This is a genomic window from Microbulbifer sp. ABF4_143 (assembly GCF_056160225.1).
The window spans coordinates 1-56,638 of sequence record NZ_JBSWWT010000012.1; the positions used below are offsets into that span (position 1 = coordinate 1).

A 56,638-nucleotide genomic window follows, 5' to 3' on the forward strand; every position below is an offset into this window, starting at 1 on the left:
AACCGCATCAAGGTGATCAAGCGCACGGCCTACGGATACCGGGACAACGGCTACTTCTTCCTAAAGATCAAAGCCGCGTTTCCCGGTAAAGTGCGATGAACCATAAAAAAGCCGCTGCGAAAACGCAGCGGCTTTTTTGTTTTGTCAGCGCTCACTGGCCTCCGGCAGGCTGCAACAGTGCCTTCAGGCCCAGGCGCTTCAGGTAGGCCCGTACCGTTTCCTCTATCTCCTCCGGGGTCTCCATCGCCAGAACCTGTCGCAGCAGTTTTTCCGTGTCCGCTTTGCGCACCGCGCGCAGCGTCGCCTTGACCCGCGGCAGATTGGTGGCGTTCATCGATAGTACGTCGTAGCCCATCGCCACTAGCAGCAGGGCGCCGCCGGGGTCGCCGGCCAGTTCGCCGCAGATGCCCACCTTGGTGCCGGCGGCGTGGCCGGCGCTGACGATCTCACACAGGGCGCGCAGTACCGCCGGGTGCAGCGCGTGGTAGATGTTGGCCACGCGGCTGTTGCTGCGGTCCACCGCCAGCAGATACTGGGTCAGGTCGTTGCTGCCCACCGAGATAAAATCGGCGCGCTCGGCCAGCTCGCGCGCCTGGTACACCGCCGAGGGCACCTCGATCATGATGCCGAGCGGCGGCATGGCGATGTCGAAGCCCTCCTCCACCAGCTCGCGGTGGGCGCGCTCCACCAGCCTGCGCGCTGCCTCCAGTTCACCGACGCCGGTGATCATCGGCAGCATGATACGCAGATTGTCGAGGCCGAGGCTGGCCTTCATCATCGCGCGCACCTGGGCCAGGAAGATCTCCGGGTGGTCCAGGGTCACGCGGATGCCGCGCCAGCCGAGGAAGGGGTTGGTCTCCTCGATGGGGAAGTAGGCCAGCGCCTTGTCGCCGCCGATATCCAGCGTGCGCATGGTCACCGGGCGCGGGGCGAAGGCCTGCAGCTGTTCGCGGTAGATCTCGCGCTGTTCCTCCTCCGACGGGAAGCGGTCGCGCAGCAGGAAAGGCACCTCGGTGCGGTAGAGGCCGACGCCCTCGGCGCCGCGCTCCAGGGAGCGCACCACGTCCGCCATCAGCCCGGTGTTGACCCACAGGCGCACCCGGTGGCCGTCGGCGGTCTCGCCGGGCAGGTTGGCCATATGGTCGAGGTTGCGCGCCAGCTCGCGCTCCTCGGCGACGATGCTGTCGTAGCGGCGGCGCAGTTCCGGGCCCGGGTGCACGTGTATCTCGCCGCGGTAGCCGTCGACGACGACTTCGGCGCCGTCGATGCTCTCGAAGGGCAGGTCCTGGGCCCCCATGACTGCCGGCAGTCCCATGGCGCGGGCGATAATCGCGACGTGGCTGTTGGCGGAGCCCTTCACCGACACGGCGCCAATCAGTTTTTCCCGCGGCACCTCCGCCAGTACCGCGGCGGTCAGTTCCTCGCCGATCAGGATGGTGTTGTCGGAGTAGTCGCCGCGGTTCTGCTGCTGGCTGCGCAGGTGCATCAGCACCCGCGCGCCCAGGTCGCGCACATCGGCGGCGCGGTCGCGGAAATAGGAGTCGGACATGGCTTCGAAGCGGCGCACATGTTCCAGCATCACCTCGGCCCAGGCGCGCGGCGCGCTGACCTGCTGGCGGATGCGGTCACAGACTTCGACGGCGAGGGAATTGTCGTCGAGCATGCTGATATAGGCGTCGAAGAGCGCGCGCTCCTCGCGGTTCAGGTCGCCCTTGAGGCGCTCGCCCACCTCGCGGATCTCCTCCCGCGCGCTGGCCAGGGCCTGGTGGAAGAGTTCCAGCTCCGCGTCCACATCCATACAGCAGGAGTAGGGTACCGTGGCCAGGTTGGCCTGGGGCGCGACGATATGCACGCGACCGATCGCGACGCCGGGGGAGGCGGCGATACCGCTGAACTTGGCTTCGCGCCGCTGCTGGCCGATGGCGGCCAGAGCGCCGGTGGCCTCGGCGTGGGCGATGACACCCGCCAGCTGTGCCGACAGGGTGACGAGGAAGGCCTCCTCGCCCTCGTCGAAGCGGCGCTTCTCCGCCTGCTGGACCACCAGCACGCCGAGCACTGTGCGATGGTGGATAATGGGGGTGCCGAGGAAGGCGCTGAAGCGCTCCTCGCCGGTGGCGGGGAAGTACTGGTAGGCGGGGTGTGCCTCCGCCTGCTCCAGGTTGATCGGCTCCTCGCGGGTGACCACATTGCCCACCAGGCCCTCGCCCGGCGCCAGGTGCACCTGGCCGACGGCGTCGGGGTTCAGGCCGCGGGTAGCCATCAGCACATAGTGGCCGGACTGCTTGTCGCGCAGATAGACGGAGCAGACGCGGGTGTGCATCACCTCGCGTACCCTGCGCACGATGATATCCAGCACCGCCGGCAGGTCCCGGGCCGCGTTCACTTCCTGAACAATACTGCGCAGAGATCCGAGCAAAGGCCTGTCCTCGCCATTCAACGGAGTTACTCAAACGGCCTTGACTATCAGCCCGCCGGGATTGATAGATTTTGACCGCAACAAAGCCGGCCGCGTATACGCTCAGGGTTCGCCCTGTTCGCGCAGCCAGCGCCTTTCCAATTGTATTTGCTGCGGGGCCAGTTCGGTCAGCGCGCGCCGGTACACCTCGCGCTTGAAGGTCACCACCTTGCTGAGTGGGTGCCAGTAGCTCACCCAGCGCCAGTGGTCGAATTCCGGTTTATAGCCATTATTGAAGCTGATCGAGCTCTCCGGCGCCTCCAGCTTGAGCAGATACCACTTCTGCTTCTGCCCGATGCACAGCGGCTCGGAGCGCCGCCGGATCAGGCGCTGGGGGAGTCGATAGCGCAGCCAGCCGCGGGTGCAGGCGATCAGGCTCACCTGGTCCCGGGTCAGGCCTATTTCCTCGTACAGCTCCCGGTAGAGCGCCTGCTCCGGGGATTCGCCCGGATTGATACCGCCCTGGGGAAACTGCCAGGCGTCCTTGCCGCCCACCCGCCTCGCCCACAGCGCCTGACCGCGGGCGTTCAGCACAATGATGCCGACATTGGGGCGAAAGCCCTCGGCGTCGATATTGCTGTTGTCGTCACCGCCTCCCCGGTTTTTGCGTTTGTCGCCGGGGTTGGCGGTGCGGTTTGGCTGTCTGGCGGACTTGCGGCGGTTCTTTCGCCCGGCTTGCGCTGGCTTGCCGTCGCCCAAAATACCGTCCTCTAATTCTGTTGCGCGCGGCCGACCGCCGCGCCTGCTTGTTCCGCATTGTTCCACAGCGGGGGCCATTCCGGCAATTCGGAGCCGTCCAGCGTGAATTGGTCGGTGTGATGCGCGCGCCGGCGGGGTAAAATTGCCCGCCGCGCCGCTTGCGCCGGCGCGGCGGCAGGATTCGATGCGGCGCCTGTTGGCGCCTATAGTTACAGAGGGGTGCGCGGTGCATCTGGCAATTTTCGATCTCGACAACACGCTGATCGGCGGCGACAGCGACCACGCCTGGGGCGAGTTTCTGGTGGAGCGCGAACACGTCGACGGCGAGCGCTACCGCGCCGAAAACGACCGCTTCTATCGGGAATACCAGCGCGGTGAGCTGGATATCTTCGCCTACCTGGAGTTCGCCCTGGAGCCGCTGGCGCAGCTGTCCCGCGGCCAGCTCGAGAATCTGCAGCGGGAGTTTATGCAGGAGGTGATCAGCGAGATCTGGCTGCCGCGCGCGGAAGCCTTGATCGACCGGCATCGCCGAGACGGTCACCACATCATGATCATCACCGCCACCAACCGCTTCGTGGTGGAACCCATCGCGGCGCGCCTGGGAGTGGACACGCTGCTGGCGACGGAGCCGGAACAGGTGGACGGGCGCTTCACCGGGCGGGTGGTGGGGGAACCCTGCTACCAGGGCGGCAAGGTGCTGCGCCTGCGCCAGTGGCTGGCGCACAACCCCGAGTACGCCGGTGGGGAGAAGTGGTTTTACAGCGATTCCATCAACGACCTGCCGCTGTTGCAGCAGGTGGAACACCCGGTGGCCGTGGATCCGGACGCGCGCCTGCGCGCCGAAGCGGAGGCGCGCGGCTGGCCGGTGATCAGCCTGCGCGACGGCGATTGAGGCGGCGCGCAGGCCGGCGAGGGCACATCCCTGTGCCGCATTGCGAGTGAGAAACTTTCGGGGGATCTAGTGAGCGGAAATAGGATTCGGCGCGGAAAACTGGTACTGCTGCTTGCGCTGCTGGCGGGGCTTGCGGCCTGTGAGCAGAAGCGCGTGGAGCAGCCGCCGGAGGCGCAGCGGCCGGTCGCCAGGGCGATCGACGGACAGGCGGCGGAGGCGCTGACCCGGGCCATCTGGCAGGCCGGCGAGGCCCAGGTGATCGACGCCCAGGCCGCGATTGCGGGGCTGGAAAGCGCGCTGACCACCCTGCTCGAGCGGCCCAGTGAAGACCACCTGGAGGCGGCCAAGGTGGCCTGGCTGGAGGCGCACCGCGAGTTCGCCGCGACCCTGCCCTATATCGCAGTGGCCTTCGCCCCGGCGGAACTGGGCGACCAGGGCCGCCAGCTGCTGCTGGCCCTGGACACCTGGCCGGCGCAGCCGGGCTATCTGGATACCGTGCCGGGCTACTCGGACAGCGGCATCGTCAACGACACCGCCATTGAGCTGACCCTGGCCAACCTGCGCAAGCAGCACCGCCTGACCGCCCACGAGGAGGCCAGCACCGGCTTTCACGCGATGGAGGTCATGCTCTGGGGCCCCACCGGAGAGCGCAGCGCGGCACAGTTCAATCCCGCCAGCGAGGGTGAAAAACCGGAGGCGCTGTCGGCGAACCGCCGCCGCGAGTTGACCCGCCTGATCGGCCGCGGCATGGCGGAGGATATAGACGGATTGGCGCGCCGCTGGCCCGCCGGGGCCAACGATCTGTCGCGCCACTTCCTGGCGCTCGGCCCGGCCGCGCGCCTGCAGCAGATCCGCGCCGCGCATATCCGTTTGCTGGACGAAGAGCTGCTGCGGCGCCTGCCGGAGAGTTCCGAGAGCGATGTCGAGAGCGGCCGCGCGGCGGACTCCAAACAGGCGCTGTTGGCGGCACTCGCGAGCCTGCGGGCCAATTGGGTGCCGCAGGAGGGCGGCGGCCTGGCCGAGCTGCTGCTGGACCGCCACCAGGTCAACGCGCTGAGCCAGACCTTCGCCGAGCTGGAGGCGCTGCTGCTGAAGATGGAGGATCCGATGGAACTGGCGGAGCTGCCACAGCTGGCGCGGGCGCGCGAACTGCTCGAACAGCTGGCCGGGCTGATGGCCGGCACCGCGCAGGTGCCGGTGGCGGAGGAGGATATGACGCCGGTCAGCCTGCCGCTGGACGGCGAACAACCCGGCCGGTAAACCCCGCCGGGGAAATAAAAAGGCCGCCGGATCTCTCCGGCGGCCTTTTTTGTTGCCGGGCGGCGCGGGGCCGCCTGTCGGCACCCGTTACCAGCGGCGAACCGGGCCGGTATCCACGTGCACGAAGTTGCTCTTCGGGTAGTAACCCACGCCGCCCGCTTTCAGTTCCAGCGCGGCCTTGCGCAGCTTGGACAGCGGCACACCCGGCATGCGGATATCCAGTGCCATACCGCGGGTGTGGTAGCTGCGGCGGGCGACGCCGCGGCCGGCGGCGCGCAGCTTGGCGTTGGTCTTCTCTGAACGGTAACCGGAGATGATCTCGATCTCGCCGTTAAAGTTCAGCTTCTCCTTCAGCTTGTACACTATATCGAACAGCTTCGGGTCCATACGCGTCACCTCGTTGGCGCGGTGGTCGCGCAGCAGTCGGTTGAACTGCTTGAGGCCGCTGCCCAGGTAGTCGCCATCCGCCCAGTAAGCGGCGCTCAGCCTCTCCCCGGTGTGCAGGTTGCGCATTTTCAGGGTGCGGGATTTACCCACTTTTGCGAAAGTCGGTCCGGCGCTGACCGCCGCCGCAGTTGCGCAGGTCACTGCCAGGAATCGACGTCTGGATGGATTCTTCATACCTGTCTCCGCCTCGTCGGAAGTATCTCGTCTTTGCCCTTTGCGGCGCCCGGCGCCGCTGAGGACGAGAGGAAATGTACAAAAAATAACCGGTGGTTACAAACTGATCTGTGCTCATTCGCAAATAATCGAAGCGGCGGGCTGGTATTTTGTTTCCCTGTGAACTATGCCGCCGACCGAATTACAGGGATTCGCGGCAATCACCCGCGGATATTGCGAGACAGCGTTGTCATCTGCGGGCGCGATACTGAAAAATAATTTTTCTGTGACTGCTTGGTTTTAATTTGTCCCGAATCTGGCTAGTCCCGGCCGGAAGGTGTATCCCGCCGATAGATATCGCGGCGGAACTGCGGCCGCCCGTCCTTATCCACCCAGGCGGTCATATAGACGATATAGAGGCGCGGCGGCCGCTTTACCCTGATATTGACCGTTTCGTCGCCGGTGGTGGCCCGCGCCACCCTGGTTCTGTCCCAGCCCTGCGGGGCCAGCAGTGCATAGGCCAGTTCCTCCGGGTGCTGCAGGCGCACGCAGCCGTGGCTGAAGGCGCGCTCGCGCCGTAGAAACAGGCTCTGGGCCTGGGTGTCGTGCAGGAAGATCGCCTGGCGGTTCGGGATCACGAACTTGACCCGCCCCAGGGAATTGCCGGGGCCGCCGATCTGGCGCAGGGTGGCGTCGCCGTGGGCGGCGCGCGCCAGGCCGTCGGCGGAGATCGGGGTGGTAGTGCCGCTGCCGTAGTTGACCACGCGGTAGCCGCGCCGGTGCATGGCCTCGGGGTTGTGGCGCGCTTTCGGCAGCATATCGGTCAACAGGACGCTGCGCGGCACAGTCCAGGTGGGGTTGAACACTATATTGGTCACGCGGCTGCGCAGGTTCGGCGTGCGGCTGCTGGTCTTGCCCACCACGGTTTTCATGCTGAGCCGGACCAGGCCCTTTTCCACCAGCTGCAGGCGGTAGTCGGGCACATTGATCAGCACATAGCGGTCCTCCCTCGGCACGGAAAACTTGCCCCAGCGCCCGGCGTTGAGTTCCAGCTGGCGCGCCCGCTCCTGCGGCGGCACCGCCAGCGCGGCCAGGGTGTCGGCCGCGGCGATACCGGTGGGTTCGAGACCGTGGCGGCGCTGGTAGTTCTCGACCGCCCGCTGCAGGGCGCTGTCGAAGCGCTGCGGATCGCCTTCGGCGGTGCCGATCGGGCCGGGCAGTCCGCGGTAGTCGCCGTAGAGCTTGAGCAGCTCGCGCAGCTGCGCCACCCGCTGGCCCCTGTCCCCGGCGCGCAGCGGGCCGCCGGCGGCCAGGGGGCGCCAGTCCCGCGCCAGTGCGCGGTAGCGGTCGGCCGCGGCGCGCAACTGGGCGCTGGTTTGAGCCGGATCCAGGGCCGGCTGCGGTTGCGGCGCGCGCGCAAAGGCCGCCAGCGACAGGTTCGCCGCCAGTGCCAGGCCCGCCAGCGGTGCTATCCAGCGGTGCGCGCGGCGAATGGCGCTGCTGCCCGGCATCGTTCACTCCGGCGCCCGGCCCCGGCCGTCGGCGCCGTCCGCTGCGCCGTCGCGGCCGTAGATATCGGGGCGGAATTGCAGCAGGCCGTCGTCGTCGACCCAGGCGGTCCAGTAGGTGATATACACCGGGATCGGCTCTTTCAGCGCCACGCCGTAGGTGCGGCTGCTCTGCAGCGCGCGCTCGATACGCGCGTCGCTCCAGCCGTTCTGCCGCGCCAACATCAGGCGCGCGAACTCCAGCGGCTTCTCCAGGCGGATGCAGCCGTGGCTGAAGGCGCGCTGGCTGCGTTTGAACAGGTGCTTGCTGTTGGTGTCGTGCAGGAAGATGGCCTCGCGGTTTGGGATCACGAACTTGACCCGCCCGAGCGCATTGCCGGGGCCGCCCTTCTGCTGCAGCGTGACCTTGCCGCGGCGGACGGCGGCCACATTGCCGCGGGTGAAGGGTACGGCCCTGCCGCTGTGGTTGACCAGGCGGTAGCCGTTGGCGCTGAGGTCGGCGCTGCCCTTTGGCAGCAGCTCGCGCAGGGCGATGCTCGGCGGCACCCGCCACACCGGGTTGAACACCACGCGGGTCATGCGCGTGGCCAGCATTGGCGTCTTGTGTTTCGGCTTGCCCACGACCACGCGCATGCGGAACGCCTCCCTGTCGCCGTCCACCAGGCGCAGGCTGAAGTCGGGGATATTGACCAGTATGTAGCGCGGCCCCAGGTCCTTGGGCAGTTGTTCCCAGCGCGCCAGGTTCGCCGACAGGGTCCGCGCCAGTTCGGCCGGGCTGACATTCAGGCGCGCGCGGGTGCGCTCGTCCACCAGCCCGTCCGCCTTGAGTCCGTGGCGGCGCTGGAAGCGGCGCACGGCTTGCTGCAGGCGCTGGTCGTAGACATCCGCCGCGCGGCTCTCGTCGGCGTGGTCATCCAGCCGGTAGTCGCCGTACTGCATCAGCAGGCTGCGCAGCTGTCTGACCCTCGGGTCGCGCACACCCGGCGCCAGGGGCTGACCGGCGTCCAGCGGCCGCCAGTGGTCGCCGGCGGCCAGTGCGCGGTAGCGCGCCAGCTCCTCGCGCATGGACGCGTATTGCCGGCCGTAAGGCGTATAGGGGTCGCTGGCATCTATCGCGGTGGGTGCGGCGGTCCCCTGGGCCGAATCCCGGGGTTCCGCACCGGCGCCGGGCAGTTCCAGCGCCAGCGCCAGCGCCAGCACTAGGGCGCTGCAGTGGCGGCCGCCACTGCCGCCGTGTGCACGGTCTGTATCGGGAAGTGTGTGAAGCCGGTTGCCGCCACCCATAGGTCACCCCTGTAAGCAAGACGATGGGTCTTGCCTTCATTGGTAAGCTGCGGGGTCCCGGGGGCGAAATACCTTAAGGGAATATGGGGCTGCGGTTGGCGACCGGCGGCGCTGGCCGCCAACCGTCTCGGATCACCGCCGGTTGGCCTCCAGACCGTCCTTGCCGTAGATATCCGGGCGGAAGTTCAGGCGCCCCTGACCGTCGACCCAGGCGGTCCAGTAGGTGATGTAGACCTTGACCTTCTGTGTCAGCTTGACCTCGGTGGTCTCGTCGCCGACTGTCAGCTGGTCTATACGCCACTGGTCCCAGTCGCCCTCCGGGCGCAGCAGGGCCTCGGCCAGGTGGCGGGGCTTCTCCAGGCGTATGCAGCCGTGGCTGTAGTCGCGGTTGGTGAGCGAGAAGAGGCTGCGGGCGCGGGTGTCGTGCAGGTAGATGTCGTGCTTGTTCGGTATTTCGAACTTGACCCGGCCGAGGATATTGTCCTCGCCGCCCATCTGGCGCATCAGGAAGGAGCCGGCGCCGGCGGCGGACAGGTTCTTCGGCGTCAGGGGCAGGTGTTCGCCGCTGCCGCTGACCACCCGGTAGCCCATATTTTCCATACCGCTGGGGTTGGAGCGGGCCTTCGGCAGTATCTCGTTGACGAGGATGCTGCGCGGCACTGTCCAGGTGGGATTGAAGACCACCTTGCTGACGCGGGTGGTGATCTCCGGCGTGGCGTGAATCTTCTTGCCGACCACGACGTTCATCGACAGCTTGACCCTGTCGTCCTCCACATAGTGCAGGCGGTATTCCGGCACATTGACCTGGATAAAGCGGCTGCCCAGGTTCGCCGGCAACTGCTCGCGGCGGCGGATATTGATCTCGACGATCTGCGCGCGCGCGGCCGGCGACAGGTTCAGGCGTTTGCGGGTCTCGCGCCCGACGATACCGTCCGCCTTCAGGCCGTGGCGCTGCTGGAAACGCAGCACCGCCTCGTGCAGGCGCCGGTCGAACCTGTCGCTGTTGGGCTCGCCGCCGTAGCTGTAGTAGTCGCCGTAGAGCGACAGCATGTTGCGCAGCAGGGCCACGTGGGGGTGGCGTGCGCCTATGGTCATGGCGGGCCCTGGAGGCAGGGGGCGCCAGCGGCCGCTGGCGGAGATGGCGCGCAGCCGCGCCAGCTCCTCGCGCAGCGCGTAGGCGTCGCCGCCGTAGGGGGTGCTCTCCTCGATATAGGGGCCCTCGCCGTGGTCCGGTGCGCGCCCGGCCTGCGGCAGGCCGCCGTTGTCCTGGTTGCGGTAGTAGCCGCGGTTGACGGTGCGCGGCGGCAGGGCCCCGCGACCGTAGTAGTTGCGACCGTTGTAGGTGCGGTTGTTGTAGCCGCGGTTACCCCAGGATGAATAGTGGCGCGAGCGGTCTGTGTTGTAGTCGCGCGCATAGTAGCGGCTGCGGCTGTTGTCGGTCGCGCCGGCGCGGTTGTAGCCGCGGAAGTACTTGCGCCCGCTCGGGTGTTTGTCTGCCTGTCGCGGCGATGGCAGTCCTACCAGTTGAAAACCTCCCTCGGCGCGGTAGACCGGGGTAATATCCCGGGGAGGGCGACGCTTGGGGTTGATCTTGTCCAGCCGGGTGTCCTGGGCGTAGGACACGAAGGCGTCGGTCAGCAGTACGTCGAGCACCGCGGCCATCTGCAGCCTCTGCGGCGTGTCGCGCAGGGTGCGGTCGAAGTAGCCCAGGTGGTAGCGGTAGTCCACCATACTGCTGGGGTTGCCGGAACTGGCCGCGGTGAGCTGCTTGAGCAGGTCGTTGGCGGTGTCGCTGAGGCTGTAGTTGTCGAACCACAGCAGCCGGTAGTCGGTGCGCTGGTAGATGCGGCGCACTGCGGCGGGGTTGAAAATCGGGTCCTGTGCCGGCCAGGCGTCCGGGTTCTCCTCCAGCCAGTAGATCAGGTGGGGGCGCACGGCGTTTTCCGGCAGCACCGGCACCGTTTTCTGGTTGGCGGTAAAGGCGTAGTAAAGGGCAAAGACACACAGGCTGCCGAGAGTCAGCAGTGGCAGCAGCGGTTTGCGTTTGCGGCGCTCTGGGTTGAAATACGACATGGTACCTCAGCGATACTGCAGGGACCCGGTGTTGTCTGATGAAACGCCGGGCGCCAGATCGTTCATACCTTCCCAACCTGTGGCGAGCCGGTCCTGTTGTTCGTCGATAGTTACCGACGGCCCGCCCGTGTCATGCGTCCCGCGCGACCTTCCTTTATATAGACTGTTACCGGCGGCGCGATTGCGCGTAACTCAACCAATCCCAGTCTGTGAAAGTAAGTATGGCAACAAATGCGGAATTTGCTTGGCGCTTGTTTCCTCTTACATTAAGCGTGGGCGGATTTCTGTGACCGGTAGGTCCCGGCGCCGGGTGGGCGTTGGCCGCGCAGCCAAAGCCGAGTAGCGAGTTGCGCGGAAGAAAGTCGTGTAGAAAGCCGCGGGAGTCCCTCAATCGAGGCGGAAGTGGCGCAGCGGTGCCAGCGGCCGGCCGGCTTTATAGCTCTGCTCCCACAGCTGGCTGACACCGCGGCGATCGACCGCGATCAGGGTGCTGGCGCGGGTGCCGTAGCCGCCGGGGGCGGGGAGGTCGCCGGGCTCCAGCGCAACGAACAGCGGCGACAGGGCCTGTTCGAGGCGCGGGCCGACGCCGGTGTCCGGCAGCTGCGACACGGGTGCCGGCGTTCTGTCCCGCAGCAGCGCCAGTGCCGGGCGCACGAAATTCTGCGCGTCCAGCGGTCCGTCGATACCCCGCAGCAGCTGCGCGATGCCGGCCTTGCCCTTTGCGACTTTGGGCCAGGGGGCGTCCGGTGCGCCATTGGAGATGCCGTGCACGCCGGCGCTGAACGCGAAGGGCCGGTGCCGGTTGCCGGCGCAGACCAGTTCCGGCTCGGCGCCCAGATGAAACAGCAGCGCGTTGAAACCGCGGTAGCGGTCGGCCTCTAGTTCGCCGGCAAACTGCGATGGTGAAGCGGTGTCGCACAGGAAGTCGCGCGGAATACTGCCGCGGGACTGCGGCTCCGGCGGCGCCGGCCGCCCCGGTTCGCGGATATTGGTCACCGCGGCCACGCGGCCGCGGGCCATGCCGGCCCAGGTGCCGCCGGCCTGCAGGTCGCGGCCAGCCACCAGCTTCCCGTTCTCCCAGGGCGCGGCCGGGGCGCTGGGTCTGTCGTAAAACTCATCCCGGTTGGCCAGCAGCAACAGCGGGTATTCGGGGTGACAGCGGTAGGCGAACAGCAGTAGGCACATGGGGGAACGATGAAATATGAATGATGAATGACGAATAGTACGGGATCGGTGGCTAATTCATCATTCATCATTCATCTTTCATCATTCATAATGGCGCCAGTTTCGAAAGGCCGTGAATTCCGATGATTCCATACCCCGAAATAGATCCCGTAGCCGTCGCCATTGGTCCGCTGAAAGTGCACTGGTACGGGCTCATGTACCTGGCCGGCTTCGTCGCCGCCTGGTGGCTGGCGCTGCGGCGCAGTGCCAAGCCCTGGTCGCCGGTGATCAAGTCCGAGGTGGAAGACCTGATCCTCTACTGCGCCATCGGTGTCGTGGTCGGCGGTCGGCTCGGTTACATGTTCTTTTACAACTTCCCGCAGCTGCTCGAAGACCCGCTGTCGCTGCTCAGGGTCTGGGAGGGCGGTATGAGCTTTCACGGCGGCCTGATCGGCGTGATGCTGGCCGCGACCCTCTACGCGCGCAAGATAGGCACCACCTTCCCGGCGCTGATCGATTTCGTCGCGCCGCTGGTGCCCATCGGCCTGGGGCTCGGCCGCATCGGCAACTTTATCGGCCAGGAACTCTGGGGCAGGCCCACCGACGCCCCCTGGGGCATGGTGTTCCCGCGGGATCCGGAACTGCTGGTGCGCCATCCGTCGCAGCTGTACCAGGCCTTTCTCGAGGGATTGGTGCTGTTCGCGGTGCTGTGGTGGTTCTCCAGCAAGCCGCGCCCGCGCCTCGCGGTCGGCGGTCTTTTCGTGCTGCTGTACGGCATCTTCCGCTTCCTGGTGGAGTTTGTGCGCGAGCCGGACGGCCATATCGGTTTCGACCTGTTCGGCTGGATGACCCGCGGCCAGCTGTTGAGCCTGCCGATGATCGCCGCCGGCATAATCCTGCTGGTGTGGAGTTACCGCACCCAGCCGCTGCCCGAGGGGCGGGGTGACAAGGGGCGCGCCAAAGGCAAGCGCGCCGAACAGGCAAAAGGGGGAGCCTGACAGATGAAGCAGTATCTCGATCTGATGCGCCATGTGCGCGACAACGGCACCCGCAAGAGCGACCGCACCGGCACCGGCACCCTGAGCGTGTTCGGCTACCAGATGCGCTTCGATCTGGCTGAGGGTTTCCCGCTGGTCACGACCAAGAAGTGCCACCTGCGCTCGATTGTGCACGAGCTGCTGTGGTTCCTGCGCGGCGATACCAATATCGCCTACCTGAAGGAGCACGGGGTGCGTATCTGGGACGAGTGGGCCACGGAAGAGGGTGACCTAGGCCCCGTATACGGTCAGCAGTGGCGCTCCTGGCCGACGCCGGACGGCCGCCATATCGATCAGATAGCGCAGCTGCTCGATCAGCTGAAACACCGCCCGGATTCCCGCCGCCTGATCGTCAGTGCCTGGAACCCGGCCGACCTGCCGGACGAGGGGCTGTCGCCGCAGGCGAATGCGGCCGCCGGGCGCATGGCGCTGGCGCCCTGTCACGCGCTGTTCCAGTTCTATGTGGCCGACGGCAAGCTGTCCTGTCAGCTGTACCAGCGCAGCGCCGATATCTTCCTCGGCGTGCCGTTCAATATCGCCTCCTACAGTCTGCTGACACTGATGATTGCGCAGGTGTGCGGCCTGAAGCCGGGGGAGTTTATCCACACCTTCGGCGACGCCCACCTCTACTCCAATCATCTGCAGCAGGTGGAGGAGCAGCTCTCCCGGGAGCCGCTGCCGCTGCCGCAGATGCACCTGAACCCGGAGGTGACCGACCTGTTCGCCTTCCGCTACGAGGACTTCGAGCTGCACGGCTATGAGGCACACCCGCATATCCCGGCGCCGGTGGCGGTGTAGGCTTATAGATGAAAGACGTTCCAATCGCGCTGATCGCCGCCGTGGCGCGCAACGGCGCCATAGGCCGCGACAACACCCTGCCGTGGCGCCTGTCCGGCGACCTGCAGTTCTTCAAGCGCACCACCCTGGGCAAGCCGGTGGTGATGGGGCGCAAGACCTACGAATCCATCGGCAGGCCCCTGCCCGGGCGGGTCAACATTGTGATCACCCGCAACCCCGAGTGGCGCGCCGAAGGGGTAGAGCCTGTGCCGTCGCTGGAGTGCGCGCTGCAGAGGGCGCGGGCCTGTGCCGTCGAGTCTGGGGCCGCGGAGGTGATGGTGATTGGCGGTGCGCAGATATACCGCCAGGCGCTGCCGCTGGCTGCGCGCCTCTACGTCACCGAAGTGGACGCCGACGTGGATGGCGACGCTTTCTTCCCCGAGATTGATGACTGCTGGGGGGAGGTCAGCCGGCAGCGCTGCCCGGCGTCGGACAGGGATGAATACAGCTACTGCTTAGTTCAGTACGACAGGTTGAAATAAAAACAATTTGATCAAAAACAGAGCAATCTGTTAGATTCCACCACTGCTGGCACAGGATACACCGCTTCAAATGTGTGTATGTGCCCCGAATTTGTTACCTGGTTGTTACCTTGCTACTCACTCGGGGCGCCACTGTCAATCTGCATTTGAATAATCAAAGCGGCTGTTTACAATGTGCGGCTCTTAGCTGTCTTCACATCAAAAGCATACCGCGTTGTGGCAGCTAACTCATCGCGACCATGTTGTGAAATATTGAACCCACTGGGGGGTCTAATGAAAACCAAGCGATTCATGGCTGTGGCGCTGACCACTGCGCTGTCTGCCGGCGCACTCTACGGCAGCGTAGCCACTGCGGATACTCTCGATAACGTCCTCAAAGTCGGCCAGCAGAAGACCTCTGCGGCCCAGGCTTCTCAGAAGCGTATCGACAAGATTGCCGAGGAAACCAGCAGCCTGCTGCAGGACTTCAAGGTAGTCAACAAAGAGATCGACGGTCTGCGCGTATACAACCGTCAGTTGGAGAAGCAACTGGCCAATCAGCTCGCCGTTATCAAGGAGCTGGACGAATCCATTGAAAACGTCACCGTGATTGAGCGTCAGATCCAGCCGCTGATCCTGCGTATGCTGGAAGGTCTGGAGCAGTTCGTGGAGCTGGACGCGCCCTTCAAACTGGAAGAGCGTATGGCCAACCTCGAAAGCGTTAAGAACAACATGGACCGCTCCGATATCACTGTAGCGGAGAAGTTCCGCCAGGTTCTGGAGCTGTACAACTTCGAAGCCGAATACGCGCGCAAGATCGACAGCTACAGCGACACCCTGAACGTGAACGGTCAGGATCGCGAAGTAAACGTACTGCAGATCGGCCGTATCGCCCTGCTGGCCCAGACCACCGACTCCAAGATCTCCCTGGCCTACGACAAAGACCAGAAAGCCTGGGTTGAGATCGACTCCGGCGAATACCGCCGCGCCCTGATGAACGGCCTGAAAATCGCCAAGAAGCAGGCCACTATCGACATCATGACCATGCCGATTCCGGCTCCGGAGGCAGCGCAATGAAAACCTCTATCGCCAAACGCGTACTAGTAGCAGCAGCGGCTGGCCTGATCAGTGTCTCCGCCGTTGCCCAGGACAAGGCCACTTCCCTGGACCAGTTGCTGAAGATGGTTCAGCAGTCCAAGATCGCCGAATCCAAAGAGCACAAGCAGCGCGAAGCTGAGTTCCGTCGCCAGAAGGCCAACCAGCAGGCTCTGCTGAATCAGGCCAAGAACACCCGCGCCGCCGAAGAGGCGCGCTCCGAGCGCCTGGAACAGAAGTACCAGGAACAGGAAGTGCTGGTGCAGCAGAAGCGCCAACAGCTGGACGAGCGCCTCGGCTCTCTGAAAGAGCTGTTCGGTCACCTGACCTCCACCGCCGGCGACCTGCGCGCCAACATCGACACCTCCCTGGTGTCCGCCCAGTATCCGGGCCGCACCGAGTTTATCGACTCCCTGATCGACAAGATGAACTCCGCCACCAAGCTGCCGACCATCGAGGAGATCGAGCGCCTGTGGTTCGAGCTGCAGCGTGAGACCGTCGAGTCCGGCAAGGTGGTCAAGTTCACCGGCACCGTGATCAAGCCCGACGGCGAGCAGGTCGAGCAGGAAATCGTGCGCGTTGGTAACTTCAACCTGGTTTCCGACGGCAAGTACCTGGAGATGAACGACGCCCACAAGATGGCCGAGCTGATTCGCCAGCCCGATGGCAAGTACCTGAAGATGGCCGAGAATCTGCAGAGCGCCACCTCCGGCTTCACCGCTTTCGGTGTTGATCCGACCGGCCCGACCGGCGGCTCCTACCTGAAGGCGATGATCAACAGCCCGAGCCTTGTCGAGCGCTGGCATCAGGGTGGCCCGGTTGGCTACATCATCACCGCTGTCGGTGTATTCGCGATGCTGCTGGCCATCTTCCGCCTGATCGTTCTGTCCGGCGTAAGCGCCAAGGTGAACGCCCAGCTGCGCTCCTCCAGCCCGAACACCAACAACCCGCTGGGTCGCGTTCTGGCCGTTGCCGAAGAGAACAAGGGTATCGACGGCGAAACTCTGGAGCTGAAGATGGAAGAGGCGGTACTGAAAGAGCGCCCGGCCATCGAGTCCGGCCTGAACCTGCTGAAGATCATCGCCATGGTGGCCCCGCTGCTGGGTCTGCTGGGTACCGTGACCGGTATGATCATCACCTTCCAGGCGATCACCATCTTCGGCGCCGGCGATCCGAAAGCCATGGCGGGCGGTATCTCCTCCGCACTGGTAACCACCGTTCTGGGTCTGTGTGTCGCCATCCCGACCGTACTGATGCACACCATCGTGAACGGCCGCGCCAAGCGTATCCTGCACATCCTCGACGAGCAGAGTGCCGGTATCGTGGCGGAAAACGCCGAGCGTAAATAAGAGGAGGCGGCAACATGCACGCATTGACTGACGCATGGGCCGCCGTCAACGCCTTTATGGCGTCGGGCGGGCCAGTACTGTTTCTGATCGCCGGCCTGACCTTCTTTATGTGGACGCTGATTTTTGAACGTATCTTCTACTTCCACAAATCGTTGAAGGAAGACGTTCAGGGTGCGGTGGACCAGTGGGAGGAGCGCCCCGAGCGCAAATCCTGGAATGCCCACCGCATTCGCGAAGCGCTGATTTCCCGGGTATCCGAGAAGATCCAGGACAATATGGACATGATCCAGGCCTGTGTGGCCCTGGCACCCCTGTTCGGGCTGCTGGGCACCGTCTGGGGCATGATCAACGTGTTCGAGATCCTCGCGATTACCGGCGGTGGTGATGCGAAGCAAATGGCCAGCGGTGTCTCCATGGCGACCATCCCGACGATGGCCGGCATGGTTGCGGCACTGTCCGGCGTATTTGCCAACACCTACATCACCCGTAAAGCGGAGCGCGAAACTCAGCTGCTGGAAGACCATCTGACGATGGATCACTAAGGCACCACAAGCGGCGGATAAAGCCCCGCTCTATCCGCTGCGAAGGTTTAGCCAAGCCAGATAACTTCCGATGGGCCCAGTGCAGTTGGGGCCGTCGAGAAAGTTCGCTAAGAGAGTTGCTATGAGCAAAAGACAAAATACGGCAGAAGAAGAAGCAGGAGCGATCGACCTCACGCCCATGCTGGACGTGGTGTTTATCATGCTGATCTTCTTTATCGTCACTGCGACCTTTATCAAGGAGCCGGGTGTCGATATTCTGAAGCCGGAAGCGACACAGGCTGAACTCAAGGCCACCTCTATTCTGGTAGCGATCAACGAGAACGATGAAATCTGGATTGCCAAGGAAAAAGTCGACGAGCGCCAGGTGAAACTCACCCTCGAGCGCCTGTACGCGGAAAACCCGAAAGGGTGGTTGGTAATTCAGCCCGATAAGAAAGCGAGTATCGAGAAAATCGCCCTGATCGCGGATGCTGCCAGGAAGATTGGTATCGAGAAAGTTTCGGTCGCGACAGAAAAGAGTTAACAGCTATGAATCCGGTAAGACTAATAGGGGCGGGCGCACTGGCGATAGCCACGACCTTTGCCCTGATCTTCACCATGCATCAGCTGATTGAGGCAAACATGAAAGCTCCCGAAGAGGAGGAGCAGATCAAGGTTGCCGACGTCGTGATGCCTGAAACGAAGATCGAAACCCAGTACGACACCAGCAAGCCGGAAAAACCCGACGAGCCGGAAACTCCGCCGCCGGAAATGCCGGAGCCTGAATTCGACGAGCCGAACCTCGATGACACCATCAACATGTCCGCGCCGCGTGCGAGCGCAGACCTGAAGATCGGCGGTCTCGGCGGCGCCTTCAGCGAGGGCGACTACCTGCCCATCGTGAAGGTACAGCCGCAGTATCCGCGCCGCGCATTGCAGCGGGGTATCGAGGGCTATGTAATCGTCGAGTACACCGTGACCAAGAACGGTTCCGTGCGCGACCCGAAGGTGGTAGAGGCCTATACGCTGGATGGCAACCCCACCACCATCTTCAACCGGGCGGCGATCAAGTCTGCGTTGAAGTACAAGTACAAGCCGCGCGTGGTCGACGGTGAGCCGATCGAAGTGCCTGGTGTAAAAACCAAGATCAGCTTTAACCTGGCCAAGAACTAAAGGGGAAGCATATGAAGTTGACGACCGTGACGAGAGCTTTTTCCAAGCTCGCCCTGCGCACGTCGGTAGCCCTGCCCCTGGTTCTGGCACCGGCGGTGAGCGTCACCGTGCTGGAGGCGGTGGGTGTCGAAACCTCTTTCGCCAAGGCCGAGGCTGCGGAGCAGAAGACGCGTAAAGTACCTGCCATGCGGGAGAACGTGTTCAAGAAGCTGGGCAAGGTGCAGGAGGCTGCCGACGCGCAGAACTGGAACGCGGCCCTGGCCGCGCTGCGGGAAATGGAAGCCGGCAAGAGCAAGTACAACGGCTATGAAATAGCGCAGATGTACTACTTCTACGGCTTCGTTTACTACAGCATGGAGAAGTACCGCGAAGCGATCACCTACTACAAGAAGGTGCTGCAGCAGGGCCCTGAAAACCTGCCGGTGGCACTGGAAGTGGGCACTCTGCTGACCATCGCCCAGCTGTATTTCGTGACCGAAAACTACGATCAGGCGCTCAACTACCTGAACAAGTGGTTTGCCGCCGCGGACAAGGACCAGATCACCGCGGACTCCTACGCCCTGCGCGCCCAGGCCTATTACCAGAAGGGTGACAACGGCAAGGCGCTCACGGACATCAACACCGCCGTGTCGATGTACGAGAAAGAGGGCAAGGTGCCGAAGGAGAACTGGCTCGGCCTGCAGCGCTTCCTCTACTACGAGAAGAACGATTACAAGAAGGTAACCGAGATTCTCGAGAAGCTGGTTAAGCACTACCCGAAAGGGGAGTACTACAAGCAGCTCGCGGGTATGTACGGCGAGCGCAAGCGCGAGAAAGACCAGCTGCACATGATGGAAGCGGCCTATATCGCCGGCGCCCTGCAGAAAGAGAAAGAGCTGTTGAATATGGCCTATCTCTTTATGGGTCACGAGATGCCCTACAAGGGGGCCAAGGTGATCAAGAAGGGGCTCGACGAGAAGAAGATCAAGCGCACTTCCAAGAATCTGGAAACCCTGGCTCAGGCTTACCAGATGGCACAGGAGCTGGAGAAGTCGATTCCCCAGTTGGAAGCCGCAGCACAGCTTTCCGACAAGGGCGATATCTATTCGCGTCTGGCCGGTATCTACCTGGACCTGGACAAGAATGAGAAAGCCATTGAAATGGGCAGCAAGGCACTGAAGAAGGGCAATATCAAGCGCCCGGATCAGCTGTACATCGTTCTGGGTATGGCCAATGCCAACCTGAAGAAGTACGACGCCGCCCTGGCCAACCTCAAGAAGGCCCTGAAGGACGAGCGTTCCAAGAAGTTCGCCCAGCAGTGGATCGCCTTCGTCGAGAGCGAGAAGAAGCGCGAGGAGCAGCTGGCAATCTGATCGCCACAGCCTCCTCTGTCCTCAAAAGGCCGCACAGAAATGTGCGGCCTTTTTTGTGTGTGAAGCCGGACTCTGATCAAAAATTGAACGTGCAATTGCGAATTATTTGCAATTTCGCGCAAATCGACTAATTGGTGAGGGTAGCTGATCAGCTTTTTCCAAACCCGGCGGCCCGGGCCGCCGATTCGACACCCTAACAATAATCAGGAGAGGTGTTATGGATAGAGCTTGTTCGCTGTATTCCAATCCCGTTGTTTTTTTCACGCACCAACTGGCGCACTACGGGCGCAACCTGGCCCTGGCCGCCGCGGTGACCGCGCTGCTGGTGCTGGCGATGAGCCGGCTGATTGCGACTGACTATGCGCCGCCACCGGATCTGCCGCACTCGCCGATCAAGTCGGTGCATCTGCCGGACCTGAAGCCGACCGTGGAGAAGTCACAGCCGCCGGTGAGGCCCGCTGATCCGCCGCCGCAGCCGGTGACACGGGTGCCGGACAGGACTGTCGAGCCGGCCCAAACCACGGTCGTGATTGCGCCGCCGACCCCGCGTGGCGGCGGGGTGGACCCGGTGGTTGTCGCGCGGGATCCGCTGCCGATCTTCAAGCCGGCGCCGCGCTATCCTGCGGCCGCATTGCGCCGGGGGATAGAGGGCTATGTGGTGGTCGAGTTCACGATCACCAGAAGTGGCGGTGTCAGGGATGTGCGCGCGGTGGCCGGTTACGACAGCGCCGGCAATCCGACCGATATATTCAACCGCTCCGCGGTGGCCGCGGCTTCACGCTTCAAATACCAGCCGCAGCTGGAGGGTGGCGTAGCGGTGGAGCGCCACGGCGTGCGCAACCGGATTTCGTACAGGCTGGCGGACTAATGGACGTAGGAGCGGCCGTCGGCCGCTCCTACCGCAGAGAGGAGGCTAGTCTATTTCCCGCACAGCGCCCCTGTCGGCGCTGGTGGCGAGCAGCGCATAGGCCTTCAGTGCCTTGCTGATCTTGCGCGGGCGCTTCTCGACCGGCTTCCAGGCATCTTTCCCCCTTGCACTCATCGCGTCGCGGCGCCGCTGCAGCTCCCCATCGCTGACGAGCACCTCGATGGTACGCGCCGGGATATCGATGCGGATGGTGTCGCCATCCTCGATCAGGCCGATGGCGCCGCCGGCGGCCGCCTCCGGGGAGACATGGCCGATGGAAAGACCCGAGGTGCCACCGGAGAAGCGGCCGTCGGTAATCAGCGCGCAGGACTTGCCCAGACCCTTGGACTTCAGATAGCTGGTCGGGTACAGCATCTCCTGCATGCCGGGTCCGCCCTTGGGGCCCTCGTAGCGCACTATCACCGCCTCGCCGGCCTGCACCTGGCCGTCGAGAATACGCTGCACCGCGCTCTCCTGGCTCTCGACGATATGGGCCGGGCCCTCGAACCGCCACAGGGCCTCGTCCACGCCGGAGGTCTTGACCACGCAGCCGTCCGGGGCCAGGTTGCCGAACAGCACCGCCAGGCCGCCCTCGGCGGAGTAGGCGTGTTCCACCGCGCGGATACAGCCGTTCTCGCGGTCGCCGTCCAGGCTCGGCCAGCGGGTGTTCTGGCTGAAGGCGGTCTGTGTCGGGATGCCGGCCGGGCCGGCGCGGTAGAAGTCGTGCACGGCCTGGTCGTCGGTGCGGCGTATATCCCACCGGTTCAGCGCCTCGAGCAGGGAGCTGCTGTGCACCGTCGGCAGTGATGCGTCCAGCAGGCCGGCGGCCTCCAGTTCGCCGAGGATTGCCATAACACCGCCGGCGCGGTGCACATCCTCGATATGGTATTTCTGCGTGTTCGGCGCCACCTTGCACAGCTGCGGAATCCTGCGTGAAAGGCGGTCTATGTCGGCCAGCGTGAAGTCCACCTCGCCCTCCTGGGCGGCGGCGAGCAGGTGCAGAATGGTGTTGGTGGATCCGCCCATGGCGATATCCAGGGCCATCGCATTCTCGAAGGCGGCGCGGTTGGCGATGCTGCGCGGCAGCGCGCTCTCGTCATCCTGCTCGTAGTAGCGCTTGGCCAGCGCGACGATTTCGCGGCCGGCGCGCAGGAACAGCTGTTCGCGGTCCGCGTGGGTCGCCAGCAGGGTGCCGTTGCCGGGCAGGGACAGCCCCAGGGCCTCGGTCAGGCAGTTCATCGAGTTGGCGGTGAACATGCCGGAACAGGAGCCGCAGGTGGGGCAGGCGGAGCGCTCGTACTCGGCCACCTCCTCGTCGCTGGCGGTATCGGTGGCGGCGATCACCATCGCATCGACGAGATCGAGTTTGTGCTCGGCCAGCTTGGTCTTGCCCGCCTCCATGGGACCGCCGGAGACGAAGATCACCGGGATATTCAGCCGCAGCGCCGCCATCAGCATGCCGGGCGTGATCTTGTCGCAGTTGGAGATGCACACCAGCGCGTCGGCGCAGTGGGCGTTGACCATATACTCCACCGAGTCGGCGATGATCTCGCGGCTGGGCAGGCTGTAGAGCATACCGTCGTGGCCCATGGCGATGCCGTCGTCCACCGCGATGGTGTTGAATTCCTTGGCCACGCCGCCGGCCTTCTCTATCTCCCGCGCCACCAGTTGGCCCATATCCTTCAGGTGCACATGGCCGGGCACGAATTGGGTGAAGGAGTTGGCCACCGCGATAATCGGCTTGTGGAAATCTTCGTCCTTCATACCGGTGGCCCGCCACAGGGCGCGGGCGCCGGCCATATTGCGGCCGGCGGTGGAGGTGCGGGAGCGATACTGGGGCATTGCTTGAATCCGACTGTACAAAACGGGGTGACAGCTTAGCAAAAAATGGCCGCTGCCGGGATGGTTTCGCGCAGACCGTCAGGTCTGTGCGCTTTGTTAGGATGTGCGTTTCACAGTGCGGGCTGTTGCGCGGACAGCCGCTTGTGCAATACCCGCGAATTGCGCTGGATGTTGTACAGCGACTGCCGCGCGGCGGGCAGGTCCGCGGCCGCGACCTGGGTAAAGCCCTGTTCGATAAACCAGTGCGCCGTCTGGGTCGTGAGCACATACAGGTCGTCGAGGCCAAGTGCCCTGGCCTGGCGTTCCAGGTGGTGCAGCAGCTTGGCGCCGCGGCCGCCGCCGCGGAAGTCCGGGTGTATCGCCACGCAGGCGATCTCCGCCGCGACCTTAACGCCGCGCTCGTCCTGGATCGGGTACAGGGCCGCGCAGGCGACCGGGGTGCCGTCCACCTCGATCAGCGTGAAGTGATCTATCTCCGCCTCCAGTTTCTCCCGCGAGCGGCGTACCAGTATGCCCTGTTTTTCCAGCGGGCGTATCAGGCCGAGAATGCCGCCGACGTCGGTGATGCGCGCGCGGCGGATCACCTCGTAGCTGTCGCGGTAGATCATGGTGCCGGCGCCCTCGCGGCGGAACAGCTCCTGCACCAGGGCGCCGTCCTGGGCGTAACTCAGCAGGTGGGTGCGCGGGATACCGGCGTTGCAGGCGACGATGGCGCAGCGCAGCGCCTCGCTGTCCACCTGTGCGGCCACCTGCTCCGCCTGCACCAGGCTGAGTTCGTGCACCGCCTCGCCTTTGACCAGCAGCTGCGGCGCCTCGCGGAACAGCACCAGCTTTTCCGCCTGCAGCGCCCGCGCGGCCTGCGCGGCCAGGTCGAGATAGTTCAGGTTGAACAGTTCGCCGGTCAGCGAGGTACCGAGCGGCGACAGCAGTACCAGCGCGCCCTGTTCCAGTGCGCGGTTGATGGTATTGACCTCCATGCGCCGCACGGCGCCGGTCCAGCGCAGGTCTACGCCGTCCAGTACGCCGATCGGGCGCGCGGTGACAAAGTTGCCGGAGATCACTTTCAGCGCCGAGCGCGCCATCGGCGAGTCGGGCAGTCCCTGGGAAAAGGCGGCCTCGATATCGAAGCGCAGCTTGCCCACCGCCGCCTTGATGACTTCCAGTGTCTCGCGACCGGTCACACGGGTGTTGCCGTGAAACTGGTTTTCGATACCCCGCTCGGACAGCGCGCGATTCACCTGCGCGCGGGCGCCGTGCACCACCACCAGGCGCACGCCGAGGCTGACCAGCAGGGCCAGGTCGTGCACCAGATTGCGGAAATTGGCGTGCTCCAGCGCATCGCCGGGAATACCGATCACCAGGGTGCGGCCGCGCAGGTCGTTGATATAGGGCGCGGCGTGGCGAAACCAGTTCAGGGAGGCGTTGTTGTCGCTCACTAACTTTCTATTCCGTGTGTTTATTGGCGTCGGGTGAATATACCGCAAACTTTTACTTGTGCGGCGCTCGAAAGATTAGCTCTCCTCTCCCGCGTGCGAGAGAGGGGCCGGGGGAGAGGGCGGTTGGACAGCGCTATGTAAGCCGGTACGGTGGCGGCCACCGGCATCGCGGCCTTCGCTTTGGATTACTATGTTTTTTATCTGTTGCATCAAAGGCAAAATTTAGCAATCAACCCGCGCAGCACTTCCACCATAGGGTCAATGCGCTCCAGACCCAGATACTCATCCGGTTGGTGCGCCTGATCGATATCCCCCGGGCCGAGTACGATGGTATCCATGCCCATACTCTTGAAGTAGGGCGCCTCTGTGGCGAAGGCCACACTCCCGGCACTGTGGCCCGTGAGCCGCTCCGCGGTTTTTACCAGCTCGGAATTGCCGTCCTGCTCGAAGGCCTCGGTGCCGAGAAACAGCGGCGCATACTCGAGCTGGATTTTTTCATCCTCGACGCAGGCGTGCAGGCGCCGGTCCAGCTCCGCGCGCAGATCTTCCAGCGCCATACCCGGCAGCGGGCGCACGTCGAACTGCAGTTCGGTAAAGCCACAGATGCGGTTCGGATTGTCGCCGCCGTGGATACAGCCGAGGTTCATCGTCGGTACCGGCACCGCGAAGCCGGGGTTGCTGTAGCGGCTCTGCCACTCGCCGCGCAGCTTCAGCAGTTCCCCGATGGCCCTGTGCATCGCCTCCAGCGCGTTGGCGCCGAGGGAAGGGTCCGAGGAGTGGCCGGACTGGCCGGTGATGCGCACCGCCTCCATCATCGCGCCCTTGTGCATGCGGATCGGCTTCAGGCCGGTGGGTTCGCCGACCACCGCGTAGCGGGCCCTGGGGCGGCCGGCTTTGACCAGCGCGCGGGCGCCGGCCATCGAGGTCTCCTCGTCGGCGGTGGCGAGCACAATCAGCGGCTGGCGCAGCGGCTTGTCGGCGAAGGCCTTGGCCGCCTCTATCGCGATGGGGAAAAAGCCCTTCATATCGGTGGCGCCGAGGCCGTAGAAGCGGTTGTCCCGCTCGGTGAGCACGAACGGGTCCGAGCGCCACAGGCCGTCATCAAAGGGCACAGTGTCCGTGTGTCCGGCCAGCACCAGGCCGCCGTCGCCCCTGCCGAGGGTCGCGATCATATTGGCCTTGCCGGGCTGGCCGTCGAGCGGCATCAGTTCCACCGCAAAACCCAGCGTCTCCAGCCAGGCGGCGAGCAGCTCCACCACGCCGCGATTGCCCATATCCAGTTTGGGGTCTGTGGCGCTGACACTGGGGCAGGCCACCAGTTGCCGCAGCTGCTGTTTCAGGTCCGGAACCGCCTTGTTAGCCATGGTGCTTTCCTTGTCGTTTGTTGCGCAGTTCGCTGGCGATGACCGCCGCGACTATGATGGCGCCGCCGGCGGCGAGCCGGCCGATGTCGGCGTCGCGGTTCCAGATTAACAGATTCACCAGCAGGCCAGCAGGAATCAGTGCGTTGTTCATCGCCGCCAGGGTGCCGGGGGAGACCTGGGTGGCGCCCCGGTTCCAGAGGAAATAGCCGAGGCCGGAGGCCGCCAGCCCGAGCCACAGCAGCACGCCCCACTGCACCGCCGTCTGCGGGTACTGCGGCCTGCCGAGCAGCAGCCAGGCGGCGAGTGCCACCAGGGCTGCGCCGAGAAAAAACCAGGCGAAGGTCTGCCGCGCCGGCAGCGGCTGCCCGCGCCGCATAAACTGTCTGTAGGCGACCTGGCCCAGGGCGAAGCAGAAGTTGGCGCCCTGCACCACGGCGAATCCGCTCCAGTAGCTGCCGTCTAGCCTGTCCCAGCGGATGATCGCCGCGCCGACTACCGCGAGTGCGGCGACAAACAGGTTCCAGGGGGAAAAGCGCCCGGCCAGCAGGTCGTAGAGCAGGGAGATGTACACCGGCGTAAAAATGGTGAACAGCAGCACCTCCGGTACGCTGAGCAGCAGGAAGGACTGATAGTAGAAGAGGTACATCAGACCCAGCTGCACGGCCCCTATGGCCATCAGCGTCAGTGCCGTGCGCGGCGGCGTGCGGCGCCAGCGCAGCAGCGGCAGGAAGACCAGTGCCGCCAGCAGTACGCGGGTCAACACGGAAAAATAGCTGTCCACCTGGCCGGCCAGGTAGACTCCGATCAGACTGAAGGAAAAGGCCCAGAGGGCGGTGACAAAGATCAGTGACGGCATCGAATCGGTGGTTGGTGGTCAGTGAGTGGTGTGCAGTGTAAAGGCATAGAGGGTCTGTGGCAGCGGCTTGCGCGGGTGACGCAGTTCAGTTTCACCGCCAGCAACGGCCCGGGCTCCGCCACCGACTGGCGCGGCCACGCCCGCGGCAGCGTCGAGGTTGACGAGTGCGCGGGGCAGCTGGTTTTTCGCGAGGCGGCGCGCTTTACCCACAGCGACGGGCGCGAGGTGGCGCTGCAGAACCGCTATCGCTGGACGCTGTTGGCGGCGTCGGTACGCCTCGAACATCTGCGCCGCGACGAACCTGTGCTGCTGTTCGAGCTGCAGCCGGTGACAGAGCACGGCTTCCGCCAGGCGGCGGCCCATCTCTGCGGCAGAGACAGGTACACTGCGGAACTGTTGCTGCACAAGAATGAAATAGAACTGATCTGGCAGATTCACGGGCCGCGCAAGAATGAGCGGCTGCACTACCACTACTGGTAGCGGCTACAGCGTGATTTGCCCGCGCAGATAGGTCACCGCGCGGCCGCGCATCAGCACCCGCCCGCCGGCGAGCTCGCACTCCAGCGCCCCGCCGCGGGCAGAAATCTGCCGCGCATTCAGGCGCGTCCTGTCCAGTTTTTCCGCCCAGAAAGGTGTCAGCAGCGTGTGCGCAGAACCGGTGACCGGGTCCTCGTCGATACCGATGGCGGGCGCGAAGAAGCGGCTGACGAAATCGCATTCGAAGCCGCTGCCGGCGGCGGTGCAGATGACACCCCGGTAGGGCAGCTGCGCGACGGCACGCATATCCGGCCGCAGCTCCGCCACCTGCACCGCGTCGGCGAATTCCAGCAGCATCATGTCGCTGTTGCCCGCGCGCGCCAGTGCGCGCAGTGGTTTCGCGCCCAAGGCGGCGCCGTATTCGGGCGTCAGCGCAATCTCTCGCGGCGGCTGGGCCGGGAAATCCATTTCGATCAAATCCCCCGCGCGGCGCACGCGCAGCTCGCCGCTCTTGGTAAAGAAGCGGATGGTTTCGGTCTGGCAGCCCAGCTCCGTCCACAGCAGGTGCGCCGTCGCCAGGGTCGCGTGGCCGCATAGGGGCACTTCCGCCGCGGGCGTGAACCAGCGCAGTTCGTAGCCGTCGGCGGCGGGTACGGTGAAGGCGGTCTCGGCGAGATTGTTTTCCGCCGCGATCGACTGCAGCAGCCCGTCCGCGAGCCACTGCTGCAGCGGCACCAGCGCGGCGGGGTTGCCGCCGAAGCGTTTCGAGGTGAAGGCGTCGGCCTGGTAGATGGGCAGTTGCATGGGCATATCCTTATCGCCAAGAAAAAAGGGGAAGCGCCTTTGCGCTTCCCCTTTTTATCAGAGCGGGATGGCAGCGGCCAGCCGGCTTTAGCCGAAAACGCCCTTGAAGAAAAAGAAGAACAGGATCGCGATACCGGCGCCGGCGGGCAGGGTGACTACCCAGGAGGCGGCGATGGTGGTGATCATGCGCAGGTTCAGCGCACCGATACCCCGCGCCAGGCCGACGCCCAGCACCGCACCGACGAGGGTGTGGGTGGTGGAGATCGGCAGGCCGGTGCCCGAGGCCAGCACCACGGTGGAGGCGGCGCCCAGCTCGGCGGCGAAGCCGCGGCTTGGGGTCAGCTCGGTGATCTTGCGGCCGATGGTGGCCATGACCTTGAAGCCGTAGGTGGCGAGGCCGACAACGATACCCAGGCCCCCGAGCAGCAGTATCCAGGACGGCATGGTGGCCTTGGCCACCACGGCGCCGCTCTGTACCGTGTTGACCACGGCGGCCAGCGGGCCCACCGCGTTGGCCACGTCGTTGGAACCGTGGGCGAAGGCCATGGCGCAGGCGGTGAAGATCATCAGGATCGCGAACACCCGCTCCACGTTGGCGAAGCGGTTGTCCTTCTCCCGCGCCGGGTCGCGCTTGATGCGTTTCAGCATCGCCATGCCGATTCCCATGACCACCAGCCCCGCCAGCGCGGCGATGCCGGCGTCCTGGATAAAGCTGAGTTTGATATCCGCGTCTTTCAGCACATGCTTCAGGCCCTTGGTCAGGGTGACCATGGCGATCATCCAGCCCACCGCGAACATGTAGAAGGGGATGTAGCGCTTGGCGTTGGCGAAGGGATCCTCGGTGTTCAGGATCAGCCGCTGCACGCTGCGGAACAGCAGGAAGGAGATGGTGCCGGCCAGTACCGGGGAGACGACCCAGCTGGCGACGATGGAACCCACCTTGCCCCAGGCCACCGCATCGGCGGAGATGCCCACCGCGGAGAAGCCGACGATGGCGCCGACGATGGAGTGGGTGGTGGACACCGGCCAGCCGAGAATGCTGGCGATCATCAGCCAGGTGCCGGCCGCCAGCAGTGCCGACAGCATGCCGTAGACCAGCAGTTCGGGTTGCCCGGCGAAGACCTCCGAGTCGATGATGCCCTTGCGGATGGTCGCGGTTACCTCGCCGCCGGCCAGGTAGGCGCCGGCGAACTCGAACACCATCGCGATCAGGATCGCCTGCTTGATGGTCAGTGCGCGCGAGCCCACCGAGGTGCCCATGGCGTTGGCGACGTCGTTGGCGCCCACGCCCCAGGCCATAAAGAAGCCGAATACACAGGCGAGAATCAGCAGGATAGTGCCGTATTGACTGAGAATTTCCACGGTTGCCCCCCTAGCGCGCTAACAACAACTGCAATCGGTTGCCCACGCTGTGGGCGCGGTCGGCCAGATCGCCGATCCACTCAATGACCCGGTACAGGAACATCACGTCCACCGGTGGCAGGTCTTTCTCGATCGCGAACAGCGCCGCGCGTATCTCCACCTCCAGCTTGTCGGACTTGCGCTCCAGCTCGTCCAGCTCCTCGGTCATGCGCCGTGCGATATCCACCTCGCGGCCGGCGAAGCCGCTCTCGAGCAGCTCGTCCAGCTCGTTGATGGCGCGCAGCGCCTGGGCCGAGGCGGCCACGGCGCTGTCGACGAAGGTCTTCATCAGCGGCTGCAGCTTCTCCGGGATCTGCATCTTGCGGCCGGTGGCGAGGCCGGCGATATCCTGGGCGGTGTTGGCCACCTCGTCCTGGGCGTGCAGCAGTTCCAGCAGGTCGGAGCGGGAAACCGGCATAAACAGGCTGTCCGGCAGGTGCAGGCGCAGGTCTTTCTTGATGTCGTCGGCGCGGTTCTCCGCCCCGGAGATACGCAGTTGTATCTTCTCTGCTTCGGCCAGATCGCCTTGCATCAGGGCTTCGAAGAAGGGGATCAAATCCGCCGAGGCCTCGTGGGCCGTGGCCATGTGCTGCTCGATCGGTTTGATCGGCGAGCGGCCGAACAGGGCGGCGATATTGGACAAGGGCATGGTTAGCTCCTCAGCTCTGGGTGCGAAATGGCCGGCATGGTACCCCAAGTTGCCGCCGAATCGGTAATGGGGCGGCCACCGGGCGTTAACGATGCACTGTCGCGGCTGTGCGATAGAGCTACAATGCGCCGTCGGGTACTGAAAAGAATAGAAGACGGGTGTATTGATATGACGGCGACGAAAGCGGCGGACCGGATCCTGGACCTGCGCGGGCTGCTGGAGGATCTGGTGTCCCAGGGCTATATCAGCCGCGCGGATGCGAACCGCCTGGTCGGCACGCCGCGCACCGCCGAGCAGGCGCAGATGCACCCGCTCTCCTATATCGCCAGCTGCGAGCTGGAGAACCAGAAACGCCCCGGCAAGCCGCTCGACGCGGCCACCCTGACCCAGTGGCTGGCCGATACCTCCTCCCACGGCCTCTACCATATAGACCCGCTGAAGGTGAACGTGGCCGCGGTGACCGAGGTGATGAGCTTCCAGTTCGCCAAGCGCCACCAGATACTCTGTGTCGAGGCGACCCCGGAGATGCTGCTGGTGGCCACGGCCCAGCCCTATGCCAGCGGCTGGGAGGAGCAGCTGGAGCACACCAGCGGCCGCACCGTGCAGCGGGTGGTGGCCGACCCGGCGGATATCCAGCGCTACTGCGTCGAATTCTACTCCCTGGCCAACTCCATCTCCGGCGCCAGCGGCCTCAAGGGCAGCTCCGGCGCGGGCAATTTCGAGCAGCTGCTGGAACTGGGCAAACTCAAGGAGCCGGACGCCGACGACCAGCACATCGTCAATATCGTCGACTGGCTGCTGCAATACGCCTTCGACCAGCGCGCCAGTGATATCCATATAGAGCCGCGCCGGGGTATCGGCCGTATCCGCTTCCGCATCGACGGCGTGCTGCACCCGATTCACGAGCTGCCGGATCAGGTCAACGCGGCGGTGACCAGCCGCCTGAAGATTCTCGGGCGCATGAACGTGGCGGAGAAGCGCAAGCCCCAGGACGGCCGTATCAAGACCAAGCGCCCGGATGGCAGCGAGGTGGAACTGCGCCTGTCGACCCTGCCCACTGCCTTCGGCGAAAAGCTGGTGATGCGGATCTTCGACCCGGAGGTGCTGGCGCGCTCCTATTCCGACCTGGGGCTCGCCGGCGAGGATCTGGCGCGCTGGCAGAAGATGCTCGGCCGCCCCAACGGTATAGTGCTGGTGACGGGCCCCACCGGCTCCGGCAAAACCACCACCCTGTACACCGGCCTGAAGCAGCTGGCCACCAGCGAGGTCAATGTATCCACCATCGAGGACCCGATCGAGATGGTGGAGGAGAGTTTCAACCAGACCCAGGTGCAGCACTCCATCGGCCTGGACTTCGCCGCCGGTATCCGCACGCTGATGCGCCAGGACCCGGATATCATCATGGTGGGTGAGATCCGCGATCTGGAGACGGCGCAGATGGCGGTGCAGGCGGCGCTGACCGGTCACCTGGTGATCTCCACGCTGCACACCAACGACGCCCCGACCGCGGTCACCCGCCTGTTGGATCTGGGCCTGCCCCACTACCTGCTGAAATCCACCGTGATCGGCGTTATGGCGCAGCGGCTGGTGCGCACCCTGTGTCCGGCCTGCAAGCGCAAGGACAGGGTGAGCGAGGACGACTGGCAGGCACTGGTGCGGCCGTGGAAGGCGCCGCTGCCGGAGGCCATCTACCGCCCCGAGGGCTGCCTGGAGTGCCGCAACACCGGCTACCGCGGCCGCCAGGGTATCTACGAGATACTGCCGTTTTCCGAGTCGATTCAGACCCTGGTGACCGCCGACTGCGACCTGCAGGCCCTGCGCCGCCAGGCCATGCGCGAGGGTATGAACAGCCTGCGCCTGTCCGGGGCCAAGAAGGTGGCCGCCGGTATCACTACGGTGGCCGAGGTACTGCGCGTGGCACCGCCGCCGGATATTGCGTTTTAACTAGTCTCCCGCTCGCGGGAGGGCCCCGGCAGCAGGGCCTTCGCATTGAAAACGGAGCTCTTTCCCCGTAGGAGCGGCCCACGGCCGCGATAGGACGTCGAAAATGCCCCTATTCGAAAACTGCCCAGCAGAATTTCTCCCCCAGCTCGAAGACCAGTGGAATCACTGGCGCGAATCCGCCGGCGAGGCGCTGTCCGCAAATACGGAGGCGCTGTTGCGGGATGAGTCCCGGCAGCTGGCCCTGGCGCGCAGCTTTATCGGCTCCGACTTTTTCTACCGCCACTGCTGTCACAATCCCGAACTGCTGCCCGCGCTGCTGCAAAGCGAGGATCTGGGGCTCGACGCAATCGACACAGGCCCGTTCGACAGCGAGGAGGTTCTCGACCGGGCGCTGCGCCGGCTCAGAAACCGCGTCACCGCCGAAGTGATCTATCGCGATTTCGCCGGCCAGTGGGATATTCCGCGCGTCTGCGCGCGCCTGAGCGATCTGGCTGAAACCTGCGTTCAAGCGGCGCTGGCCTGGCACCACCGGGCGCTGGCGGCGCGCTACGGCGAACCGCGCGATGCCGACGGCGAGGCCCAGTCTCTGGTGGTGCTGGGTATGGGCAAGCTGGGCGCGCGCGAGCTGAACCTGTCCTCGGATATCGACCTGATCTTCGCCTACCGCGCACCGGGCGAGACCGATGGGGCGCAGAGCATCGAGAACCAGAAGTTCTTCCAGCGCCTCGGCCAGCGCCTGATCAAATCCCTGGACGCCATCACCGCCGACGGCTTCGTGTTCCGCGTCGATATGCGCCTGCGCCCCTACGGTGACAGCGGTCCGCTGGTGAGCCACTTCGCCGCACTGGAGGACTACTACCAGACCCAGGGCCGGGAGTGGGAGCGCTACGCGATGGTCAAGGCGCGCCCGGTGGCGGGCGATGGGGCCGTCGCCGCCGAACTGATGGAGCTGCTGCGCCCCTTCACCTACCGCCGCTATATCGACTTCAGTGCCATAGACGCGCTGCGCGAGATGAAATCCCTGATCCAGCGCCAGGTGCGCGCCCGCGGCCTCAGCGACAATATCAAGCTGGGCCGCGGCGGCATCCGCGAGGTGGAGTTTATCGTCCAGGCGTTCCAGCTGATCCGCGGCGGCCGCGAGCCGGCCTTGCGGGAGCGCAACCTGCTGAAGCTGCTGCCGCTGCTCGAGGCTGACGGCCACCTGCAGCCCGGCGCGGCCGCGCAGCTGGCGGGCGCCTACCTGTTGCTGCGCCGCGTGGAGCACGCGCTGCAGGCGGAGCGCGACCAGCAGACGCAGACACTGCCGGCGGAGGAGGCGCGGCGGCAGCGCCTGGCTTTCGCCCTCGGGCGCGACGACTGGCCGCAGCTGCTCGGCGAACTCGCCGCCGCGCGCGCGCTTGTCGAGCGGGAATTCGACGCGGTCATAGCGCCGCCGGAGGAGATAGCCGAGCCGAGTGCGGCGGAGGAGTGGGAGGCCCTCTGGGCCAGCTGCGCCGACGCCCCCAGCGGCGAGACCAATCTGCGCACGCTGGAGGAGGCCGGCTTCGCGCCGGCGGCCGAGGCGCTGGATCTGTTGGCGGAGCTGCGCGCGGCGCCGCTGGTGGCGGCGCTGCCGGCGGCGGCGCGCGCGCGCCTGGACCAGTCCATGCCGCTGCTGCTGGCCGCCGCGTCGCGGGAGTCGCAGCCGCTGCTGGCGCTGTCGCGGGTGCTGCCGCTGGTGCGCTCGGTACTGCGCCGCAGCGCCTATCTGGTGCTGATCAACGAAAACCCGCCGGTGCTGAGCCAGCTGCTGCGCCTCTGCGCGGCCTCGCCCTACATCGCCGGGCAGCTGGCGAGCCACCCGATACTGCTCGACGAGCTGCTCGACTCGCGCCGCCTGCTGGCGCCGGCATCCGCCGCCGATATCGCCGCGGAGCTGCGCCGCGAAATGCTGCGCGTGGATCCATCGGACCTGGAGGCGCAGATGGAGGCGCTGCGCCATTTCAAACAGAGCCAGAGCCTGCGCATCGCCGCACAGGAGGTCAGTGGCGCCCTGCCGCTGATGAAGGTCAGCGACTCGCTGACCTGGCTGGCGGAGGCGATACTGCAGCAATCGCTGACCCTGGCCTGGGCGCAACTCGTAGAAAAGCACGGCGTGCCGGCGGGGGCCTCCCAGGACGATATGCGCTTTGCGATCATCGCCTACGGCAAGCTCGGCGGCCTCGAGCTGGGGCACGGCTCCGACCTGGATATCGTCTTCGTGCACGACGCCGACCCGATGCAGAGCACCGACGGCGCCAACAGTATCGACAACCTGCGCTTCTACACCCGGCTGGCGCAGCGGTTGATCCACATACTGCAGACCCGCACCCTGAGCGGCCCGCTGTACGAAGTGGACACGCGCCTGCGTCCGTCCGGCAACTCCGGCCTGCTGGTGACATCGCTCGCGGCCTTCGAGAAATACCAGCGCGAGAGCGCCTGGACCTGGGAGCACCAGGCGCTGGTGCGCGCGCGCCCGGTGGCCGGCAGCGCGCGGCTCGGCGCGGACTTCGAGCGGCTGCGGCTGGAATTGCTTTGCCAGGCGCGGGACGCGAATAAATTGCGCGAGGAAGTGGTCGCCATGCGCGACAAAATGCGCGCGCACCTGGATAAGAGCAACGATAAAAACTTCGATCTGAAGCAGGGTCCGGGCGGTATTGTCGATATTGAATTTATGGTTCAATATGCAGCACTGGCCTGGGCGCACAAAGCGCCGTCGATAGTGCGTTACACCGACAATATCCGCATTCTCGAGCGTCTGATCGACGCGGGCCTGATGCCGGCCCACCAAGCCGAGCATCTGATCGACGCCTACAAAGCCTACCGATCTGAAGGTCACCGCCTGGCACTACAACAATTGCCGGGCGTTGTTAGCGGTGACCAATTCAAAGCGGAAAGAAAGACCGTTCAAACAAACTGGCAGCAATTGCTCGGCTAAGTAAATTGCCGCGGGCTCCGCTGCCTACACTGTTTTTATCGGGTTTCACCCTGTAGGAGCGGTCGCTGGCCGCGGCTGGTCCCGGCTCTCGCCCCGCCCCCTACAGAGTGCAGATAGCGAAATTTGTAGGAGTTTCCCCATGTCTTTTGCCGACCGTGACGGCGTTATCTGGTTTGACGGCGAGCTGGTTCCCTGGCGCGATGCGCGGGTCCATGTGCTCACCCATACACTGCACTACGGCATGGGCGTCTTCGAGGGCGTCCGCGCCTACGAGACCGGTGGCGGCACCAGTATTTTCCGCCTGCAGGACCACACGCGGCGCCTGTTCCGCTCCGCCAAGATCATGAATATGCCGATGCCGTTCGACGCCGAGCAGCTGAACGAGGCCCAGCGGCTGGTGGTGCGCGAGAACAATCTGCGCGAGGCCTATCTGCGGCCGATGGCCTTCTACGGCTCCGAGGGTATGGGCCTGCGCGCCGACGCACTGCAGACCCATGTGATCGTCGCCGCCTGGGAGTGGCCCAGCTATATGACGCCGGAGGCGCGCGAGCTGGGTATCAAGGTGAACACCTCCTCCTACACCCGCCACCATGTGAATATCAGCATGTGCAAGGCCAAGGCCAACGGCAACTACATCAACTCGATGCTGGCCCTGCAGGAGGCGGTGCGTAACGGCTGCGAGGAGGCGCTGCTGCTGGACCCGGAGGGCTATGTGGCCGAAGGCAGTGGCGAGAATATCTTTATCGTGGCGGACGGCGTCCTCTACACGCCGGAGCTGACCTCCTGCCTGGACGGCATCACCCGCAACACCGTCATCGAGCTGGCGCGGGAGTGCGGCTACCAGGTGGTGGAGAAGCGCATCACCCGCGACGAGGTCTATATCGCCGACGAGGCCTTCTTTACCGGCACCGCCGCCGAGGTGCTGCCGATCCGCATGCTCGACGGCCGCACCATTGGTGCGGGCCGCCGCGGCCCGATCACCAAGCGCCTGCAGGGGCTCTACTTCGACGTGGTGCAGGGCAGGAGCCAGGCACACCTGGGCTGGCTGAGCGACGTATCCGAGCCCAATCTCGGCGAAGAGGGGCGGCTGGCGGCGGTATAGGCAGCCGCCGCCTGTACCCGTGTGCGATAGCGCACAGCGGCCGCCTCCTCCGGCGCCCGTGTGTAGAGCTGGGTCGCGATCTCCCGTAAAATAGCCCGCCTTTGCGGCGGCCATCCGGCCGCCGTCCACTACGGGTTTCGGGGGCGGCTTTTGTTTTCTCTAGGTAGTATTTCGGGAAGGCTGCTTGGCGCGGAGCGCCCTCTGTGGCAACCCAATCGCCTGCTGGATCTCCCCCCCCCGCTACAGCTGTTCGGCGCCCTGGTTATTCTGCTGAACGCCTTTGTCTGGCCTCTGAGCGAAGATGGCGCCGGTCCCCTCAAGATTCTGTTGGTGCTGGTTACCGGTTGGGCGGTGTTCCGCCACGGGCGCCACCTGCTGCGCTCTCCGGTGGCCTGGCTGTTCGCCGCCTCGATTCTGATTCAGATATTGTCCTGGGCCGGGGTACTGCTCTCGCACCCGGAGTGGGCCGAGTCCTCGCCGAAGATGCACCGCCTGGGGAACTGGTTTGCGTTCGCGGCCATTGCCTGCTGGCTGGGCGGCAGCACCCGCAACACGCTGATCCTGTGGCTGGTGGCATTGGCGTCGCTGCTGCTGGTGCCCTGGGTGGTCGGCGGCGGCTTCGCCGAGTGGGCCGCCGGCGCTGCCGGTAAGCGTATCGATTTCGGTATTCACAACGCCCAGCACTCGGCGATGCTGTTCGGCACCGCGCTGCTCGGATTGCTGGTGCTGGCGCCGCGCCTGTTGCGCGCCGCGAAACCCTTTTCGATAGTCGCGCTGTTGTGGCTGGCGGCGGTGGCCATCTGCACGCTGGCGGTGCTCTACGCCCAGACCCGCGGTGTGTGGCTGGGGCTCTGCCTGGCGGCGCTGTTCTTAGGCGCCGTCGGTATTCGCGCGCTGCTGCTCCGGCTCGGGCCGGGCGGCGGGCGGCGCCTGATCGGCGCCGGACTCCTGGGGCTGCTGTTGCTGGTGGCGCTCGGGGGCAGGTTCGGCGATATCGTCGCCGAGCGGCTGGGATATGAGAGCGACACCATCGACGCGGTGCTCGCCGGGGATATCGAGGGCGTGCCCTTCACCAGCACCGGTATTCGCGTGCACACCTGGGTGGAGGCGCTGCCCTGGATTCAGGAGCGACCGCTGTTGGGCTGGGGCGGCAAGGGGCGCGGCCTGGTGATAGAGCACTCGCCGACCATGCCCCAGCACCTGAAAGATATCATGGGGCATTTGCACAACAGCTATCTGGACCTGCAGGTGAACAACGGCCTGCTGGGCAGTCTGCTGTGGCTGGCGCTGATGGGCTGGCTGCTGCTGGCGAGTGTGAGGACCTGGCGCCGGGGGGGGATGCCCGGGGATATTCTGCTGTTTTTCCTCAGCTTCTCCCTCTACTGGCTGGTGATCAACTGCTTCGAGTCCTACCTGTTTTTTGCCAGCGGCGGCTATGTGTTCGGGCTGGTCTGCGCCGGCGTGGCGACCCATATACTGAGGGCCGCCTTCCCCGCCCGGGGGGGCGGGGAGTAAAGCGCTGCCCAGAGAGGTTTTTACCCGGCTGCCACCCGCGGGCGGCCCACACAGTAGTATTCGATACCGGCGCGGGCCAGCTGCTTCGGGTCGTAGAGGTTGCGGCCGTCGAAGATCACCGGCTTGTTCAGGCCCGAGGTGACCGCTTTGACGTCTATCGCCTTGAACTGCTGCCACTCGGTGGCGATGATCAGCGCGTCGGCGCCGGCCAGGGCGCTCTCCTTGGTGCCGCACAGCTGCAGGTCTGCGCGCACGCCGTAGATGCGCTGGCACTCCTCCATCGCCTGCGGGTCGAAGGCCTGCACCCGGGCGCCGCGGCGCCACAGCTCTTCCATCAGCACGCGGCTCGGCGCCTCGCGCATATCGTCGGTATTGGGCTTGAAGGCCAGGCCCCAGAGGGCGAAGGTCCTGCCGCTCAGATCCTCGCCGAAGTGCGCGGCTATCTTCTCCAGCAGGTAGTGTTTCTGGCGCTGGTTGCGCTTCTCCACCGAGGTCAGGATATCCGGCGAGATGCCCAGCTTGCCGGCGGTGGTGACCAGCGCCTTGACGTCCTTCGGGAAGCAGGAGCCTCCGTAGCCGATACCGGCGTAGATGAAGTGGTAGCCGATGCGCGGATCCGAGCCGATGCCCTGGCGCACCTGTTCTATGTCGGCGCCGACCCGGTCGGCGATTTCCGCCATCTCGTTCATAAAGCTGATCTTGGTCGCGAGCATGCAGTTGGCCGCGTACTTGGCCAGTTCGGCGCTCTTGACGTCCATGGCCATGATCTTTTCGTGGTTGCGGTTGAAGGGCGCGTACAGCTGGCGCAGCGCCTCCTCCGCGTCTTTGCTGTCGGTGCCAATGATGATGCGGTCCGGGCGCATGCAGTCGGAGACGGCGGAGCCCTCCTTGAGGAATTCCGGGTTGGACACCACGTTGAAGGCCAGCTCCGGCAGGCCGCGTTTCTGCAGTTCGCCCGCGATGGTCTCGCGCACCTTGTCGGCGGTGCCGACCGGCACCGTCGACTTGTTGACGACGATCTTCGGCTCGCCCATATGTTCGGCGATGGTTCTGGCCACGGTCAGCACGTGGCGCAGGTCGGCGGAGCCGTCCTCGTCCGGCGGCGTGCCCACGGCGATAAAGATAATCTCGCCGTGCTCGACACCGGTCTTGGCGTCGGTGTTGAACTGCAGATTACCGGTGGCGATATTGCGCTCCACCAGCGGCGTCAGGCCCGGCTCGTAAATCGGCACCCGGCCCTGCTTCAGGCCCTCGATCTTGTCCTCATCGATATCGATGCAGAAGACTTTGTGGCCGGCTTCGGCCAGCACCGCCGCTTGAACCAAGCCCACATAGCCGGTGCCAAATACAGTTACATTCATTCGCGTATCCCAACTTCGTCGATGAGGTGATCAGTGCGGGTCCGGCACAGGGCCGGGCCGGCGGAATTGTACCCGAGAATGGCGAAATGCCCGAACGCTCCCGGCGGTGCGGGGATTAGCGCGACGCGGGGCTCTGGGCTATGCTTTGCGCCTTTTCCGATAGACAGAGGCCATATCCATTGCAACTGACCGTCTGGCGCTTTCTCGACGGCAACCGCGCCCACGAAAAGCAGAGTGCGGCGCTGGTGGCCGGCCTGCGCGACGGCTTTGCCGGCAGCCTGGAGTGCTTCGATATTCCCGCTTCGGTATCCGCTGCGCGACTGCTGTTCGGCGAGGCGCCGCAGCTGCGCGGGCTGCCGCGGCCGGACCTGTTGCTCGGCACCGGCCGCCGCACCCGCCTGCCGCTGCTGGCGGCGCGGCGCCGCTACGGCGGCCGTGCAGTGGCGATCAACCTGCCGCTGCTGCCGTTTCGCTGGTTCGACTTCGCCATAGTGCCGGAGCACGACCGGCCGCCGCCGCTGGAAAATGTGATCCTGAGCCAGGGCGCGCTCACCGAGCCGCTGCCCCGGGGGCGGATGACGCCGGGGCGCGGCCTGATACTGCTGGGCGGGCCCAGCAAGCACTTCGACTGGGATGCGGGATCGGTGCAGCGGCAGGTGCAGCAGCTGCTGCGGGCGCCGCTCGAGTGGCAGCTGTCCGACAGCCGGCGCACACCGGCCGGCACCCTGGAGCAGTTTTCCGCCGCCGGGGTGCGGGCGATCGACTGGCGCCGGTGTGCGCCGGGCTGGGTGCAGGAGCAGATGGCCGCTGCGGAGCAGATCTGGGTCAGCGAGGACAGCATCTCGATGGTGTTCGAGTCCCTGCAGAGCCGCGCTCGGGTGGGCATCCTGCGCGTGCCGAGCCGCAGGCGGGCGAACAAGGTGCGCGCGGCGGTGCAGCGGCTGGTGGACCAGGGGCTGGTCACGGACCGGGTGGAGGATGTGGTCGCGCCGCCGCGGCCGCGCGAACCGCTCGACCAGTACCGGGTCTGCGCGCGGGCGCTGCTGCGCCGCTGCGGTTTGCCGGTAGACGAATAGCGATAGGCCGGGCGGGGGCTTAACGCCGGACCCCGCGCGCCTCGAATTTCCGCCACGGCATCTTCTTGTCCGAGATCTCCCACTCCACGCGCAGCCACATGCGCTCTATGCGCCGGCGGATATAGCGCTCGGCAAAGTAGTCGGAAATTTCCGGCAGCGGCAGGAAGGCGGCGCTGCCGAGGCCGTCGATCAGGTAGATTTCCAGCTGCCCGCGCTCTTCGCGCAGCACCAGGTTGTGCGCGATCAGGTTCTTGGTCAGCACACCGCACTGCAGCAGCCAGTCGGCGAAGCGCTGCAGCGCCGCGTGTACCTCGCTGTCGAGGCCGTGCCGGTTCAGGTACTGGCGCAGTGTCGGCGCCGGCTCGCCCGCGCCATCCAGGATCATGTCGGTCACCGCCCCGGGGCCGAGGCTCGTCTGCTGTATGCCGTACCAGCGCGGCAGATGTCGCCACAGCACCTCGTCGCCGCGCGCCAGCGCGCGCTGTGCATAGCCCTCCTGTTCGCGCAGGTTATCGTCGAAGTAGTCCTCGCCGCGCCAGCGCTTGTACCAGGGCGCGCGCCCGAGCAGCTCCGCGGTGCGCCCCGGGCGCATCACTTTCACGCACAGGTTCGGGTCCTGCGGGTGGCGGTAGCAGAAACGGTTGCCGCCGCTGGCGAAGGGCTCGCTGTGGCTCAGATCAATCATTGCGGCCCCCCTGTAAATTGCGGCGCGCCGCCCGCTCTTCGAGCAGCGAGCGGTAGATCTCGATGGTGCGCCGGGCCTGGGTTTCCAGGGTGAACTCCGCGGCCAGCGTCGCCTTTTCCGCGGGGCCGTCGAGCAGTGTCGCGACCGTGTTGTAGAGCGCCTGCGGATCCGATCTGTCCACCAGCCCGCGGGGAAAACAGGCGCGCAGCGACTCCGCCGGGCCGCCGATATCGTAGCCCACCACCGGCGTGCCTATGGCCGCGGCCTCGATCACCGTGCGCCCGAAGGGCTCCGGGCGCTGTGACAGGTTGAACACCATCGCCGACTGGCTGTACCAGTAGCGGATATCGGACCTGTGGCCGACAAAGCTGACGCGCGCTTCGATGCCGCGATCGCGCACCCGCTGTTTCAGTTCCTCTTCGTAGTGCGCCTTGTTCGGCTCGCTGCCGCCGAGGATGACGCCGTGGATATCTGCGTAGTTCTCGGCGAGGCGCGCCATCAGATCGATAAAATCCTCCTGGCCCTTCCAGCGCGTCAGGCGCCCCGGCAGCAGCAGCCAGCGTTTGCCGCGCAGTTGCGGAAACTCGCCACAGGTTTTTTCCAGCCACTCCGGCGGCGGCTGTACCTGGGGGTGGAATTCCCGCGTATCCACGCCGCGGTAGACGACCAGCGGCGGCCGGCGCAGATCGTTCGGATAGTTTTTCAGCAGGTAGTCGCGCACGCACTCCGAGATCGCGATGGCTTGTTCGCTTTTCGCCATGATGGCGCTGTAGCGGTTGACCGAATAGAGACCGTGGGCGGTACTGACCAGGCGTGGGCGCGTGGCCGCGGGCATCTTCCTCCAGGCCAGGTAGGTCAGCCAGGCCGGCACGCGGGAGCGCACGTGCAGTATGTCCGCGTTCAGTTCGCTCAGAAGCCGGCGCAGCGGGCGGACCTGCCACAGGCTCGCGAGGGATTTTCTGTGGATCGGCAGGGTGATATGCCGCGAGCCCTCGCGCTCGAGCTGCTCGACCAGACGGCCGCCGCTGGAAATAACGATGGACTCGTGCCCGGCTTCCACCAGCGCGCGGGCGAAATCCACAGTGCCGCGCTCCACCCCGCCCGAATTCAAGGCGGGCAGCAGTTGCGTAACAATCATTGGCTATCTCACAGAGGCTCGGGCGAAGAGGGGCTGGCAGGGTGTTCGCGGGGCATTATAGAGGAGCCGGCCGGAGGAGTCATGACGCCTCGGCGTGGGCGCTGCACAGCAGGGACTCGTAGCGCTCGCACACCTGCGCCGCGATCCGCGCCCAGGTGAAAGACTGCTCGACGCGTGCACGCGCGGCGCGGCCCATGCCCTCGGCGCGCGCCGGATCCGCGAGCAGCGTCTCCAGGGCGCCGCGCAGCTGCTGCGGGTTGCCGGGCTCCACCAGCAGGCCTGTCTCGCCCTCTTCGATGATCAGCGGATTGCCGCCGACCCGCGTGCCCACCATGGCCAGCCCGCAGGCCATGGCCTCGAGGCCGGCGACGCTGGTGCCCTCCATCAGCGAGGGCAGCGCAGAGGCGTTGGCGCCCCGGTAAATTTCCGGCATCTCCCGGTTGTCCACCGGGCCCAGCAGGTGTGCGCGGCCGCTGGCGATCTTGCCGGCGAGAATGGTCTCTATCGCCCGCCGCTCCTCCCCGTCACCGGCGATCACCAGGTGCAGTCTGGGATCGTCTATGTCGGCCACCGCCTGCGCCAGGTAGCGTATGCCCTTGACCTTGGCCAGGCGGCAGGCGACGGCCACCACGAAGGCGTCCCCGTCGATGCCCAGGCGCGCGCGCAGCTCCGAAGGGCCGGGGCAAAACCGCTCCGGGTCCACGCCGTTGGTGATCAGCGTCACCGGCCGCCGGTAGCCGCAGGCCCGTGTTTTTTCCAATAGCAGTGGGCTCACGGCCAGCACCTCGCGGGCGCACTTCAGCTGCGCGAGGGATTTGCGCTGGCGCCGCTCGCCGCCGGAGGCGCGGCGCACAAACGCCGAGGTGTGGTTGGTGAATATCACCGGGCAGGGCAGGTCGCGGCAGGCGTTCAGCGGGCGCATGCCGTGCACGTGCACGATATCCACAGCCTCCGACTGCACGATTTTTTTCAGTGTGCGCGCCAGCAGCCAGTCGTAGAGCAGGTGGCTTTTGGGCAGGCGCAGGCGCTGGACCTCCACGCCGTCCACCAGCTCCCGTTGCGCCAGCCCGGGTTTGAGCCGCGTGATCACCCGCACCCGGTGTCCGGCCCGCACCAGGGCGCGCGAGAGCTCCAGCACATGGGTCTGTACGCCGCCTACGCTGGGAGGAAATTCGTTGCTGAGCATCACTACGCGCATCGGTTTCACCGCGCCGGGCCGTTTCTCTTGGGTTGTCACGGCAGATCATTTGTTACGGGCGCCGATCGCGCGAGCGGGGCAATCGGCAAATTGGCAGGTAGAATAACAGATTCCAGGCGCGGTCCGGCCAGTGAGGCGAGCCGGGGGCCGCAATCGTCAATCAGTGAACCGCTTGTCTATGGGATTTATTTACACCTGGCTGCTGCGCGTCAGTCTGCCGATCATTTTTGCCCGCCTCTACTGGCGCGGCCGGGTGCAGCCGGAGTATCGCCAGCGGCTGCGCGAGCGCATCGGCCGTGTGCCGGAGCGCGCCAGCCGCGCGCCGCTGGTCTGGGTGCACTCGGTATCGGTGGGGGAGACGCTGGCGGCGGTGCCGGTGATCGAACAGCTGGCCGCGCGCCATCCCGACTGGCAGTGGCTGGTGACCACCACCACGCCCACCGGCTCGGAGAGGGTGCGCGCGGCCCTGAAGCCGCTGCTCGGCGGGCGGCTGCTGCACTACTACCTGCCCTACGACCTGCCCGAATGCCTGCGCCCGTTTCTCGACGCGCTGCGCCCGGACCGGCTGCTGATCATCGAGACCGAGCTGTGGCCGAACCTGCTCGCCCTGTGCGCCGAGCGCAATATCCCCACGCTGCTTGCCAATGCGCGCCTCAGCGAAAAGTCCGCGCGCGGCTACGGCCGCTTTCCGCGCCTGACCCGGGCCATGCTCGGCAACCTGACCCGGGTGGTGGCCCAGTACGCCGCGGACGCCGAGCGCTTCGTGGCGCTCGGCCTGCCGCCGGAGCGGGTCACCGCCAGCGGCAATATCAAGTTCGACCTGAGTATCGATCTCGGCTTGGAGAGTGAGGCCCAGGCGCTGGCGCACCAGTGGCGCGGCCGCTCGGGCCGCAGGGTTTGGCTGGCGGCCAGCACCCACGACGGCGAGGAGGAGACCATCCTCGACGCCTTCGCGCGCCTGCTGCGCTCGCCGGAGCTGGCCGACCTGCTGCTGGTGCTGGTGCCGCGCCACCCGCAGCGCTTCGACAGCGTCGCGCGCCTGTGCCGCGAGCGCCATTTCAGACTGTTGCGCCGCAGCGACGGCGGCCTGCCGGATGCGCATCACCAGATACTGCTCGGCGACACCATGGGCGAACTGCTGAAGTTTTACGGCGCCTGCGATATCGCCTTTGTCGGCGGCAGTCTGGTGCCGGTGGGCGGCCACAACATGATCGAACCGGCCGCCTGGGGGGTGCCGGTGGTGTGCGGCCCGCACCTGCACAACTTCGCCACCGTCGCCGAACTGCTGCGCGGCGCGGGCGGCATGCGCGTGGCGGAGAGTGCGGAGCAGCTGGCAGACCAGGTGCGCGAGTGGCTGGACGACGAGGCGCTGCGGCACAGTGCCGGCGAGCGCGGCAGGGCGGTCGCGCGGGAAAACAGCGGCGCGCTGCGGCGGCTGCTGGATGAGATCGAGGATTTGACCCGGGGTTTGTAGGGCGGAAGCCCGCCGGGTATCTGCCCCTGCAAAATGGGCTCGGTGTTTTTCCGGTATTTCCCGCAGAAGGTCGGCGGGTCTGTTACCGATATGCGAAGGCTCCGCCACGGACCTGGCTAACAGGATTGCTTGGCGGCAGGCGGGGCAAACCGAGATCGAGAAAATCACAGCTTGCCCCCGCGGAGGGTTACTTGGAGAGCGTCGGCGCGCCGGTCTCGGTGATGCGGGTCACCGGCTGCGCCGGATTCAGTTTGGCCTCCAGCTGCTGCAGGTCGTCCGGGGCCAGCAGGCCGGCCACGCGCTTCAGGCTCAGGGTATTGAGGATGTAGTCGTAGAGCGCGTTCGCGTAGTCGGTCTGTGACTGGAACAGGGTGCGCTGGGCCAGCAGCACGTCGACGATATTGCGCGTGCCCACCTCGTAGCCGGCCTGGGTCGCGTCCAGTGCGCTCTTGGCGGATACCACCGCCTGCCGGCGCGCCTCCACGCGAGAGACATCGGTCACCACGGCGCGGTGCAGGGTGCGGGTGTTCTGCACCGTATTGCGCTCCGCCAGGTTGCGCAGATCCTCGGCCTGGAAGGCCAGGTTGCGGGCCTCGCGGCGGCTGGCGCTGAGGCGGCCGCCGGTGAAGATGGGTACGTCGAGGCGGATGGCGGCGATCTTGGTCTCTATCTCGTCGTCGACGGGAAAGTTGTCGGTGCTGCCGAAGGCGGTGGCGTCGGTATCGCCGTCGCTGATGTCCTTGCGGTAGGTCAGCGATCCGGTCAGGGTCGGCAGGTGCTCGCTGGCGGCGGCGCGGGCGCCGTAGCGGGCGGCCTCGGCGGCCAGGCGCGCGGCCTTCAGGTCGAAGTTGTTGGCGAGCGCGAAGTCCACCCAGGCGCTGCGGTCCACGGGTTCCGGCGGCGCGACATTGAAGGTATCCACCAGCGGCGCGACCGAGTCGTGGTGCGTGCCGGTGAGCACGGACAGGGCGTCGAAGTTGCTCAGCAGATTGTCCTGTGCGGTGAGGCGGCGGGCCACGGCGCTGTCGTAGGCGGCCTGGGAGTCGTACACATCGGTGATCGCGGTCAGGCCCACCTCGAAGCGCTGTTGGGTCTGCTCCAGCTGCTTGGCCAGCGCCTCCTCCTCGGCCAGCGCGGCCTCGAGCACGTCGTGGGCACGCAGCACGTCGAAATAGGCGGTGGCCACGCGCAGCATCATCTCCTGCTGGTTGGCGCTGAATTCTGCCGCGGCCTGTTCGCTGGCCGTCTTGCCCTGCTTGTAGCCGAACCAGGCGGGCGCGTCGAAAATGGCCTGAGTCAGGCTGGCGGAATAGGTGCGGTCGTCGGTGTCGGTGTTGGACTTCACCGGGAAGCTGATCAGGTCCGCCTGATCGTCCACACCCGCGCCCTGGGTCTGTACGCGGGTGGCATCGATCTTGCTCCTGGCGACCTCGGCCGAGGCGTTGATCTGCGGCAACAGCGCGGAGCGGCCCAGGTTCTTGGCTTCCAGACCGGCGTGATAGGCGGCGCGATCGGCGGCCAGCTGCTGGTCGTTGTCCAGTGCCTGCAGGTAGACCTCCCACAGGGTATCGGCCTGGGCCTGCATGGCGCCGAGGCCCAGCACGGCGGCGGCGAGCGGAGCCTTCAGCGCCGCGAAAGCCTGCGCCCTCAAGGCCGCTATGATATGAGTCTTGCGCGGGCGCCGCTGGCGGCCTCGCGATTCGGAGCGATCACTTCTTTTCATCTGTTTCAACTTCCTGTGGCGGGTGCGGTCTTCAAGCGTCAACTTCTTCGGAGCAGCGGGGCCGGGCTGCAGATGGTGCGGAGAGCCCCCCGAAACTCGCGAAGTGTTTATTGCTGCCAGTCTCCCCAAATGCAGTCGCGAGAGTGTACCCGGGGGCCGCAGGGGCGTCGAGGCGACGGTTGCGGCTTTTTGGTATATCTTCGTTAAACCGACGCGAATGTGCGGTTACCGGTCAGCTCTTTGTAAATCCTGCACTCGAATAGATCTCCTATCTATTCGAGTGCTGCCGGCAAAACACTGGCGCAGATACACGGATCTGCCGGTATTTTGCCGGCTCGTGCCGGCCCGGGGCCGGCGGCGGCATATCCCTGTGCCGCGTGAACCCGTTGCCGGGTTAACGGTAATTTCACCGCGGCAGAGGGTGAGGCCGCGGTGCGATATTTCAATAGACGCGCCCGCAACCTTTTTGGATGCGGCAAACATCGTGCAGAAAAAGGCAAGGACTACCCGGCCAATGGACGACGGGCGAGACAAGAGGTCGACAGTGTGGCGGCGCGCCTGCCACGAGTGCGACCTGCTGCTGACGAACGCGCTGGCGCCGCCGGGGCGGAAGCTGGCCTGTCCGCGCTGCGGTGCCACTCTGCACCGCCATGCGAAAAACAGCATTCGCTACACGGCGGCCCTGAGCCTGACCGGCCTGCTGCTGTTTATCCCCTCCGCGAGCCTGCCGCTGATCCACTTCTCCATCTTCGCCTTCGGCGCCGACAATACGCTGCTGAACGGCGTCATGTCCCTGTACGACGCCGGCTATATCTGGCTGTCCACGCTGGTGCTTTTCTGCAGCGTGCTGGCGCCGCTGGGCAAGTTTCTGCTGTTGGGATTTATCTGCTGGGGCAGCGCCTGGGCGTTTCTCGACCGCTCGGTGGCAGCGGCGGTGCGCTGGTACCTGCACCTGAAAGAGTGGGGCATGTTGGACGTGTATATGCTCGGCATACTGGTGGCGCTGATCAAGATGAGCGACCTGGGCAAGATGGAAGTGAAGCCCGGCCTCTACTGTTTCGTCGCGATGATGCTGGTGGCCAACCTGACCACGCTGAGTTTCGATCCCCACGCGATCTGGACGCGGATGGCCGGGCGCCGGCAGCGCCCGGTGACGGGCGCCGGGGAGTCGACGTGAGCCGCGTGCAGAAGGGTCTGCAACACGGCCTCACCAGCTGCCTCAGCTGCCACCAGTTGGTGGCGCTGCCGCCCGGCGGCCGCTGCAACTGTCCGCGCTGCGGCGGGCGGGTGCACGGGCGCATCGACGGCAGCCTGATGCTGACCTGGGCACTGACGATCACCGGCGCGCTGCTGCTGTTGCCGGCAAACATCCTGCCGGTGATGACCGTCATCTATCTGGGCTCCGGGGAACCCAGCACCATCATCAGCGGTGTGATGCAGCTGTATAACGCCGGCCTCTGGGGTATAGCGCTGATCGTCTTTGTCGCCAGCATCGCGGTGCCGGTCATGAAATTGGTGGGGTTGACGCTGCTGCTGGTGCAGATACAGCTGCGCCTGCCGCTGGTGCCGCAGCAGGCGATGAAGCTCTACCGGGTGGTCTCCGGTATCGGCCGCTGGTCGCTGCTGGACCTGTTTATGATTTCCATCCTGGTGGCACTGGTGGATATGGGGGTGGTGGCCCAGGTGGCCGCAGGTCCCGGCAGCACGGCCTTCGCCACCGTGGTGGTGGTGACCATGATGGCGGCGCGCAGCTTCGACCCGCGCCTGATCTGGGACGCCTACGACGAGCGCCGGGATGCCGCTGGCCGCAATGCCGATCGCGATCGGCGGGGGGGCGGGAATGGCTGATGGCTTTCCCGAAGAGAGCGGGCCCCAGCAGGGGGTGGTACGCAGCAGCCGCGGCCTGCCGCTGGTGTGGATACTGCCGCTGATCGCGGCGCTGATCGCGGTGTGGCTGCTGTACCGGGATGTCACCCAGGGGGATATCAGGGCCACCATCCTGTTCCATTCCGGCGACGGCCTGGTCAAGGGCAAGACGGCGGTGAAATACTCCGGCGTCGATATCGGTGTGGTGCGGGACTTCCGCCTGGTGCCGAACGCCTCGGAACTCGACGGCGCCGATGGCGTGCTGGCGGAGGTGGATTTCAACCGCAGCGCCGAGCACCTGCTGGTGGAGGGCACGGATTTCTGGGTGGTGCGGCCGGAGTTCACCATCACCGGCGTGCGCGGTCTGGAGACCCTGGTCTCCGGCAATTACATCGCGGTAGAGCCGGGCAGCGGCAGGCGCAAACGCAGATTCACCGCCCTCGACAAGCCGCCCGCCTTCGTGCGCGGCGACGGCCTGCGGGTGGTGCTGAAGGCGCCGCGGCTCGGCTCGCTGAACCGGGGCTCGCCGGTCTACTACCGCCAGCTGCGGGTCGGCCAGGTGGAGGACTACAGCCTGGACGAGGACGGCAACGAGGTGGAGATAGGGCTGTTTATCCGCCGCGAGTTCGCCCACCTGGTGCACCGCGGCAGCCGCTTCTGGAACAGCTCCGGGATATCGGTGGAGGGCGGCATCGGCGGCATCACGGTGAACCTGGAATCCCTGGCCGCGCTGGTGGCGGGCGGGGTCAGTTTCCACACCCCGGAGGCGCAGCGCCAGTCGCCGCTGGCGGTCAACGGCAGCGAGTACAAGCTGTACCGCAGCTTTGCCGCCGCGGAAGCGGGCATTCCGGTGACGCTGAATTTCGATCGCGGTGTCAATGTCAGCGCCGGCAGCACCAAGGTCTACTACCAGGGCATACAGGTGGGCGAGGTGAGCGAGGTCAAGGCCAGCCGGCATATGACCGGCATGGAAGTGCGCGTGCTGATGGACCCGATCACCGACGACCTGCTGAGCGAAAACACCCGCTTCTGGCTGGCGCCGCCGACGCTGGACTTCGCCAGCGGCCTCAACGACCTGCTCAAGGGCAACCGCATCGAGGTGGATCTGCGCCGCGGCGAGCGCTCCCTGCGCAGCTTCGACGCGCGCGCCTCGGCGCCGCCGATGGACCCGCGCGTGCCGGGCCTGCACCTGCGCCTGACCGCGCGCAACCCCGGCTCGCTGCAGCGCGGCGCCTCCGTCTATTTCCGCCGCATCGAGGTGGGCAGGGTACAGGGCATGGAGCTGCGCCGCGACGGGGTGGAGGTCTATGTGGTGATAGAGCCGCGCTACGCCCACCTGGTCAACAAGGAAACCCGCTTCTGGAACATCAGCGGCCTGCGCGCGAGCGCCAGCCTGAGCGGTATCGAGGTGGAGGCGGACTCGCTGCTGTCACTGGTGCGCGGCGGCATCGCCTTCGGCAGCCCGCCGCAGGCGCGGCAGGGCGCCGGCGCGGTCAACAACGGCGACCGCTTCCCGCTCTACAGCAGCCGCGAGGCGGCGCTGGAGGAGGGGCTCGCAATCCAGATCGCGCTGGACAGCGCCGAGGGGCTCAAGGTGGGCGCGCCGCTGCGCTACAAGGGCATACAGGTGGGGGAGATAACCCGCCTGCGCCTGCAGAAAGACCTGGGTTCGGTGCGCGCCACCGCCAAGCTGTACCGCCGCGGCGAGCGCTTCGCCCGCGAGGGCACGCGCATCTGGGTGGTGTCGCCGCAGATAGGCCTGCGCGGGGTGTCCAACCTGGATACGCTGATCGGCGGCCGCTACCTGGCGCTGGAGCCCGGCGGCGGCGCCGCCCGGACGGAATTCGTGGCGCTGCCGGAGCCGCCGAAAGAGGATCTGGCCGATACCATGAGCCGCCCGGGGCTGACGGTGATTCTCGACGCGCCGCGGCGCGGTTCCCTGACGGCGGGCAGCCCGGTCTACTACCGCCAGGTGCAGGTGGGCGAAGTGACCGGATTCGCGCTCGGGGAACTGGCGGACCGGGTTTATATCTATGTACATATCGAGCCCTGTTACCGCACACTGGTGCGCGAACACACGGTGTTCTGGAACGCCAGCGGGGTGGAGGTGAATTTCGGCCTGAAAACGGGCCTGACGATCAACACCGAGTCCACCCAGGCGCTGCTCGCCGGCGGTATCGCCTTCGCGACGCCGGAGGCGCCGCAGATGGGGCTGGAGGTGGAATCGGGCAGCCACTACCCGCTCTACCCAGAGGCCAAGCCCGAGTGGTTCGGCTGGAGCCCTAAAATAGAAATATGCGTTGCCGCCGAGCCGGCCAAATAAGACCAGCAAAGGGAGTTACCATGAGAGTTCTACTGATCGGCCTGTTCGGACTGCTGCTGACGGCCTGCCAGGAGATGGATGTGCAGCGCGTCGAGTCTGGCGCGGCGCCGGTGGCCTTCTCCACCTACGCCTGGGGCCAGGCGGCACTCAGCGACGTGCCGGACGCCTCGGCGCAGCTGGTGGAGCTGGATGAGGAGATGCGCGCGGCCGTGTCCGCGGCGCTGCGCGCGCGCGGCTACCGCCAGGTCGAGGATGCCGCGCGCGCGGATATGCTGGTGGACTACCAGGTGGCGGTGGTGGAGGAGCACTTCTCCGGCGATCCGAGCAATCCCAGCTGGGATGCGCAGTTCGACAGCAATGCGCCCTCCGACGTGGTCGAGTTGCCGGCGCGCACCGGCGCGCCGCGCGTCACCCTGACCCTGGGCATAGGCCGCGCCGGCGGCCCGGCCATCTGGGGTGGCAGCGCCACCAAACTGCTGACGCGCCCGGAGAGCGCCGAGGAGCGCCAGCGCGTGATCGGCGCCGCGGTCCGGGAGCTGTTAAAGGATCTGCCGGCGGCTTACTGAAGCCGCCAATAGGGAGCGACCTCTTCGGTACGGATGCCGAGTCTTCAGAATTTCTGCATAGGAGATAGGCATGAGTGCCAAATTGCGGGCCAGTGCAGTGGCCCTGATATTGCTGTTGCTGGCCGGCTGTGTGTCGGCGCCGCCGGTTGCGGTGGACTATGATCCGGAGGCGGATTTTTCCAGGCTGCACAGCTATTACCTGCTCGATCCCCTCGCCACCGGCCCGGTGTCGCCGCTGGAGATCAAGCGCGTGAAGCGGGCGGCGGACGATATGTTGCGCCGGCGCTATATGTCGGCGGACAGCCCCGAGAGCGCGGACTTCCTGGTGCGCGTGCAGCTGCACTCGGTGGAGAAGGTGGCGGTCTACGAGGACAGCTTCGCCCTCTACGGCGGCTACCGCTACTGGGGCTGGGGATGGCGGGTGCCGCTGGAGGTGCGCCAGTACCGGGAGAACACCCTGGTGATGGACGTGATGTCCGCGGACAATTCGCCCCTGTGGACCGGCAGCCTGCGCTCTACCGCCGCCCGTTTCGAGGACCCGGCTTTGAGGCAGCAGCGGCTGCGGGAGGAGATGGGGCTGCTGCTGAGCCGTTTCCCGCCCCGCTAGCCGGAGTTTCTCATTCCCGGTAGGAGCGGCCCTTCGCCATCAGCTGCTGATACAGCTCGATATAGGCGTCGACGATATGCGCCTTTGAATAGCCCCTCGCATACACTTCCGCCGCGCCCTCGATCAGACTCTGGCGCAGCTCCGGATTCTCCAGCACCGAGTTGATGGCCTTCGCCAGTGCGTCGGCGTCGTCGATCGGCGTGATCAGGCCGCTGACGCCGTCGGTGATGGCCTCGCCGGGCCCCTGGGAGTTGGTCGCCACGATCGGGCAGCGGTGCGCCCAGGACTCCATCACGATGGAGCCCAGCCCCTCGTGTCGCGACGGGCACACGAACAGGTCGGCGGTGCGCATCAGCGCGGTGACATCGGTGCGCCAGCCGAGGAAACGCACCCGCTCATCAAGACCCAGTGTGTGGCACAGGGCTTTCAGTTTTTTCTCCTCGGGGCCGCTGCCGGCCAGCCACAGGATCGCGTCGGGCACCTGAGTCAGCGAATGCAGCAGTACGTCGAACGCCTTGTTCACATGCAGGCGGCCTGCGGCGAGGATCAGCGGCCTGTCTTCCGGTGTGTCGAAGCTGTTTCTCGGCAGCGGCGCCACCGGCGTCTCGTCGGCGAAGTTCGGAATGTGGAAGATGCGCTCTCTCGGGAAGCCGCCGTCGATCATGTGCTGGCAGATGCCCTTGCTGATACCGATCCAGTAGTCGGCGTGGCTGTAGTATTTCAGGTCGTAGTAGTGCCCCAGCCGGTTCACCAGCAGGTAGCTGTCCGAGTGGGGGGTGGAGATGCTGGCGCGGCCCATCCAGGTCATGACGATGTCCGGGTGGAATTCCCCCAGCGCCCGCCGGTATTCGCGGCGGCCGAGGAAATCCAGTTTGCCGCCGAAGCGGAAGCCCTGGGTCTCCACGCCGTTGCTGCGCAGCGCCTGTATGCGGTGGTCGTGGTTGCGGATAAACGCCTTCTCGGTGATTTCTGCGCGCTCGTTCAGTCCGCTCACCAGGCGCACGAAAAAGTTTTCCGCCCCACCGCGCTCCGCGCCGGCCAGAACCTGGGCTACTCGAATTGGCTGCTTGCTCATAATCGACTGTGTTCAGTGAGTGTTTCCCGGCGGCGCTACTTGAGCGAGCCGTCCAGGTTGATATCGCGCGCCCACACATAGTCGTGGCTGAAGGGCTGCAGGGTCGAGGCTTCGACGATGTACTGCGCGTAGAGTTTCGAATTCATTTCCGTCTGGAAAAAATCCCGCGCGCGCGCGGCCCAGGCGCGGCGCTTGGCGTCGTCGCGGTGGAATTCGCGGATCTTCGCCAGCAGGTCCTGTTCGTCGCTGAAGTAGACCACGCTCTCCGGCGGCAGCAGTTCGTCGAAGTGCAGCTTGTCGCTGGTGAACTGCAGTATGCCGTTGCCGGCCAGCTGCGCCATGCGCGCGGACGAATACCAGTAGTGGGTGTCCTGGCGGTTGAAATTCAGCCCCATTTTGGTCTGTGCCAGGGCGCGGTCGTAATCGCGGCCCCACACCGGCGCCTCGCCGAAGCTGCCGTAGGTTTTGAAATTCAGCTCATCGCCGAGCGCGTCCTTCAGGTTCTTGACCATCTGCAGGCGCTTGGTGAAATTGTTGCTGTTGCTGCAGAACAGCAGGTCGATGGGCAGGTCGGTGCGCGTCGAGTTGTCCAGGTTCTCGATCGAAGGGTCCACCGGGTTGGGCATATGGTAGACACGCGCCCCTATGCCCTCGAAGATGTTCAGTTCGCGCCGGCCGGTGGAGACGAAGATCGCATCGGCCACTTCGGCACGGTGCTTGATGCGCTCGACATTGCTGGGCACGAACAGCGGGTCGTTGTTGCAGTGGGCGACGATGCACTCGGGCAGGCGCCGCTTGATCGCCTTCAGGGTGTCGTTGCTGATCATGTCGCAGTGGCCGGCGATGACCAGATCCGGTTCGAAGGCCTCGACCGTCTCCAGCAGGCGCCGGTTGGCCTTGCCGACGCCCAGGTCGCGGATACCCAGCGGCGCCTCGAAGGCGGCCACGTCGCGGTCGCTGAAAACCTGGGTATAGTGGTCGTTCTTGATCAATCCGAAAGTCAGCTTCTGCGCCCAGCTGACCCGGGTCTTGCCGTAGCGCCGCAGTTGCTGATAGGCGATATTGAGCACTCGCATAAGGTGCCTTCTCGATGCATTCAGGGAAAATTTGCAATAGGGTGACTTGTGTGGCCGCTAAGTCAGAGATGTCTGGTATTTCTGATGAGGGCGCTCAAGTGGGCGCAGAGTATAGCAGTTGCCCGGCGGCGATATAGCCCCGGCAGTGGAAGGCGGCGATGGCGGGCCGCCACGGAGATGAGATGCGATAATGAAAGAGAGCGATAGCGGTATCGATTTGTCCCCCCGGTTCACCCGCGGTGCGGTGGATGTCATAGACCGCAAGGCGGTTTTCAAGGGGTTTTTCACCATGTTGCGCCTGCGGCTGCGCCACCGCCTGTACCGCGGCGGCTGGAGCGGCGAGTTCGAGCGCGAGCTGTTCGTGCGCGGCCCGGCGGTGGGGGTGCTGCTCTACGACCCGGACCGGGATCTGGTGGGGCTCACGGAGCAGTTCCGCGTCGGCGCGCTGGAGCGCCCGGGCGGCCCCTGGTGCCTGGAAGTGGTCGCGGGTATGGTGGAGGAGGGCGAGCCCCTCGAGGAGGTCGCCAGGCGCGAGGTGCAGGAGGAGGCCGGCCTGGAGGTGGGGCAGCTGCACTTTGTGCGCAGTTATATGCCGAGTCCCGGCGGCAGCTCCGAGCGGCTGCACCTCTACTGCGCCCTGGTGGATCTGAGCGATGCCGAAGGGCTCTTCGGCCTGCAACACGAGAACGAGGATATCCGCCTGCGGGTGTTCCCGCGCTCCGCAGTCGTGGCGGCGATGGAGGCGGGTGGCCCGGACGGCTGCCCGATCGACAACGCCGCCACCGTGATCTGTCTGCAATGGCTGCAGCTGCACCGGCAACGGCTGCTGTCGCGAACTTAAAACCCCAACCGGTCACCGAAGATTTCGCTCAATTGCCCGCAGGGCGCGCAAACTGAGATCTGAGTCACGGCGACAATAGAATTGGAGTGTCGATAATGGCCCTACCGAGCGAGACAGGGGTGGAAGCCCCGGCAGAGCGCGGGGAAGAGGCGTGCGGGCGTGCGGATCTGCCGCGAAGTGGCGGTCGCAAGTCGACCTACCGGGTCGATCTGCCGTCCTATCACGCCGACTGCGATGCCAACTATCTGCGCCTGTGCAAGCTGCTGCCGGAGCTCGCCAGCAGGCAGCACTGGCGCTACCGTATGCCCCACGGGGCGCTGGAGCTGGCGGTACTGGAGCGCTCCCGCTACACGACGGAAGTGCGCCTCAGCGCGGAGGCCGCGAGCGGCGAGCGCCGCTGGCTGGCGCCGCCGCAGATTACCGTGCGCCTTTACCACGACGCGCGCATGGCGGAGGTGGTGGCCGTCGACGGGCGCAGGCCGCTCGGTGCGGATGGTGTCGACCACACCTATCCGAATCCGCGCATGCAGCGCGCGGATGAGCGGCAACAGGCCAACCGCTTTCTCGGCGAATGGCTCGGCCACTGCCTCGCCAACGGGCGGGCGGACTACGAACTAGTGCTGGACGGCCGGCGAATATAGAGTTGCCGGCCTGCACATGGATGTGATTACAAGGTGAGCAAGTGAATCGCGAGCGCAAAGAGTCAATTGGATCGGTACACCGCCTGGTCCAGTTTACCGACCCCCATATCGGCAGCCGGCCGGACTACCAGCTGCTCGGCCTGGACACCGGCCATACTCTGGACGAGGTGCTGCGCGCTATAGGCCGCGAGCAGCCGGATGCCGAGATGATGGTCGTCACCGGCGATATCAGCGCAAACGGCAGCGAGGCCGCCTACCGCCGCTTCCTGCAGAAGATGCAGCCGGTGCGCGCCCCCTGGTACTGGCTGCCCGGCAACCACGACGACGCCGCGCGCATGCGGCGGCTGGCCCCAGGCCGCTGCGCCGGCCTGGTGGCGCTGGGCAACTGGCGCTTGCTGTTGCTGGATACCAGCCTGGAAAACCAGATTTGCGGCGGCCTCAGCGACGCGCAGCTGCAACAGCTGCAACAGCTGCTGAAGGAGTGCCGCGAGCACCCGGTATTGATCCTGATGCACCACCAGCCGGTGCCGGTAGGCAGCGACTGGATCGACAGCCATATGCTGCGCGAGGGCGGCGAGCGGTTTCTGCAGCTGGTCGGCGGCGCGCCGCACGTGAAGGCCCTGGTCTGGGGCCATGTACACCAGCAGTTCGACAGCCGCCTCGCGCGCCCGGGCCTCGAAGATCTGGGTCTGCACGCGACCCCCTCCACCTCGGTGCAGTTTACCCCCGGCAGCGGGCCCTTCTCCGTCGACGACCAGATGCCCGGCTATCGCTGGTTCGATCTCCGCGACGACGGCAGTTACACCACCGGCGTGCAGCGGGTCACCCCCTCCGACTACAGCGTCGATCTGGCCTCGTCGGGTTACTGAAACGCCGCGGTCCGCCGACCGCAGGCGTTTACAATTTTTTACCTGTCTTTCCTGACTCCCCGCCTTACAATGGGGGCTCATTCTGGTTACAGGAAGTTCTGCCCATGCGTAAATTTTCCTTGCCGCTCGTCTTGATTTCCCTGTTGACCCTGGCCGCCTGCGGCCAGCAATCCTCACTGCCCGGCAACGCCCTGTCCGCCGGCGGCGCGACCACGGCGGACGGTCTGCAGCCGCGCAAGAGCGGCCTCGACCAGGTGTCCGCGGCCTTCGCCTTCGATCTGAGTGGTGCGTCCGTCTATGTGGCGCCGGTGCAGATCGACTATTCGAAGCGCTTCCACACCGGCCCCGGCACCTCGCGCGCGCGCGACTACGAGCTGGACCGCAGAGACCGGCAGCGCCTGGACGATCTGATGGCGCAGACGTTCAGCGAAAAATTCCTCGCCCCGCGCGGAAGTCGCCTGGCGGCGGACCCGGCCAAAGCCGACTACAGACTGCAGCTGCGCCTGGAGAACTTCTCGCTGGCCGCGCCGCTGGACCCAACCGCCAGCTGGGTCTGGCGGGTGTACACCGACCAGAGCGCCTACGGCGTGCTCGCCGGCACCCTCTATGACCGCAACGGCAATGTGGTCATGCGCTTCCGCGACCGCCGCGATATCGGCGAGAATTTCGGCCCCATCGACGCCAGTCGCTTCGAGCGCTTTACCAGCGTCACCTTCTGGTCCGATATGAAAGTCGACCTGCGTCGCGCCTTCGCCAGCCTGGACAAGTCGCTGCGCTAGAGCGTCGACCGACCGCGTGCGGGCCGCAAGGCCCGCCGCCATGCGGCCACCACGCCCGGGCCCATGGGCGCTATAATCCCGCCCCATGTCGCCATCTGAACCCAAAAACCGGCCGCTGCTGATCTATCTGCACGGCTTCCTGTCCTCGCCGCAATCCTTCAAGTGCCAGCTGCTGCGCGAGCGCCTCGCCGCCGAACAGCCGCATATTGTCTACTGCGCGCCGCAGATCTCGCCCTACCCGGCCATCGCCCAGCAGTCGCTGCTCGCGCTGCTGGAGCGCTTCCGCAGCGGCGGCTGCGGCCCCATCGGCCTGGTGGGCAGTTCCAT

Annotated in this window: 50 protein-coding genes (1 of these 50 cut by a window edge); 29 read left to right on the top strand and 21 right to left on the bottom strand. The window is 65.6% G+C overall.

Going from position 1 to position 56,638, the window contains the following annotated elements:
* Positions 1–151 precede the first annotated feature (151 nt).
* Together ptsP and ACXAF3_RS10860 are read right to left on the bottom strand one after the other, a co-directional pair.
* Positions 152–2,416 (bottom strand): phosphoenolpyruvate--protein phosphotransferase, encoded by a 2,265-nt coding sequence (gene ptsP, locus ACXAF3_RS10855; RefSeq protein ID WP_475112319.1) that lies wholly within the window; start codon positions 2,414–2,416, stop codon positions 152–154.
* Positions 2,417–2,518: 102 nt separating this feature from the next.
* Complete coding sequence (locus tag ACXAF3_RS10860) at positions 2,519–3,028, bottom strand: RNA pyrophosphohydrolase (protein ID WP_475112427.1); 510 nt, start codon at positions 3,026–3,028, stop codon at positions 2,519–2,521.
* 352 nt (positions 3,029–3,380) lie between these two features.
* On the opposite strand from ACXAF3_RS10860, the gene ACXAF3_RS10865 reads away from it, so the two are divergent.
* Positions 3,381–4,046 (top strand): histidinol-phosphatase, encoded by a 666-nt coding sequence (locus tag ACXAF3_RS10865; protein ID WP_475112320.1) that lies wholly within the window; start codon positions 3,381–3,383, stop codon positions 4,044–4,046.
* Between the two features lie 69 nt (positions 4,047–4,115).
* Positions 4,116–5,306 (top strand): imelysin family protein, encoded by a 1,191-nt coding sequence (locus tag ACXAF3_RS10870; RefSeq protein WP_475112321.1) that lies wholly within the window; start codon positions 4,116–4,118, stop codon positions 5,304–5,306.
* An 87-nt stretch (positions 5,307–5,393) separates the two neighbouring features.
* Here the strand turns inward: ACXAF3_RS10870 and mepK are convergent, their stop codons facing one another.
* The 5 genes from mepK to ACXAF3_RS10895 form a co-directional block, all read right to left on the bottom strand.
* Entirely contained in the window at positions 5,394–5,927 is a 534-nt protein-coding gene (mepK, locus tag ACXAF3_RS10875; RefSeq protein WP_475112322.1) for a peptidoglycan L,D-endopeptidase MepK, read from the bottom strand.
* A 299-nt stretch (positions 5,928–6,226) separates the two neighbouring features.
* Positions 6,227–7,417: a L,D-transpeptidase family protein gene (locus ACXAF3_RS10880; RefSeq protein ID WP_475112323.1), complete on the bottom strand. Its 1,191-nt coding sequence runs from the start codon at positions 7,415–7,417 to the stop codon at positions 6,227–6,229.
* 3 nt (positions 7,418–7,420) lie between these two features.
* Entirely contained in the window at positions 7,421–8,698 is a 1,278-nt protein-coding gene (locus tag ACXAF3_RS10885; protein ID WP_475112324.1) for a L,D-transpeptidase family protein, read from the bottom strand.
* Between the two features lie 132 nt (positions 8,699–8,830).
* Positions 8,831–10,771, bottom strand: a complete 1,941-nt coding sequence (locus ACXAF3_RS10890; RefSeq protein WP_475112325.1) for a L,D-transpeptidase family protein — start codon at positions 10,769–10,771, stop codon at positions 8,831–8,833.
* 387 nt (positions 10,772–11,158) lie between these two features.
* Complete coding sequence (locus tag ACXAF3_RS10895) at positions 11,159–11,956, bottom strand: NRDE family protein (protein WP_475112326.1); 798 nt, start codon at positions 11,954–11,956, stop codon at positions 11,159–11,161.
* A gap of 122 nt (positions 11,957–12,078) precedes the next feature.
* Between ACXAF3_RS10895 and lgt the strand changes: the two genes are divergently transcribed.
* From lgt to ACXAF3_RS10945, 10 genes are all read left to right on the top strand, one after another.
* On the top strand, positions 12,079–12,933 hold the full coding sequence (gene lgt, locus ACXAF3_RS10900; RefSeq protein WP_475112327.1) for a prolipoprotein diacylglyceryl transferase: 855 nt from the start codon (positions 12,079–12,081) through the stop codon (positions 12,931–12,933).
* A 3-nt stretch (positions 12,934–12,936) separates the two neighbouring features.
* Positions 12,937–13,770 carry a thymidylate synthase gene (locus ACXAF3_RS10905; protein ID WP_475112328.1) on the top strand — a complete coding sequence of 278 codons (834 nt, stop codon included), beginning with the start codon at positions 12,937–12,939 and terminating at the stop codon, positions 13,768–13,770.
* Between the two features lie 8 nt (positions 13,771–13,778).
* The gene (locus ACXAF3_RS10910; protein WP_475112329.1) at positions 13,779–14,291 is read left to right on the top strand and encodes a dihydrofolate reductase; all 513 of its coding nucleotides are present in this window, start codon (positions 13,779–13,781) and stop codon (positions 14,289–14,291) included.
* 273 nt (positions 14,292–14,564) lie between these two features.
* On the top strand, positions 14,565–15,347 hold the full coding sequence (locus tag ACXAF3_RS10915; protein ID WP_475112330.1) for a DUF3450 domain-containing protein: 783 nt from the start codon (positions 14,565–14,567) through the stop codon (positions 15,345–15,347).
* On the top strand, positions 15,344–16,714 hold the full coding sequence (locus tag ACXAF3_RS10920; protein ID WP_475112331.1) for a MotA/TolQ/ExbB proton channel family protein: 1,371 nt from the start codon (positions 15,344–15,346) through the stop codon (positions 16,712–16,714). The genes ACXAF3_RS10915 and ACXAF3_RS10920 overlap by 4 nt, the downstream gene beginning before the upstream one ends.
* A 14-nt stretch (positions 16,715–16,728) precedes the next feature.
* A complete protein-coding gene (locus tag ACXAF3_RS10925; protein ID WP_475112332.1) occupies positions 16,729–17,256 on the top strand; it encodes a MotA/TolQ/ExbB proton channel family protein in 528 nt (175 codons plus the stop codon).
* Positions 17,257–17,377: 121 nt separating this feature from the next.
* Positions 17,378–17,779, top strand: a complete 402-nt coding sequence (locus tag ACXAF3_RS10930; protein WP_475112333.1) for an ExbD/TolR family protein — start codon at positions 17,378–17,380, stop codon at positions 17,777–17,779.
* Positions 17,780–17,784: 5 nt separating this feature from the next.
* A complete protein-coding gene (locus ACXAF3_RS10935; RefSeq protein ID WP_475112334.1) occupies positions 17,785–18,408 on the top strand; it encodes an energy transducer TonB in 624 nt (207 codons plus the stop codon).
* A gap of 11 nt (positions 18,409–18,419) precedes the next feature.
* On the top strand, positions 18,420–19,760 hold the full coding sequence (locus tag ACXAF3_RS10940) for a tetratricopeptide repeat protein (protein WP_475112335.1): 1,341 nt from the start codon (positions 18,420–18,422) through the stop codon (positions 19,758–19,760).
* A gap of 217 nt (positions 19,761–19,977) precedes the next feature.
* A complete protein-coding gene (locus ACXAF3_RS10945; RefSeq protein WP_475112336.1) occupies positions 19,978–20,628 on the top strand; it encodes an energy transducer TonB in 651 nt (216 codons plus the stop codon).
* 45 nt (positions 20,629–20,673) lie between these two features.
* On the opposite strand, the gene ilvD is transcribed toward ACXAF3_RS10945, so the two are convergent.
* From ilvD to ACXAF3_RS10965, 4 genes are all read right to left on the bottom strand, one after another.
* Positions 20,674–22,509 carry a dihydroxy-acid dehydratase gene (gene ilvD, locus ACXAF3_RS10950; RefSeq protein WP_475112337.1) on the bottom strand — a complete coding sequence of 612 codons (1,836 nt, stop codon included), beginning with the start codon at positions 22,507–22,509 and terminating at the stop codon, positions 20,674–20,676.
* A gap of 110 nt (positions 22,510–22,619) precedes the next feature.
* On the bottom strand, positions 22,620–23,945 hold the full coding sequence (argA, locus tag ACXAF3_RS10955) for an amino-acid N-acetyltransferase (protein ID WP_475112338.1): 1,326 nt from the start codon (positions 23,943–23,945) through the stop codon (positions 22,620–22,622).
* A 209-nt stretch (positions 23,946–24,154) separates the two neighbouring features.
* On the bottom strand, positions 24,155–25,309 hold the full coding sequence (gene argE / locus ACXAF3_RS10960; protein ID WP_475112339.1) for an acetylornithine deacetylase: 1,155 nt from the start codon (positions 25,307–25,309) through the stop codon (positions 24,155–24,157).
* Positions 25,302–26,165 carry a carboxylate/amino acid/amine transporter gene (locus ACXAF3_RS10965; RefSeq protein WP_475112340.1) on the bottom strand — a complete coding sequence of 288 codons (864 nt, stop codon included), beginning with the start codon at positions 26,163–26,165 and terminating at the stop codon, positions 25,302–25,304. Before ACXAF3_RS10965 ends, argE begins: the two co-directional genes overlap by 8 nt.
* Positions 26,166–26,195: 30 nt before the next feature.
* Between ACXAF3_RS10965 and ACXAF3_RS10970 the strand changes: the two genes are divergently transcribed.
* Complete coding sequence (locus tag ACXAF3_RS10970) at positions 26,196–26,645, top strand: DUF6314 family protein (RefSeq protein WP_475112341.1); 450 nt, start codon at positions 26,196–26,198, stop codon at positions 26,643–26,645.
* Positions 26,646–26,648: 3 nt separating this feature from the next.
* On the opposite strand, the gene ACXAF3_RS10975 is transcribed toward ACXAF3_RS10970, so the two are convergent.
* The 3 genes from ACXAF3_RS10975 to ACXAF3_RS10985 form a co-directional block, all read right to left on the bottom strand.
* The gene (locus ACXAF3_RS10975; RefSeq protein ID WP_475112342.1) at positions 26,649–27,446 is read right to left on the bottom strand and encodes a PhzF family phenazine biosynthesis protein; all 798 of its coding nucleotides are present in this window, start codon (positions 27,444–27,446) and stop codon (positions 26,649–26,651) included.
* A gap of 87 nt (positions 27,447–27,533) precedes the next feature.
* Complete coding sequence (locus tag ACXAF3_RS10980) at positions 27,534–28,808, bottom strand: inorganic phosphate transporter (RefSeq protein WP_475112343.1); 1,275 nt, start codon at positions 28,806–28,808, stop codon at positions 27,534–27,536.
* Between the two features lie 10 nt (positions 28,809–28,818).
* The gene (locus ACXAF3_RS10985) at positions 28,819–29,496 is read right to left on the bottom strand and encodes a TIGR00153 family protein (protein ID WP_475112344.1); all 678 of its coding nucleotides are present in this window, start codon (positions 29,494–29,496) and stop codon (positions 28,819–28,821) included.
* A 168-nt stretch (positions 29,497–29,664) separates the two neighbouring features.
* Here ACXAF3_RS10985 and tfpB point away from each other — a divergent pair, with 168 nt between their 5' ends.
* The 4 genes from tfpB to ACXAF3_RS11005 all read left to right on the top strand — a co-directional run bounded on the left by tfpB (position 29,665) and on the right by ACXAF3_RS11005 (position 37,013).
* Positions 29,665–31,440 (top strand): type IV pilus assembly ATPase TfpB, encoded by a 1,776-nt coding sequence (gene tfpB / locus ACXAF3_RS10990; protein ID WP_475112345.1) that lies wholly within the window; start codon positions 29,665–29,667, stop codon positions 31,438–31,440.
* Between the two features lie 103 nt (positions 31,441–31,543).
* A complete protein-coding gene (gene glnE / locus ACXAF3_RS10995) occupies positions 31,544–34,396 on the top strand; it encodes a bifunctional [glutamate--ammonia ligase]-adenylyl-L-tyrosine phosphorylase/[glutamate--ammonia-ligase] adenylyltransferase (RefSeq protein ID WP_475112346.1) in 2,853 nt (950 codons plus the stop codon).
* A 139-nt stretch (positions 34,397–34,535) separates the two neighbouring features.
* Positions 34,536–35,498 (top strand): branched-chain amino acid transaminase, encoded by a 963-nt coding sequence (locus tag ACXAF3_RS11000; RefSeq protein WP_475112347.1) that lies wholly within the window; start codon positions 34,536–34,538, stop codon positions 35,496–35,498.
* Between the two features lie 330 nt (positions 35,499–35,828).
* Positions 35,829–37,013 (top strand): O-antigen ligase family protein, encoded by a 1,185-nt coding sequence (locus tag ACXAF3_RS11005; RefSeq protein ID WP_475112348.1) that lies wholly within the window; start codon positions 35,829–35,831, stop codon positions 37,011–37,013.
* A gap of 20 nt (positions 37,014–37,033) precedes the next feature.
* Here the strand turns inward: ACXAF3_RS11005 and ACXAF3_RS11010 are convergent, their stop codons facing one another.
* Positions 37,034–38,374, bottom strand: a complete 1,341-nt coding sequence (locus tag ACXAF3_RS11010) for a UDP-glucose dehydrogenase family protein (RefSeq protein ID WP_475112349.1) — start codon at positions 38,372–38,374, stop codon at positions 37,034–37,036.
* Between the two features lie 179 nt (positions 38,375–38,553).
* Here ACXAF3_RS11010 and ACXAF3_RS11015 point away from each other — a divergent pair, with 179 nt between their 5' ends.
* A complete protein-coding gene (locus ACXAF3_RS11015) occupies positions 38,554–39,450 on the top strand; it encodes an ELM1/GtrOC1 family putative glycosyltransferase (RefSeq protein ID WP_475112350.1) in 897 nt (298 codons plus the stop codon).
* 19 nt (positions 39,451–39,469) lie between these two features.
* Here ACXAF3_RS11015 and ACXAF3_RS11020 read toward each other — a convergent pair whose 3' ends face one another.
* The 3 genes from ACXAF3_RS11020 to ACXAF3_RS11030 all read right to left on the bottom strand — a co-directional run bounded on the left by ACXAF3_RS11020 (position 39,470) and on the right by ACXAF3_RS11030 (position 42,471).
* A complete protein-coding gene (locus ACXAF3_RS11020; RefSeq protein ID WP_475112351.1) occupies positions 39,470–40,135 on the bottom strand; it encodes a YrbL family protein in 666 nt (221 codons plus the stop codon).
* Positions 40,128–41,273: a glycosyltransferase family 4 protein gene (locus ACXAF3_RS11025; RefSeq protein ID WP_475112352.1), complete on the bottom strand. Its 1,146-nt coding sequence runs from the start codon at positions 41,271–41,273 to the stop codon at positions 40,128–40,130. The genes ACXAF3_RS11020 and ACXAF3_RS11025 overlap by 8 nt, the downstream gene beginning before the upstream one ends.
* A 79-nt stretch (positions 41,274–41,352) precedes the next feature.
* Positions 41,353–42,471 carry a glycosyltransferase family 4 protein gene (locus ACXAF3_RS11030; RefSeq protein ID WP_475112353.1) on the bottom strand — a complete coding sequence of 373 codons (1,119 nt, stop codon included), beginning with the start codon at positions 42,469–42,471 and terminating at the stop codon, positions 41,353–41,355.
* A gap of 178 nt (positions 42,472–42,649) precedes the next feature.
* Here ACXAF3_RS11030 and waaA point away from each other — a divergent pair, with 178 nt between their 5' ends.
* A complete protein-coding gene (gene waaA / locus ACXAF3_RS11035; RefSeq protein WP_475112354.1) occupies positions 42,650–43,945 on the top strand; it encodes a lipid IV(A) 3-deoxy-D-manno-octulosonic acid transferase in 1,296 nt (431 codons plus the stop codon).
* 187 nt (positions 43,946–44,132) lie between these two features.
* Here the strand turns inward: waaA and ACXAF3_RS11040 are convergent, their stop codons facing one another.
* Positions 44,133–45,668: a TolC family outer membrane protein gene (locus ACXAF3_RS11040; protein ID WP_475112355.1), complete on the bottom strand. Its 1,536-nt coding sequence runs from the start codon at positions 45,666–45,668 to the stop codon at positions 44,133–44,135.
* Positions 45,669–46,182: 514 nt separating this feature from the next.
* On the opposite strand from ACXAF3_RS11040, the gene ACXAF3_RS11045 reads away from it, so the two are divergent.
* The 5 genes from ACXAF3_RS11045 to ACXAF3_RS11065 all read left to right on the top strand — a co-directional run bounded on the left by ACXAF3_RS11045 (position 46,183) and on the right by ACXAF3_RS11065 (position 51,030).
* Entirely contained in the window at positions 46,183–46,845 is a 663-nt protein-coding gene (locus tag ACXAF3_RS11045) for a paraquat-inducible protein A (RefSeq protein ID WP_475112356.1), read from the top strand.
* Positions 46,842–47,516, top strand: a complete 675-nt coding sequence (locus tag ACXAF3_RS11050) for a paraquat-inducible protein A (RefSeq protein WP_475112357.1) — start codon at positions 46,842–46,844, stop codon at positions 47,514–47,516. Before ACXAF3_RS11045 ends, ACXAF3_RS11050 begins: the two co-directional genes overlap by 4 nt.
* Positions 47,509–49,857 (top strand): PqiB family protein, encoded by a 2,349-nt coding sequence (locus ACXAF3_RS11055; protein ID WP_475112358.1) that lies wholly within the window; start codon positions 47,509–47,511, stop codon positions 49,855–49,857. Before ACXAF3_RS11050 ends, ACXAF3_RS11055 begins: the two co-directional genes overlap by 8 nt.
* Before the next feature lie 20 nt (positions 49,858–49,877).
* A complete protein-coding gene (locus ACXAF3_RS11060) occupies positions 49,878–50,423 on the top strand; it encodes a DUF4136 domain-containing protein (RefSeq protein WP_475112359.1) in 546 nt (181 codons plus the stop codon).
* 70 nt (positions 50,424–50,493) lie between these two features.
* On the top strand, positions 50,494–51,030 hold the full coding sequence (locus ACXAF3_RS11065; RefSeq protein ID WP_475112360.1) for a DUF4136 domain-containing protein: 537 nt from the start codon (positions 50,494–50,496) through the stop codon (positions 51,028–51,030).
* Between the two features lie 10 nt (positions 51,031–51,040).
* Here ACXAF3_RS11065 and ACXAF3_RS11070 read toward each other — a convergent pair whose 3' ends face one another.
* Together ACXAF3_RS11070 and ACXAF3_RS11075 are read right to left on the bottom strand one after the other, a co-directional pair.
* Positions 51,041–52,105 (bottom strand): glycosyltransferase, encoded by a 1,065-nt coding sequence (locus tag ACXAF3_RS11070; RefSeq protein ID WP_475112361.1) that lies wholly within the window; start codon positions 52,103–52,105, stop codon positions 51,041–51,043.
* A gap of 35 nt (positions 52,106–52,140) precedes the next feature.
* A complete protein-coding gene (locus ACXAF3_RS11075; protein ID WP_475112362.1) occupies positions 52,141–53,181 on the bottom strand; it encodes a glycosyltransferase family protein in 1,041 nt (346 codons plus the stop codon).
* A 190-nt stretch (positions 53,182–53,371) separates the two neighbouring features.
* Between ACXAF3_RS11075 and ACXAF3_RS11080 the strand changes: the two genes are divergently transcribed.
* The 5 genes from ACXAF3_RS11080 to ACXAF3_RS11100 form a co-directional block, all read left to right on the top strand.
* On the top strand, positions 53,372–54,022 hold the full coding sequence (locus ACXAF3_RS11080; protein WP_475112363.1) for an NUDIX domain-containing protein: 651 nt from the start codon (positions 53,372–53,374) through the stop codon (positions 54,020–54,022).
* Positions 54,023–54,117: 95 nt separating this feature from the next.
* Positions 54,118–54,663, top strand: coding sequence for a DUF1249 domain-containing protein (locus tag ACXAF3_RS11085; RefSeq protein ID WP_475112364.1), 546 nt, complete (start codon positions 54,118–54,120; stop codon positions 54,661–54,663).
* A gap of 41 nt (positions 54,664–54,704) precedes the next feature.
* Positions 54,705–55,532 (top strand): phosphodiesterase, encoded by an 828-nt coding sequence (locus ACXAF3_RS11090; protein ID WP_475112365.1) that lies wholly within the window; start codon positions 54,705–54,707, stop codon positions 55,530–55,532.
* A 104-nt stretch (positions 55,533–55,636) separates the two neighbouring features.
* Entirely contained in the window at positions 55,637–56,311 is a 675-nt protein-coding gene (locus tag ACXAF3_RS11095; protein ID WP_475112366.1) for a hypothetical protein, read from the top strand.
* 85 nt (positions 56,312–56,396) lie between these two features.
* A protein-coding gene (locus ACXAF3_RS11100) for a YqiA/YcfP family alpha/beta fold hydrolase (RefSeq protein ID WP_475112367.1) crosses the window boundary here: on the top strand, positions 56,397–56,638 show its 5' portion. 376 nt of this gene lie beyond the right edge of the window; the window shows 242 of its 618 coding nt (coding positions 1–242); it begins with the start codon at positions 56,397–56,399; its stop codon lies beyond the right edge, outside the window.

Bases quoted from the DNA above. Each gene is read 5' to 3' on its own strand.
- mepK (WP_475112322.1), bottom strand. From the start codon at position 5,927: ATGAAGAATCCATCCAGACGTCGATTCCTGGCAGTGACCTGCGCAACT.
- ACXAF3_RS10880 (WP_475112323.1), bottom strand. From the start codon at position 7,417: ATGCCGGGCAGCAGCGCCATTCGCCGCGCGCACCGCTGGATAGCACCG.
- ACXAF3_RS10885 (WP_475112324.1), bottom strand. From the start codon at position 8,698: ATGGGTGGCGGCAACCGGCTTCACACACTTCCCGATACAGACCGTGCA.
- ACXAF3_RS10890 (WP_475112325.1), bottom strand. From the start codon at position 10,771: ATGTCGTATTTCAACCCAGAGCGCCGCAAACGCAAACCGCTGCTGCCA.
- ACXAF3_RS10895 (WP_475112326.1), bottom strand. From the start codon at position 11,956: ATGTGCCTACTGCTGTTCGCCTACCGCTGTCACCCCGAATACCCGCTG.
- lgt (WP_475112327.1), top strand. From the start codon at position 12,079: ATGATTCCATACCCCGAAATAGATCCCGTAGCCGTCGCCATTGGTCCG.
- ACXAF3_RS10905 (WP_475112328.1), top strand. From the start codon at position 12,937: ATGAAGCAGTATCTCGATCTGATGCGCCATGTGCGCGACAACGGCACC.
- ACXAF3_RS10910 (WP_475112329.1), top strand. From the start codon at position 13,779: ATGAAAGACGTTCCAATCGCGCTGATCGCCGCCGTGGCGCGCAACGGC.
- ACXAF3_RS10915 (WP_475112330.1), top strand. From the start codon at position 14,565: ATGAAAACCAAGCGATTCATGGCTGTGGCGCTGACCACTGCGCTGTCT.
- ACXAF3_RS10920 (WP_475112331.1), top strand. From the start codon at position 15,344: ATGAAAACCTCTATCGCCAAACGCGTACTAGTAGCAGCAGCGGCTGGC.
- ACXAF3_RS10925 (WP_475112332.1), top strand. From the start codon at position 16,729: ATGCACGCATTGACTGACGCATGGGCCGCCGTCAACGCCTTTATGGCG.
- ACXAF3_RS10930 (WP_475112333.1), top strand. From the start codon at position 17,378: ATGAGCAAAAGACAAAATACGGCAGAAGAAGAAGCAGGAGCGATCGAC.
- ACXAF3_RS10935 (WP_475112334.1), top strand. From the start codon at position 17,785: ATGAATCCGGTAAGACTAATAGGGGCGGGCGCACTGGCGATAGCCACG.
- ACXAF3_RS10940 (WP_475112335.1), top strand. From the start codon at position 18,420: ATGAAGTTGACGACCGTGACGAGAGCTTTTTCCAAGCTCGCCCTGCGC.
- ACXAF3_RS10945 (WP_475112336.1), top strand. From the start codon at position 19,978: ATGGATAGAGCTTGTTCGCTGTATTCCAATCCCGTTGTTTTTTTCACG.
- ilvD (WP_475112337.1), bottom strand. From the start codon at position 22,509: ATGCCCCAGTATCGCTCCCGCACCTCCACCGCCGGCCGCAATATGGCC.
- argE (WP_475112339.1), bottom strand. From the start codon at position 25,309: ATGGCTAACAAGGCGGTTCCGGACCTGAAACAGCAGCTGCGGCAACTG.
- ACXAF3_RS10965 (WP_475112340.1), bottom strand. From the start codon at position 26,165: ATGCCGTCACTGATCTTTGTCACCGCCCTCTGGGCCTTTTCCTTCAGT.
- ACXAF3_RS10975 (WP_475112342.1), bottom strand. From the start codon at position 27,446: ATGCAACTGCCCATCTACCAGGCCGACGCCTTCACCTCGAAACGCTTC.
- ACXAF3_RS10985 (WP_475112344.1), bottom strand. From the start codon at position 29,496: ATGCCCTTGTCCAATATCGCCGCCCTGTTCGGCCGCTCGCCGATCAAA.
- tfpB (WP_475112345.1), top strand. From the start codon at position 29,665: ATGACGGCGACGAAAGCGGCGGACCGGATCCTGGACCTGCGCGGGCTG.
- glnE (WP_475112346.1), top strand. From the start codon at position 31,544: ATGCCCCTATTCGAAAACTGCCCAGCAGAATTTCTCCCCCAGCTCGAA.
- ACXAF3_RS11000 (WP_475112347.1), top strand. From the start codon at position 34,536: ATGTCTTTTGCCGACCGTGACGGCGTTATCTGGTTTGACGGCGAGCTG.
- ACXAF3_RS11010 (WP_475112349.1), bottom strand. From the start codon at position 38,374: ATGAATGTAACTGTATTTGGCACCGGCTATGTGGGCTTGGTTCAAGCG.
- ACXAF3_RS11020 (WP_475112351.1), bottom strand. From the start codon at position 40,135: ATGATTGATCTGAGCCACAGCGAGCCCTTCGCCAGCGGCGGCAACCGT.
- ACXAF3_RS11025 (WP_475112352.1), bottom strand. From the start codon at position 41,273: ATGATTGTTACGCAACTGCTGCCCGCCTTGAATTCGGGCGGGGTGGAG.
- ACXAF3_RS11030 (WP_475112353.1), bottom strand. From the start codon at position 42,471: ATGCGCGTAGTGATGCTCAGCAACGAATTTCCTCCCAGCGTAGGCGGC.
- waaA (WP_475112354.1), top strand. From the start codon at position 42,650: ATGGGATTTATTTACACCTGGCTGCTGCGCGTCAGTCTGCCGATCATT.
- ACXAF3_RS11040 (WP_475112355.1), bottom strand. From the start codon at position 45,668: ATGAAAAGAAGTGATCGCTCCGAATCGCGAGGCCGCCAGCGGCGCCCG.
- ACXAF3_RS11045 (WP_475112356.1), top strand. From the start codon at position 46,183: ATGGACGACGGGCGAGACAAGAGGTCGACAGTGTGGCGGCGCGCCTGC.
- ACXAF3_RS11055 (WP_475112358.1), top strand. From the start codon at position 47,509: ATGGCTGATGGCTTTCCCGAAGAGAGCGGGCCCCAGCAGGGGGTGGTA.
- ACXAF3_RS11060 (WP_475112359.1), top strand. From the start codon at position 49,878: ATGAGAGTTCTACTGATCGGCCTGTTCGGACTGCTGCTGACGGCCTGC.
- ACXAF3_RS11065 (WP_475112360.1), top strand. From the start codon at position 50,494: ATGAGTGCCAAATTGCGGGCCAGTGCAGTGGCCCTGATATTGCTGTTG.
- ACXAF3_RS11070 (WP_475112361.1), bottom strand. From the start codon at position 52,105: ATGAGCAAGCAGCCAATTCGAGTAGCCCAGGTTCTGGCCGGCGCGGAG.
- ACXAF3_RS11075 (WP_475112362.1), bottom strand. From the start codon at position 53,181: ATGCGAGTGCTCAATATCGCCTATCAGCAACTGCGGCGCTACGGCAAG.
- ACXAF3_RS11080 (WP_475112363.1), top strand. From the start codon at position 53,372: ATGAAAGAGAGCGATAGCGGTATCGATTTGTCCCCCCGGTTCACCCGC.
- ACXAF3_RS11085 (WP_475112364.1), top strand. From the start codon at position 54,118: ATGGCCCTACCGAGCGAGACAGGGGTGGAAGCCCCGGCAGAGCGCGGG.
- ACXAF3_RS11095 (WP_475112366.1), top strand. From the start codon at position 55,637: ATGCGTAAATTTTCCTTGCCGCTCGTCTTGATTTCCCTGTTGACCCTG.